The 53032-nt window shown below is 65.1% G+C and carries 53 protein-coding genes (1 of these 53 cut by a window edge); 22 read left to right on the forward strand and 31 right to left on the reverse strand.

Annotation, left to right across the window (positions count from 1 at the left end; translation table 11 throughout):
- The 5 genes in view from lysA to DOM45_RS01625 are tightly spaced (at most 59 nt apart) and all read left to right on the forward strand, a layout consistent with a single transcriptional unit that may run on beyond the window.
- Positions 1-943, forward strand: partial view of a diaminopimelate decarboxylase gene (lysA, locus tag DOM45_RS01605; protein ID WP_110597759.1) — the 3' portion only. Its footprint begins 320 nt before the window's first position; the window shows 943 of its 1263 coding nt (coding positions 321-1263); its start codon lies off the left edge, out of view; it ends in the stop codon at positions 941-943.
- Entirely contained in the window at positions 943-1776 is an 834-nt protein-coding gene (dapF, locus tag DOM45_RS01610) for a diaminopimelate epimerase (RefSeq protein ID WP_110597760.1), read from the forward strand. Before lysA ends, dapF begins: the two co-directional genes overlap by 1 nt.
- 59 nt (positions 1777-1835) lie before the next feature.
- The gene (locus DOM45_RS01615) at positions 1836-2576 is read left to right on the forward strand and encodes a DUF484 family protein (RefSeq protein ID WP_110597761.1); all 741 of its coding nucleotides are present in this window, start codon (positions 1836-1838) and stop codon (positions 2574-2576) included.
- Positions 2560-3474, forward strand: coding sequence for a tyrosine recombinase XerC (locus tag DOM45_RS01620; RefSeq protein WP_240612254.1), 915 nt, complete (start codon positions 2560-2562; stop codon positions 3472-3474). The genes DOM45_RS01615 and DOM45_RS01620 overlap by 17 nt, the downstream gene beginning before the upstream one ends.
- An 11-nt stretch (positions 3475-3485) precedes the next feature.
- Positions 3486-4220, forward strand: a complete 735-nt coding sequence (locus DOM45_RS01625) for an HAD family hydrolase (RefSeq protein ID WP_110597763.1) — start codon at positions 3486-3488, stop codon at positions 4218-4220.
- A 367-nt stretch (positions 4221-4587) separates the two neighbouring features.
- Here the strand turns inward: DOM45_RS01625 and yihA are convergent, their stop codons facing one another.
- Complete coding sequence (gene yihA / locus DOM45_RS01630) at positions 4588-5208, reverse strand: ribosome biogenesis GTP-binding protein YihA/YsxC (protein WP_240612255.1); 621 nt, start codon at positions 5206-5208, stop codon at positions 4588-4590.
- A gap of 318 nt (positions 5209-5526) precedes the next feature.
- Here yihA and DOM45_RS01635 point away from each other — a divergent pair, with 318 nt between their 5' ends.
- Positions 5527-6165 carry a thiol:disulfide interchange protein DsbA/DsbL gene (locus DOM45_RS01635; RefSeq protein WP_110597765.1) on the forward strand — a complete coding sequence of 213 codons (639 nt, stop codon included), beginning with the start codon at positions 5527-5529 and terminating at the stop codon, positions 6163-6165.
- A gap of 4 nt (positions 6166-6169) precedes the next feature.
- On the forward strand, positions 6170-6979 hold the full coding sequence (locus tag DOM45_RS01640; RefSeq protein ID WP_110597766.1) for an endonuclease/exonuclease/phosphatase family protein: 810 nt from the start codon (positions 6170-6172) through the stop codon (positions 6977-6979).
- A gap of 75 nt (positions 6980-7054) precedes the next feature.
- On the opposite strand, the gene nuoN is transcribed toward DOM45_RS01640, so the two are convergent.
- From nuoN to ndhC, 13 genes are all read right to left on the reverse strand, one after another.
- Positions 7055-8524 carry an NADH-quinone oxidoreductase subunit NuoN gene (nuoN, locus tag DOM45_RS01645; RefSeq protein ID WP_110597767.1) on the reverse strand — a complete coding sequence of 490 codons (1470 nt, stop codon included), beginning with the start codon at positions 8522-8524 and terminating at the stop codon, positions 7055-7057.
- Positions 8521-10047: an NADH-quinone oxidoreductase subunit M gene (nuoM, locus tag DOM45_RS01650; protein WP_110597768.1), complete on the reverse strand. Its 1527-nt coding sequence runs from the start codon at positions 10045-10047 to the stop codon at positions 8521-8523. Before nuoM ends, nuoN begins: the two co-directional genes overlap by 4 nt.
- A 93-nt stretch (positions 10048-10140) precedes the next feature.
- A complete protein-coding gene (gene nuoL / locus DOM45_RS01655; RefSeq protein WP_110597769.1) occupies positions 10141-12006 on the reverse strand; it encodes an NADH-quinone oxidoreductase subunit L in 1866 nt (621 codons plus the stop codon).
- Positions 12003-12311, reverse strand: a complete 309-nt coding sequence (gene nuoK, locus DOM45_RS01660; protein WP_110597770.1) for an NADH-quinone oxidoreductase subunit NuoK — start codon at positions 12309-12311, stop codon at positions 12003-12005. Before nuoK ends, nuoL begins: the two co-directional genes overlap by 4 nt.
- Complete coding sequence (gene nuoJ, locus DOM45_RS01665) at positions 12308-12928, reverse strand: NADH-quinone oxidoreductase subunit J (protein WP_110597771.1); 621 nt, start codon at positions 12926-12928, stop codon at positions 12308-12310. Before nuoJ ends, nuoK begins: the two co-directional genes overlap by 4 nt.
- Positions 12929-13181: 253 nt before the next feature.
- Complete coding sequence (nuoI, locus tag DOM45_RS01670; protein WP_110597772.1) at positions 13182-13730, reverse strand: NADH-quinone oxidoreductase subunit NuoI; 549 nt, start codon at positions 13728-13730, stop codon at positions 13182-13184.
- A gap of 12 nt (positions 13731-13742) precedes the next feature.
- Positions 13743-14726, reverse strand: coding sequence for an NADH-quinone oxidoreductase subunit NuoH (gene nuoH, locus DOM45_RS01675; protein ID WP_110597773.1), 984 nt, complete (start codon positions 14724-14726; stop codon positions 13743-13745).
- Positions 14723-17497, reverse strand: a complete 2775-nt coding sequence (nuoG, locus tag DOM45_RS01680; protein WP_110597774.1) for an NADH-quinone oxidoreductase subunit NuoG — start codon at positions 17495-17497, stop codon at positions 14723-14725. The genes nuoH and nuoG overlap by 4 nt, the downstream gene beginning before the upstream one ends.
- 15 nt (positions 17498-17512) lie before the next feature.
- The gene (gene nuoF / locus DOM45_RS01685; protein WP_110597775.1) at positions 17513-18853 is read right to left on the reverse strand and encodes an NADH-quinone oxidoreductase subunit NuoF; all 1341 of its coding nucleotides are present in this window, start codon (positions 18851-18853) and stop codon (positions 17513-17515) included.
- Between the two features lie 31 nt (positions 18854-18884).
- Positions 18885-19397, reverse strand: coding sequence for an NADH-quinone oxidoreductase subunit NuoE (gene nuoE, locus DOM45_RS01690; RefSeq protein ID WP_110597776.1), 513 nt, complete (start codon positions 19395-19397; stop codon positions 18885-18887).
- Positions 19398-19407: 10 nt separating this feature from the next.
- Positions 19408-21210, reverse strand: a complete 1803-nt coding sequence (gene nuoC, locus DOM45_RS01695; protein WP_110597777.1) for an NADH-quinone oxidoreductase subunit C/D — start codon at positions 21208-21210, stop codon at positions 19408-19410.
- An 85-nt stretch (positions 21211-21295) separates the two neighbouring features.
- A complete protein-coding gene (locus DOM45_RS01700; protein WP_110597778.1) occupies positions 21296-21973 on the reverse strand; it encodes a NuoB/complex I 20 kDa subunit family protein in 678 nt (225 codons plus the stop codon).
- A 140-nt stretch (positions 21974-22113) separates the two neighbouring features.
- Entirely contained in the window at positions 22114-22569 is a 456-nt protein-coding gene (ndhC, locus tag DOM45_RS01705; protein WP_110597779.1) for an NADH-quinone oxidoreductase subunit A, read from the reverse strand.
- Positions 22570-22831: 262 nt separating this feature from the next.
- Between ndhC and thiD the strand changes: the two genes are divergently transcribed.
- Positions 22832-23704: a bifunctional hydroxymethylpyrimidine kinase/phosphomethylpyrimidine kinase gene (gene thiD / locus DOM45_RS01710; protein ID WP_110597780.1), complete on the forward strand. Its 873-nt coding sequence runs from the start codon at positions 22832-22834 to the stop codon at positions 23702-23704.
- On the opposite strand, the gene ehuA is transcribed toward thiD, so the two are convergent.
- The 4 genes from ehuA to ehuB form a co-directional block, all read right to left on the reverse strand.
- On the reverse strand, positions 23640-24437 hold the full coding sequence (ehuA, locus tag DOM45_RS01715) for an ectoine/hydroxyectoine ABC transporter ATP-binding protein EhuA (RefSeq protein ID WP_110597781.1): 798 nt from the start codon (positions 24435-24437) through the stop codon (positions 23640-23642). The two genes, thiD and ehuA, sit on opposite strands and share 65 nt — an antisense overlap.
- A complete protein-coding gene (gene ehuD, locus DOM45_RS01720) occupies positions 24434-25126 on the reverse strand; it encodes an ectoine/hydroxyectoine ABC transporter permease subunit EhuD (protein WP_110597782.1) in 693 nt (230 codons plus the stop codon). The genes ehuA and ehuD overlap by 4 nt, the downstream gene beginning before the upstream one ends.
- A 3-nt stretch (positions 25127-25129) precedes the next feature.
- On the reverse strand, positions 25130-25801 hold the full coding sequence (gene ehuC, locus DOM45_RS01725; protein ID WP_110597783.1) for an ectoine/hydroxyectoine ABC transporter permease subunit EhuC: 672 nt from the start codon (positions 25799-25801) through the stop codon (positions 25130-25132).
- Between the two features lie 130 nt (positions 25802-25931).
- Entirely contained in the window at positions 25932-26801 is an 870-nt protein-coding gene (gene ehuB, locus DOM45_RS01730; RefSeq protein WP_110597784.1) for an ectoine/hydroxyectoine ABC transporter substrate-binding protein EhuB, read from the reverse strand.
- A 489-nt stretch (positions 26802-27290) separates the two neighbouring features.
- Here ehuB and dtd point away from each other — a divergent pair, with 489 nt between their 5' ends.
- Positions 27291-27728: a D-aminoacyl-tRNA deacylase gene (gene dtd / locus DOM45_RS01735; protein ID WP_110597785.1), complete on the forward strand. Its 438-nt coding sequence runs from the start codon at positions 27291-27293 to the stop codon at positions 27726-27728.
- A gap of 107 nt (positions 27729-27835) precedes the next feature.
- Positions 27836-28612, forward strand: a complete 777-nt coding sequence (locus tag DOM45_RS01740) for an SDR family NAD(P)-dependent oxidoreductase (protein WP_110597786.1) — start codon at positions 27836-27838, stop codon at positions 28610-28612.
- Between the two features lie 138 nt (positions 28613-28750).
- Here the strand turns inward: DOM45_RS01740 and DOM45_RS01745 are convergent, their stop codons facing one another.
- Entirely contained in the window at positions 28751-28981 is a 231-nt protein-coding gene (locus DOM45_RS01745) for a ChaB family protein (protein ID WP_110597787.1), read from the reverse strand.
- 66 nt (positions 28982-29047) lie between these two features.
- The gene (locus tag DOM45_RS01750; protein ID WP_110597788.1) at positions 29048-30976 is read right to left on the reverse strand and encodes an ABC-F family ATP-binding cassette domain-containing protein; all 1929 of its coding nucleotides are present in this window, start codon (positions 30974-30976) and stop codon (positions 29048-29050) included.
- A 67-nt stretch (positions 30977-31043) separates the two neighbouring features.
- Between DOM45_RS01750 and DOM45_RS01755 the strand changes: the two genes are divergently transcribed.
- Positions 31044-31556 carry a TIGR02444 family protein gene (locus tag DOM45_RS01755; RefSeq protein ID WP_157958322.1) on the forward strand — a complete coding sequence of 171 codons (513 nt, stop codon included), beginning with the start codon at positions 31044-31046 and terminating at the stop codon, positions 31554-31556.
- Between the two features lie 86 nt (positions 31557-31642).
- Complete coding sequence (gene bamJ, locus DOM45_RS01760; RefSeq protein WP_110597789.1) at positions 31643-32392, forward strand: BamJ family beta-barrel-assembly machinery protein; 750 nt, start codon at positions 31643-31645, stop codon at positions 32390-32392.
- Positions 32393-32449: 57 nt separating this feature from the next.
- On the opposite strand, the gene DOM45_RS01765 is transcribed toward bamJ, so the two are convergent.
- Positions 32450-32986: a hypothetical protein gene (locus tag DOM45_RS01765; protein ID WP_157958323.1), complete on the reverse strand. Its 537-nt coding sequence runs from the start codon at positions 32984-32986 to the stop codon at positions 32450-32452.
- Between the two features lie 92 nt (positions 32987-33078).
- Between DOM45_RS01765 and DOM45_RS01770 the strand changes: the two genes are divergently transcribed.
- Positions 33079-33999: an AEC family transporter gene (locus DOM45_RS01770; RefSeq protein ID WP_110597791.1), complete on the forward strand. Its 921-nt coding sequence runs from the start codon at positions 33079-33081 to the stop codon at positions 33997-33999.
- Positions 34000-34185: 186 nt separating this feature from the next.
- On the opposite strand, the gene DOM45_RS01775 is transcribed toward DOM45_RS01770, so the two are convergent.
- Entirely contained in the window at positions 34186-35115 is a 930-nt protein-coding gene (locus DOM45_RS01775) for a LysR family transcriptional regulator (RefSeq protein ID WP_110597792.1), read from the reverse strand.
- Positions 35116-35207: 92 nt separating this feature from the next.
- Between DOM45_RS01775 and DOM45_RS01780 the strand changes: the two genes are divergently transcribed.
- Positions 35208-36116 (forward strand): DMT family transporter, encoded by a 909-nt coding sequence (locus DOM45_RS01780; protein ID WP_110597793.1) that lies wholly within the window; start codon positions 35208-35210, stop codon positions 36114-36116.
- A gap of 27 nt (positions 36117-36143) precedes the next feature.
- Here the strand turns inward: DOM45_RS01780 and trmB are convergent, their stop codons facing one another.
- The 4 genes from trmB to DOM45_RS01800 all read right to left on the reverse strand — a co-directional run bounded on the left by trmB (position 36144) and on the right by DOM45_RS01800 (position 39542).
- Entirely contained in the window at positions 36144-36869 is a 726-nt protein-coding gene (gene trmB / locus DOM45_RS01785) for a tRNA (guanosine(46)-N7)-methyltransferase TrmB (protein WP_110597794.1), read from the reverse strand.
- A 77-nt stretch (positions 36870-36946) separates the two neighbouring features.
- Entirely contained in the window at positions 36947-37744 is a 798-nt protein-coding gene (locus tag DOM45_RS01790) for a thiazole synthase (protein WP_110597795.1), read from the reverse strand.
- Positions 37745-37776: 32 nt separating this feature from the next.
- Positions 37777-37977 (reverse strand): sulfur carrier protein ThiS, encoded by a 201-nt coding sequence (gene thiS / locus DOM45_RS01795; RefSeq protein WP_110597835.1) that lies wholly within the window; start codon positions 37975-37977, stop codon positions 37777-37779.
- Between the two features lie 86 nt (positions 37978-38063).
- Positions 38064-39542 carry an alanine/glycine:cation symporter family protein gene (locus DOM45_RS01800; RefSeq protein WP_110597796.1) on the reverse strand — a complete coding sequence of 493 codons (1479 nt, stop codon included), beginning with the start codon at positions 39540-39542 and terminating at the stop codon, positions 38064-38066.
- 142 nt (positions 39543-39684) lie between these two features.
- On the opposite strand from DOM45_RS01800, the gene DOM45_RS01805 reads away from it, so the two are divergent.
- The gene (locus tag DOM45_RS01805) at positions 39685-40071 is read left to right on the forward strand and encodes a DUF423 domain-containing protein (RefSeq protein WP_110597797.1); all 387 of its coding nucleotides are present in this window, start codon (positions 39685-39687) and stop codon (positions 40069-40071) included.
- A 407-nt stretch (positions 40072-40478) separates the two neighbouring features.
- On the opposite strand, the gene DOM45_RS01810 is transcribed toward DOM45_RS01805, so the two are convergent.
- Positions 40479-41402 carry a LysR substrate-binding domain-containing protein gene (locus tag DOM45_RS01810; protein ID WP_110597798.1) on the reverse strand — a complete coding sequence of 308 codons (924 nt, stop codon included), beginning with the start codon at positions 41400-41402 and terminating at the stop codon, positions 40479-40481.
- Positions 41403-41506: 104 nt separating this feature from the next.
- On the opposite strand from DOM45_RS01810, the gene DOM45_RS01815 reads away from it, so the two are divergent.
- Complete coding sequence (locus tag DOM45_RS01815) at positions 41507-42724, forward strand: MFS transporter (protein ID WP_157958324.1); 1218 nt, start codon at positions 41507-41509, stop codon at positions 42722-42724.
- A 56-nt stretch (positions 42725-42780) separates the two neighbouring features.
- Here the strand turns inward: DOM45_RS01815 and DOM45_RS01820 are convergent, their stop codons facing one another.
- Both DOM45_RS01820 and DOM45_RS01825 read right to left on the reverse strand, forming a co-directional pair.
- Positions 42781-43197: a PaaI family thioesterase gene (locus DOM45_RS01820; RefSeq protein WP_110597800.1), complete on the reverse strand. Its 417-nt coding sequence runs from the start codon at positions 43195-43197 to the stop codon at positions 42781-42783.
- A 381-nt stretch (positions 43198-43578) separates the two neighbouring features.
- On the reverse strand, positions 43579-45759 hold the full coding sequence (locus DOM45_RS01825) for a malate synthase G (RefSeq protein ID WP_110597801.1): 2181 nt from the start codon (positions 45757-45759) through the stop codon (positions 43579-43581).
- A gap of 249 nt (positions 45760-46008) precedes the next feature.
- Between DOM45_RS01825 and DOM45_RS01830 the strand changes: the two genes are divergently transcribed.
- The 3 genes from DOM45_RS01830 to DOM45_RS01840 are packed head-to-tail and all read left to right on the forward strand — an operon-like array spanning position 46009 to position 48635.
- Entirely contained in the window at positions 46009-47004 is a 996-nt protein-coding gene (locus DOM45_RS01830; protein WP_110597802.1) for an alpha/beta hydrolase, read from the forward strand.
- The gene (locus DOM45_RS01835) at positions 47001-47498 is read left to right on the forward strand and encodes a hypothetical protein (RefSeq protein WP_110597803.1); all 498 of its coding nucleotides are present in this window, start codon (positions 47001-47003) and stop codon (positions 47496-47498) included. Before DOM45_RS01830 ends, DOM45_RS01835 begins: the two co-directional genes overlap by 4 nt.
- 24 nt (positions 47499-47522) lie before the next feature.
- The gene (locus DOM45_RS01840) at positions 47523-48635 is read left to right on the forward strand and encodes an aminotransferase class I/II-fold pyridoxal phosphate-dependent enzyme (RefSeq protein ID WP_110597804.1); all 1113 of its coding nucleotides are present in this window, start codon (positions 47523-47525) and stop codon (positions 48633-48635) included.
- Between the two features lie 13 nt (positions 48636-48648).
- Here the strand turns inward: DOM45_RS01840 and DOM45_RS01845 are convergent, their stop codons facing one another.
- Both DOM45_RS01845 and DOM45_RS01850 read right to left on the reverse strand, forming a co-directional pair.
- Entirely contained in the window at positions 48649-50169 is a 1521-nt protein-coding gene (locus DOM45_RS01845) for a YifB family Mg chelatase-like AAA ATPase (RefSeq protein ID WP_110597805.1), read from the reverse strand.
- Positions 50170-50345: 176 nt separating this feature from the next.
- Positions 50346-50672 carry an accessory factor UbiK family protein gene (locus DOM45_RS01850; RefSeq protein WP_110597806.1) on the reverse strand — a complete coding sequence of 109 codons (327 nt, stop codon included), beginning with the start codon at positions 50670-50672 and terminating at the stop codon, positions 50346-50348.
- A gap of 267 nt (positions 50673-50939) precedes the next feature.
- On the opposite strand from DOM45_RS01850, the gene DOM45_RS01855 reads away from it, so the two are divergent.
- The 3 genes from DOM45_RS01855 to DOM45_RS01865 all read left to right on the forward strand — a co-directional run.
- Positions 50940-51278, forward strand: coding sequence for a P-II family nitrogen regulator (locus tag DOM45_RS01855; protein ID WP_071231037.1), 339 nt, complete (start codon positions 50940-50942; stop codon positions 51276-51278).
- A 25-nt stretch (positions 51279-51303) separates the two neighbouring features.
- A complete protein-coding gene (locus tag DOM45_RS01860; protein WP_110597807.1) occupies positions 51304-52554 on the forward strand; it encodes an ammonium transporter in 1251 nt (416 codons plus the stop codon).
- A 172-nt stretch (positions 52555-52726) separates the two neighbouring features.
- Positions 52727-53032, forward strand: a 306-nt coding sequence (locus DOM45_RS01865; RefSeq protein WP_110597808.1) for a P-II family nitrogen regulator, incomplete at its 3' end; no start/stop codon positions are given.

Here is a 53032-nt window from a genome sequence, read left to right on the forward strand (position 1 = left end):
CAAGCAGGCCGACGAGATGGCACGTGCCCTGGAAGTCGGCATCAAGTGCTTCAACGTCGAATCGCGGCCGGAACTCGAGCGCCTCGATCGCGTCGCCGCCGAGCGCGGCCAGGTCGCCAACATCTCGATCCGGGTCAATCCGGACGTCGATGCCAAGACCCATCCCTACATTTCCACCGGGCTCAAGGCCAACAAGTTCGGCGTGGCCGCGGAAGAGGTGTTCGACCTTTACGCCTGGGCCGCCGAACGGCCGAACCTCAAGGTCGTGGGGCTAGATTGCCATATCGGCTCGCAGTTGACCGAACTCTCGCCCTATCTCGATGCGCTGGACCGTCTGCTCGCGTTGATCGACCGGCTCGCCGATCACGGTATCGTGATCGAGCACCTGGATATCGGTGGCGGCCTGGGCGTCACCTATCAGGATGAACGTCCGCCGGCAGCTGGCGACTTCGTCCACGCGGTGCGGGAACGCCTGCGAGGCCGTGAACTGAGCTTGCTGCTAGAGCCGGGCCGCTCCATCGCCGCCAACGCCGGCGTGATGTTGACCCGAGTCGAGTATCTCAAGCCCGGCGAGACCAAGAACTTCGCCATCGTGGATGCCGGGATGAACGATCTGATCCGGCCGTCGCTGTACCAGGCGTGGCAGCGCATCGAACGCGTCGATACCCGTCCTGCGCGGCCGAGCGCCGTCTACGACGTGGTCGGTCCGATCTGCGAAAGCGGCGACTTCCTCGGCCAGGAGCGCGAACTGGCGATCGCCGAAGGGGATCTGCTGGCGGTGCGCTCGGCCGGCGCCTACGGCTTCGCCATGGCATCCAACTACAACAGCCGCGGCCGCCCTGCCGAAGTCCTCGTCGACGGCGACCGAAGCCATCTGGTACGCCGTCGCGAGAGCCTCGACTCGCTGTGGGCGCTGGAGTCGCGGCTGCCGGGGGAGAGCTGATGCTGCTGAACTTCACCAAGATGCACGGCCTGGGCAACGACTTCATGGTGGTGGACCTGATCACCCAGCGGGCTTACCTGCGGGACGACCAGATTCGTCAACTGGCCGACCGTCACTTCGGCATCGGTTTCGACCAGTTGCTGCTGGTGGAGCCGCCGCGCAAGCCGGACATGGATTTCCGCTACCGGATCTTCAACGCCGACGGCGGCGAGGTGGAGAACTGCGGTAACGGTGCCCGCTGCTTCGCCCGCTTCGTCATCGACCAGCGCCTGACCCACAAGCGCGAGTTCCAGGTCGAGACCCTGGGCGGCCCGTTGTCGCTGAAGGTCGACGACGACGGCCGGGTGCGGGTCGACATGGGCACGCCCCGCTTCGCGCCGGCGGATATACCGTTCGTCGCCGATCGCGACGAAACATCGCACCATCTCGATATCGACGACCGGAGCGTCACGTTCAGCGTCGCCTCGATGGGCAACCCGCATGCCGTGTTGCAGGTCGACGACGTCGACGCCGCCCCGGTCGGTGAGCTGGGGCCGAAGCTGCAGCACCACCCCAGCTTTCCGCGCCAGGCCAATATCGGATTCATGCAGATCGTTTCCCCTCACGCCATCCGCCTGCGCGTCTACGAGCGCGGCGTCGGCGAGACGCTGGCCTGCGGTACCGGTGCCTGCGCGGCGGTGGCCTGCGGTATTCGCCGAGGCGTGCTGCAGAGCCCCGTCGACGTGGAACTTCGCGGCGGCCGCTTGACGCTCGAGTGGAAAGGCGGCGAAACGCCCATCGTCATGACCGGCCCCGCCGAACGCGTCTTCGAAGGGCGCGTCGCCTTGAACTAATAAAAAGACACGGCGGGACAGGCTGCTGTCTCGTCAGGGATTCACAGGAGAACCACCGCATGTCACGCGCCCAGGTCCCCGAGCCTCGCCAGACACTGGATCCCGATCGGGTTGCCGAATGGCTGGCGCAAAATACCGATTTTTTCGTCGGCCGAGAGGGACTGCTACAGCAACTCAAGGTGCCGCACCCCCATATTCCAGGCGCCGTATCACTACTGGAGCGGCTGGTGCACGATTTGCGCCACCGAGCCGAGGACGCGGAGTGGCGGCTCGAGAACCTGCTCGAGTCGGCGCGCTACAACGAGGCGCAGTATCGCCGTACCCGCGAGCTGGTGCTGGGCCTGATCGAGGCCGAGAGCGCCGACGCCCTGGCCGAGGCGCTGTCGACGCAACTGGCCGAGCGCTTCCGTACCCAGGGCATCGGGCTGTGGCTGGAGGCGCCGCCAGCCTGCCACGCCACGCCCCGGGATACCAACGCCTGGCAGCCACCCCGGTTCGCCTTGACCGACGCCGCGCGTCAGCGCCTGGAGCTGCTGCTCAATGAACAGACCAGCCGCTGCACCACGCTCGACCGGGAGGACTGGGAGGCCCTGCTGCCGCACTGCACCGCGCCGCCGGAATCCGGCTCCTGCGCCATCACCCGGCTGACCCAGGGGGAGTCGCTGGGCTTCCTGCTGCTGGCCAGCCACGATGGCGAGCACTTCCGGGCCACCCTGGACACGCTGTTCACGGAGTATCTGGGAGAAGTGGTCAGCCGACTGCTGCGGCGTGCCGAGGTCCCCCGTGCAGGCCGCACTTGACGCCTTCCTGAAGCGGCTGGCGCAGCGCGCCAGTCCGGCGACGGTGGATGCCTATCGCCGCGATATCGGCGGCCTGATCGGTTATCTCGAAACCCAGGACGTCCACGCCTGGCACGAGCTCGACGTGACGTTACTGCGCCGCTATCTGGCCCACGAACGCACCCGAGGCATGGCGCCGAGAACCCTGGCGAGGCGGCGCGCCGCACTGTCCCGCTTCGCCGATGAGCTGGTCAGGCGAGGCGAGCTGGATCACAACCCGGTACAGCTGACCCAGGCGCCCCGGCAGCCGCGCCACCTGCCGAGCCCGGTGGACATCGACCTGCTCGGCCGGTTTCTGGATACGCCTCACGACGGCGACCCGCTCGAGGTACGCGACCAGGCCATGCTGGAGCTGTTCTACTCCTGCGGGCTGCGCCTGGCCGAGCTGGCGGCGCTGGATCTCTCCAGCCTCGACGAGCGTCACGTGCGGGTCGTCGGCAAGGGCGGCAAACCGCGCCAGGTACCGCTGGGCAGGCGCGCGAGCGATGCCATCCGGGCCTGGCTCGGGTTTCGCAGCGCACTGGCGGGAGAGGGCGAGACCGCGCTGTTCGTCGCCCAGCATGGGGGTCGCCTGGGTCATCGTTCGATCCAGGCCCGCCTGGCCGACACCGCCCGCAAGCGTGGCCTGCCGGAGCATCTTCATCCGCACCGGCTGCGCCACTCCTTCGCCAGCCATCTGCTGGAGTCGAGTCAGGATCTGCGCGCGGTACAGGAGCTGCTCGGCCACGCCAATCTCTCCACCACGCAGATCTACACCAGGCTGGACTGGCAGCAGCTCGCCGAGGTCTACGACAAGGCCCACCCCCGCGCCCGACGCAGGCCGGCTGCCTCCTCGGACGAGAGTTCAGACAACCGCTAGGGACCACTCGCATGCCGCTGGACGCCATCACCTTCGACCTCGACGACACGCTGTGGCACAACGGGCCGGTCATGGCCCACGCCGAGCCGACGCATTACCAATGGCTCGCCGAGCAGGTCGATGCCTTGCCCGACGCCATCGTCCGCCCGCTCACCGAGTCGTTTCCGCTCGCGGAATATCAGCGCATCCGGGCATCGCTGATGGCGCGCTTCCCGCTTAGCCGCGGCGATCATAGCTGGATTCGCGAACGTGCCATGGTCGAGCTGCTGCTCGAGCATGGCCTGTCGGATGCAACCGCCAGAGAGTGGGCGAGAGCGGGTTTCGAGCAGTTCATGGCGCTGCGTCACGACGTCTCGCTCTACCCGGAGGTCGTACCGATGTTCGACGCCTGGGCGCGTCGCTACCGGCTCGGCATCATCACCAATGGCAATGTCGACGTGCGCCGACTGGCGCTGGATCACCATTTTGACGTGATCATTCTGGCTGGCGAGATGCACGCTCCCAAGCCCGACTCACGCCCCTTCCTGACCGCCGTGGCCTCGCTCGGCACCCAGCCCTATCGCGCCCTGCACGTCGGCGACAACTGGGAGGAGGACGTGCTGGCGGCCCAGCGCCTCGGCATGCACGCGGTCTGGATCGATGCCAAGAACGAGGGCGAGCGCGAACTGCCGCCGAGAGTGTACCGGGTAACGCACGTGCGGGAGTTGCCGGGGATCGTGGCGAAACTGGATCAGGCGTCATTATAGCGACACGACATGTCACTTGGAGAGAGCGGTGACTGGGAGGGTGATCGCTTGGAGATCGATCCGAGTCCCAGCAGGTCACGACTGAACGAGCATTCCCCTCCGTTCCGCTCGTTATCGTGAGGGGCAAGCCCCTCACACTCCCCTTTTTGACGCCCAGAACGGCGAAATCCTGCCTCTGGGCTCGCTGAGCTCGGGTCGGCGCGAAAGGACATCCTGTCCAACCCGCCTTTTGCGACATCCCTGTCGCCAACCCCGGCTCAGCGAGCCCATCGTCAGCGCCGTCCTGAATAGGCGTCATCGGGGTGGCACATTCAGTGGGAAGTGGATTCAGTAGAGGATGCCAATCAGTGACCGAACCCGATGTCTCTCACTCGGCCATCATCCACCGATCCATCACGGAATAAGCCTGGTCCAGCCCCTGGCGCTTGAGCGCGGAGAACAGCTGCACGCTGACCAGGTCCTCCCACTCGGCCAGGCGCTGCCTGACCTGCTGCAGCGAGGCCTTGGCCGGGCCCTGTTTCAGCTTGTCGGCCTTGGTCAGCAGAATGTGCACCGGCAGCGCGCGGTCGTCCGCCATCTCCAGCAGCTGGATATCGAAATCGCTGAGCGGATGGCGCACGTCCATCAGCAGGATCAGACCGGCCAGCGAGCGGCGGCGCTGCAGATAATCGGCGAGATGGGCCTGCCACTCCTTCTTCATCGCTTCCGGCACCTTGGCGTAACCGTAGCCCGGCAGGTCGACCAGCCTGAGCTGTTCGTCGTTCTGCAGGGTGAAGAAGTTGATCAACTGTGTGCGCCCCGGCGTCTTCGAGGTCCGTGCCAGCGCCCGCTGCTGGGTCAGTGCATTGATCGCACTGGACTTGCCCGCGTTGGAGCGGCCGGCGAAAGCGATCTCGACCCCGCGATCCGACGGGCATTTGGCCAGCGTCGGCGCGCTGATCAGGAAAGTCGCGGTCTGGTAATTGCGGCGCTCGGGCGTGGCGGTCATGGTGGGCTCGATCATCTTGAGGCGTTGGCGCCGCGCAGTGTATCACGCGTACTCGCCATCGGCTGAACGCCAACGTCAGCCCCGGGGCCCGCTGTCGTCATCCCCCGGCGTCGAGCATCGGATGCCCTACGCTTTTCCGGCCATTTCTGTCAGGCTATGGGAAAGTGATCGGTAGCAGGCTAGCTAGGGAACCTCGCAGCCCTCTGAGGCTCCAACAGCCGTGGCGCGTCATCAACCGAGCCGAGGCCCCGTCGCCTGGCGGTGATTTCCTTGAAACCTGTTTCACAACAACTTATCGACCTTCAGGAGCAGTAACGCATGATCAAGTCTTTCGTGGCGCTATTGGCCGGGCTGACGTTCTCGGGCGCGGTGATGGCGGCGGACATCGTCGAGGGGCAGGACTATCAAGTCGTCGACGAACCGATGAAAACCGAGGTGCCGGCGGACCAGATCGAAGTCACCGAAGTGTTCTGGTACGGCTGCCCGCACTGCTACGCGCTGGAGAAGCCGCTCAACGAGTGGGTTGCCCAACTGCCGGACGACGTCACCTTCGATCGCATGGCAGCGCCGCTGGGTCGGGTCTGGGAGCAGCACGCCATCGCGTTCTACGCAGCCCGTCAGCTCGGCATCGAGGACGAGATGCGCCAGGACTTCATGGATGCCATCCACAAGCAGGGCAAGCGGCTGACCGACAAGGACGACATCGCCGAATTCTTCACCCACTATGGCGTCAGCAAGGAGGAAGCCCTCAAGGCGCTCGACTCCTTCGGCGTCAAGAGCGAGATCCAGCAGGCTTCGGCCAAGATGCGTGGCTACCAGTTGATGGGCGTGCCGGACCTGATCGTCGATGGCCGCTATGTGGTCACGCCCGACTCCGCCGGCTCGCTGGAAAACATGCCGAAGATTGCCAGCGCCCTGATCGAGAAAGTCCGCGAGGAACGCACCGAGAGCGAGTGACGCCATGTCTCTAGCCGTCTCGACACCCGCCAGCGAGATCGCGTCGACGTTGAAACTGCTGACCTGCAACCTGCAGGTCGGCATTCACACTTCGGCCTATCATCACTATTTCACGCGGAGCTGGCAGCACCTGCTGCCCCATCCCAAACGCAGCTCGCGACTGGATATCGTCGCCAGCACCCTGTCAGCCTACGATATCGTCGGCCTGCAGGAGGTCGACGGCGGCAGCTTCCGCTCCAGTCACGTCAACCAGGTCGAGTATCTCGCCCATCGCTCGGCGTTCGATTTTCACTTCCAGCAGCTCAACCGCAACCTCGGCCGCGTCGCCCAGCACAGCAACGGGCTGCTCTCGCGCCTGACGCCCAGCCAGGTGGACGAGCACCGCCTGCCCGGCATGCGCGGGCGCGGTGCGATCCACGCCCGCTACGGCGAAGGGCCGGATGCGCTGCACGTCTTCGTCGCTCACCTCGCGCTCAGCCAGCGTGGTCGCTTGCGCCAGTTGGACTATCTCGGCGAGATCGTCGAGCCGCTGCAACATGTGGTGGTCATGGGCGATCTCAACTGCACGCCGGAGCAGTTGCTGGCACACCCCCGGTTCTGCAAGGCCCTGGATCTCAATCCGCTCAAGTCGCAGCTCAGCTATCCTGCCTGGCAACCCCGCCGCGCGCTGGACCACATCCTGCTCTCCGCCTCGCTGAAGGCCGAGCAACCGCGCGTGCTGGAAGCGATGTTCTCGGATCACCTCCCCATCGCCGTGGACATCCATCTGCCGGCCGGCTGCCGCCGCAGCATCGGCCTCGCCACCGGCGCCTGACACGAAAAAGCGCCCTGTGGCGGGCGCTTTCTCGGGCGTCGATGCGAGGCGCTCGACGGCTGGCGATCGTCACCGTCACCCCGCGACCCAGTTGACCCAATTGATCATCGGTGTCGGGTAGAGCCCCAGCAGGATCACCAGCGTGGCGACGCCCAGCACCACCATCCCGCCGGCGCGCTCGGCCCAGTCGTGGGTCGCATCGCGGCGCTGCATGCCGGGCTCGTGCAGGAACAGGGTCACCATCACCCGCAGGTAGTAGTAGAGCCCGATGGCGCTGCCGACCACCACGCTGCCGACCAGCCACCAGCGGTGCGCCTCGACCCCGACCGCGATGATGTAGAACTTGCCGATGAAGCCGGCAGTGAACGGAATCCCCGCCAGCGACAGCATCGACACCGTCATCACCGCCGTGAGGTAGGGCCGCCGCCAGAACAGGCCACGGTAGTGGTGCAGCGGGCTGGCATCCGCCGTGCCGCCGGTGGCGATGTAGGGGCTCGACACCAGGGTGACGACGCCGAACGCGCCGAGCGTGGTGAGAACGTAGGTGACCAGGTAGATGCCGACGGTCTCGACCGCCAGGCCCTGGTTGACCACCAGCGCCACCAGCAGATAGCCGAAATGGGCGATCGACGAGTAGCCCAGCAGGCGCTTGAGGTCGTTCTGGGTCAGCGCCAGCAGGTTGCCCACCAGCATGGTGATCACGGCGATGAAGCCGAGCAGGTCGTGCCACCAGTTCTCGTGGAAGGCCAGCGTCGACTGGAACAGCCGCAGCAGCACCAGGAACACCGCCACCTTGCTGGCAGTCGCGAGAAACGTCGTCGCCGGCCCGGGGCCGCCCTGGTAGACATCCGGTGTCCACAGGTGAAAGGGCACGATGGAGAGCTTGAACGCCAGTCCCACCAGCAGCAGGCCGGCACCGGCCAGCAGCCAGGGGTCGCTGCCGCGAGCCGATAGCGCCGCCCCCAGTTCGGCGAAGTCCAGCGTGCCCGTCACCGCGTAGAGCAGCGCCATGCCGAACAGCAGGAACGCGGTCGCCGCCGCCGACAGCACCATGTACTTGATGCCGCTCTCCAGCGCGCCACGGTCCCGGAAGGTGTAGGCGAGCATCCCGAACAGCGGCATCGACAGCAGCTCGATGCCGAAGAACAGCGTCGTCATGTGACGCGCCGAGACCAGCACCAGGCCGCCGGCGGCGGCGCTCGTCAGCAGCAGATAGAACTCGTCCCGCGGCCCTTCGTAGCCTTCGAGGTAGTGGTGGGCCAGCGTGACGCAGGCCAGCGTCGACATCAGCACCAGCACGCCGCCGAAGCGGGAAAGATCGTCGACCACCAGGACCGAAGTGACGTCGACCGAACCCAGCGTCCAGCCGAACAGCAGCGCCAGCAGTGCCGCATTGAGGCCGACGGCGGTGAGAATCGCGCTCAAGGCGTGATTGCGTTTCCAGGCGATCGAGAGCATCACCACGATCACGGTCAGGCAGACCAGAATCAGCGGGGAAATGGCGAGCAGGGTCGTCAGGACACCATGATTGGCGACATCGCTCATTGGGCACCTCCCGTCATCACCGCGGCTTGCTGAACGCTCTGCTGTACCACCTGCATGGCCCCGGCCGAGGTATCCAGCAGCGGCTGGGGATAGATGCCGAAGAACACCACCAGCGCGACGATGCCGAACAGCAGTATCGTCTCGCGCCGGTCGAGGCCGGCCAGCGGCGTCTCCTCCACCGGCGGCCCGTAGTAGACCCGCTGCATGATGAACAGCGAGTAGACGGCGGCCAGGATCAGGCCGGCGCTGGCGATCACCACCACCCAGGGTGCCACGCCGAAGGCACCGAACATCACCATGAACTCACCGACGAAGTTGGCGGTACCGGGCAGGCCCAGCGACGCCGCCACGAACACCAGCGCGAACCCCGGCAGGCCGCGGATACGTCCCCACAGCCCCCCCATCTGGCGCATGTCGCGAGTGTGCAGTCGCTCGTAGAGCTGCCCGGAGAGAATGAACAGCCCGGCGGCGGAGAAGGCATGCGCCACCATCAGCGCCACCACGCCCTGCAGCGCCAGTTCGGTACCGGCATAGATACCGATCAGGACGAAGCCCATGTGGGAGATGCTGGTGTAGGCGATCAGGCGTTTCAGATCCTGCTGGCCGCAGGCCAGGATCGCACCGTAGAAGATACCGATCAGGCCCAGCGTCATCGCCACCGGCGCGAACGCCTGGGAGGCCTCCGGAAACAGCGGCAGCGCGAAACGCAGCATCCCGTAGGCCGCCGTCTTGAGCAGAATGCCGGCGAGGTCGACACTACCGGCCGTCGGTGCCTGGGCGTGGGCATCCGGCAACCAGCCGTGCAGCGGCACCACCGGCAACTTGACCGCGAAGGCGACGAAGAAGCCAAGCATCAGCCACCAGGCCGTGGTCTCCGATAGCGGCGTGTTCAACAGATCCGCATAGGCGAAGGTGTACTCGCCAGTCGCCCCGTGATGCGCGAATACCAGGCCCAGGATGGCGATCAGCATCAGCAGGCCACTGGCCTGGGTGTAGATGAAGAACTTGGTCGCGGCGCCGATGCGCGAACTGCCCTGGGAGCCGCTGTGCCCCCACAGCGCGATCAGGAAGTACATCGGCACCAGCATCATTTCCCAGAACAGGAAGAACAGGAACAGGTCGATGGCGAGAAAGACCCCGACCACCCCGCCCAGGATCCACAGCAGGTTGAGGTGGAAGAACCCGACCCGACGGACGATCTCCTTCCAGGAGCAGACCACCGCCATGGCACCGAGCAGGCCGGTCAACGCGATCATCAGCAGCGACAGGCCGTCGATCGCCAGATGCAGCTGAATGCCGAAGCGCGGAATCCAGTCCGCCTGCCACTCCAGCGTCCAGACGCTGGCGGCGCCCTCCGCCGGCAGCTGAAAGTCGCTGCTGACCCAGAGCCCCAGCACCATTACCAATTCCAGCAGCATGGTGCCCAGCGCGATCCAGCGAGGCGCCTGGTCGCCAAAGCGTTCCGCCTGCCAACAGAGCAGGCCGCCAATGAAGGGGATCAGTATCAGCCAGACCAGAGTCATGAATCAGCCATCCGCGATAGAGTGAATTCCGTTGGCGCCCGAGCTGGGGTCATCGGGGCCTCGACGCCGTGTAACCTGTCTGCGCGCATCTCGTCAGCCCACCAGCAGGAAGACGAGCAGCAGCGTCGCTCCCAGCACCATCGATACGGCGTAGTGACGCATCAGGCCCGTCTGCGTCGTGCGCAGCCCCTGATGGGAAGCCCGGGCCAGCCACGGCAGAATGTTGCACAGCGAGTTGATCCAGTCGCCCCGGTTGACCCGGACCACGCCCTGGTAGGGACGCACGAACAGCCAGTCGTAGAGCGCATCGAAGCCCCAGGCGTTGTGCCAGAACGTCCACAGCCGGGCGCCGCGCGGGTCCGCCATGCCACGGCGGATCAGGTCGCGCCGGCGCTTGAACAGCCAGCCCGCGAACAGCACGCCGCCGACGGCCACGACCATGGCGGTGAATTCGAGGATATGGACTCCCAGGCCCTCGGCGACCGGGCCGGGCGGCAGCACTTCGTCCAGCGGCGGGGTCAGCTGCGCGCCGATGGCCGTCGACATCACGATCAGCACCACCAGCGGTATGCCATGCACCAGCCCCTTGCCAGCATGGGCACTGCGGGCGTTGTCGCTCTTGGGCTTGCCGTGGAAGGTGCCGAGGATCAGGCGCACGGTATAGATCGATGTCAGCAGCGCGCCGAGCAGCCCGGCGAGCATCAGCACGCCATGGCCGGAAGCGAGTGCCGAGACGAGGATGGCATCCTTGCTGTAGAAGCCCGCCGTCACCAGCGGCAGGGCCGCCAGCGCCGCCCCGCCGACGATGAACCCGGCGTAGGTCAGTGGCAGCTTGCGCCACAGCCCACCGAGACGGCGCATGTCCTGCTCGTGATGGGTGCAGATGATCACCGAGCCGGCGGAGAGGAACAGCAGCGCCTTGAAGAAGGCGTGGATCATCAGATGGAAGATCGCCGCATCGAACGCGCCGACACCCAGCGCCAGGAACATGTAGCCGATCTGGCTCATGGTCGAGTAGGCGAGCACCCGCTTGATGTCGGTCTGCGCCAGCGCCGCGAAGCCTGCCACCAGCAGGGTCAGCGCACCGACCACCCCGACCAGCAGCAGTACGTCCGGCGCCATCAGGAAGATGCCGTTCATCCGCGCGATCAGGTAGACGCCCGCCGTGACCATGGTCGCCGCGTGGATCAATGCCGACACCGGCGTCGGGCCCGCCATGGCGTCCGCCAGCCAGGTGTGCAGCGGTAGCTGTGCCGACTTGCCCACCGCGCCACCGAGCAGCATCAGCGCCGCGAGCTGTGGCATCAGACCGCCCTCGGTCCAGATCTCTGGTGCCCGCGCCAGCAGCGTCTGCAGGTTGAGCGAGCCGAGCTCGAGGTAGAGCAGGAACATGCCGATGGCGAGGAAGACATCGCCGGTACGGGTGATGACGAAAGCCTTGAACGCCGCCCAGCCGTTGGCCGGCGTGCGGTAGTAGTAGCCGATCAACAGGTAGCTGCAGAGCCCCACCCCTTCCCAGCCGAAGTAGAGCAGCAGCAGGTTGTCCCCCAGTACCAGCAGGATCATGCTGAACACGAACAGGTTCATGTGACAGAAGAAGCGGGTCACGCCATCCTCGCCACGCATGTACCAGGCCGCGAACAGGTGGATGAAGAAGCCGACGCCGGTAATCACGCCGAGCAGGGTCAACGACAGGCCATCCAGCATCAACCCCACGGTCGGCTGGAAATCGCCCACGCTGATCCAGTGCCACAGGGTCAACGTCTGCGCCGACTTGCCCTGATCGTAGAAATCGATGCCGATCCAGAGCGTGCACAGTGCCGCCAGGCCGATGGAGGCGACACCGATGGTCGCGCTGGCTCGCTCGGAGAGGCGCCCGTAGGACAGCGCCAGGATCAGCGATCCCAGTAAAGGAAAGACGAACGTGAGTGTCAGCAAGACATCGTGAAAAGTGGTCATCCGCGCAACCTGCTAGCCGCATCGATATCGAGAGTCTTGAAGCGCCGGTAGAGCTGCATCAGCAGCGCCAGACCCACGCTCGCCTCTGCCGCCGCCAAGGTGATGATCATCAGGAACATGACCTGACCATCGGCCTGCTGCCAGTGGGTCCCGCCGACAATGAACGCCAGGCCGGCGGCGTTCATCATGATCTCCAGGCTCATCAGCACGAACAGCATGTTGCGCCGCGTCATCAGTCCTGCCAGCCCCAGCACGAACAGAATCGCCGCCAGCCACAGGCCGTGCTCTACCGGAATGCCCGTCATGCCTTGCCCTCCTGCGCATCGCGACGCGCCTCGCGAGTGGGGTTCGATGTCTCGCTGGTCGACGCGGCGGAGGCCTGGTCGTTCAGCTCACGCTGGCGCTCACGGGCGAGGTCGGCTTCATCGTGCGCTTCACTGCGCCCCAGGTGAGACGCCGCCACCAGCGCCGCCAGCAACAGCATTGCCGCCAGTTCGACGATCACCAGATAGGGGCCGAACAGCGATATGCCGACCATCTTGGCCGTCAGCGTCTCGCCGCTGATGGTGCCGTCATAGTCGCCGCTGGCCAGCGTCACCACCATCACGACAAGCAGGACCGCCGTCAGGATCGCCGGGCCCATCCACGCCCTGGGCTGGAGCCAGGCCCGCTCCTGTTCCACCGCCGACTCGCCCAAGTTGAGCATCATTACCACGAACACGAACAGCACCATGATCGCGCCGGCATAGACGATGATCTCCAGCGCCCCGGCGAAGGGGGCGCCCAGGGCGAAGAACACCATCGCCACCGCGATCAGCGACACGATCAGATAGAGCAGCGCATGGACCGGATGGGTGCCGGTCACCACACGGAGGGTAGCGAGAATCGCGACCAGGCCACTCAAGTAAAACGCGATTTGCATATCTCTCTCCCTGCTCTGGTCAGCACACCACCCCCGACACGACCGGGAATCCCTTGACGATCTCGCGAGCTGGAGCCAAGGCCAGGCTCGCTCCCTGCCGGCCAGCGCACTTCCCTCCCCCATGCGGGCCGCGAGGCGAAAACACTCGAGGAGAGGACCGGGCTCGCGTACCAATTCACTTGGGGGGCAATGCGCACTCCGAAAGTGTTTCCAGCCAAGTTCGGCCGACGCGCGGCGGATCGTAGACGGATTCTCATGGCATCAGCGACTTGACGTCTATGGGTTCGGCCTCGTTCTGCGCCTCGCCCTTGTCCTTGCCGGCAATCGACAGGCCGGCCACGCGATAGAAGTTGGTGTTGTGGTCCTTGCCCGGCCCGTCGATCAGCAGATCCTGCTTCTCGTAGACCAGCTCCTGACGTCTGAACTCGCTCATCTCGAAGTCCGGCGTCAGTTGGATCGCCGAGGTCGGACACGCCTCCTCGCACATGCCGCAGAAGATGCAGCGCGAGAAGTTGATGCGGAAGAACTCCGGGTACCAGCGGCCGTCGTCGCGCTCACCCTTCTGCAGCGAGATGCACGCCACCGGGCAGGCCACCGCACACAGGTTGCAGGCAACGCAGCGCTCCTCACCGTCGGGGTCGCGGGTGAGCACGATACGCCCGCGGTAGCGCGGCGGCAGATAGACCTGCTCCTCGGGATACGAGAGCGTCTCGCGCTTGCGCCAGGCGTGGCTGAACACCATCCACAGGGTGCGCAGCTGCGTCCCGGTACCGGTGACGATCTTCTTGATCTGACTCAGCATGAGCTCCCTCCCTTATGTGCTCGGGTCGATGAGCAGAATCATCGCCCCGGTAACCAGCAGATTGATCAGCGTCAGCGGCAGGCAGACCTTCCAGCCGAAGCTCATCACCTTGTCGTAGCGCGGCCGCGGCAGCGCCGCGCGCAGCAGCACGAACAGCACGACGAAGAACGCCGTCTTGAGCAGGAACCAGACGATCGGCGGCAGCAGCGGCCCGTGCCAGCCGCCGAAGAACAGCGTCACCAGCAGCGCCGAGATCAGCACGATGCCGATGTACTCGCCGACGAAGAACATGCCCCATTTCATTCCGGAATATTCGATGTGATAGCCGTCGGCCAGCTCCTGCTCCGCCTCCGGCTGATCGAACGGATGGCGGTGAGTCACCGCGATACCGGCGATGACGAAGGTGCAGAAGCCGAAGAACTGCGGCACGATGAACCAGACGTTCTCCTGAGCGTTGACGATGTCACGCATGTTGAACGAGCCGGTCATGGCGACGATACCCATGACCGCCAGACCCATGAAGACCTCGTAGGAGAGCGTCTGGGCGGAGGCACGCAGCGCGCCGAGCAGTGCATACTTGTTGCTGCTGGCCCAGCCGGCGAACAGCACCGCATAGACGTTGATGCCGGCCATGGCAAAGAAGAACAGGATGCCGATGTTGAGATCCGCCACCCCCCAGCCGGGCGTGATCGGGATCACCATGAACGACAGCAGCAGCGAGGCCATGGCGATCGCCGGTGCCAGCACGAAGAAAGTACGGTCGGCGAACGGCGGGATCCAGTCCTCCTTGAAGAAGATCTTGAGCATGTCGGCGGCGATCTGCAAAAGCCCGAAAGGCCCGACCCGGTTGGGACCGTAGCGATCCTGCCACAGCGCCAGCAGGCGCCGCTCGATCATGCTCAGCAGCGCCCCGGAAACGACCACGACCAGCAGGATGACCACGGCCTGGACCATGGCGATCAACGTCGCCTCGACTTGCGGCGTCCACCAGCTCATGGGCGCGCCTCCCCGGCCGACGCCTGGCTATCGTGCTCCGCTTTCGCGACCTGCCCCCAGCGCATGACGCCTGGCGTCAGTCCTCCGGTGACTTCCTGGATCGCGCCGCTGGGCAGGCCGACGACACCTGGCGGCAGACCGGCGCTGAGTCTCGCCGGCAGCTTGAAGCGCGTGCCATCGACAGCGATCGAGACCGCATCGCCGGCACCGATACCCAACCCCGCGGCATCGGCCTGGTTGAGTGCGACCTGGGGCGGCGCCATGCGCTCGCGGATCGGTTCGGCGCGGCGCGACATGTCGTCGCCGCCGAACAGCTGGGGCAGATCGATCACCTGCCATTCGCCCTCGCGCGGTTCGAACGCGGCAGGGATCTCGCTGCAGTAGTCGCCACCGACGGCGGCGGCCGTGAACAGCCGCACGCCCGGGTCGCCGGCGCGCAGATGGCCGCCGACCTCGTCCTGGAACTTGTTCCACGCCTGCGGCGAGTTCCAGCCCGGCGCCCAGGCGAAGGCGACCTCGCGGCGCGGCTCGCGATAGCCGGCATAACCCTCCATCGAGAACGCGAAGGGGGTATCGAGGTCCACCGGCGCCCGCGGCTCGTTGACGTTGAGATTGGCACGCATGGCAGTACGGCCACTGTAGCGGTGGGGCTCGCGGGCCAGCTTCAGGCCATGGATGCGAAACATCGCCTCCGGCGTATTCTGGTGCAGCGGCGCCAGGGCGGGAGCATCCTCGGCAACGGCCTGGGTCAGGTCGTCGAGCAGAATGGTCTCCATCGGCTGGCGCTCCAGCGTGGCGTGAAGCGCGTGCAGCCAGCGCCAGCTCTCGCGAATCCGGGTGTCCGGGCGCATGTAGCTGGGGTCGAAGACCTGGTAGAACCGCTGGGCACGACCTTCGAGACTGACCAGGGTGCCGTCGCTCTCGGCGAAGGTGCCCGCCGGCAAGCCGACGTCGGCGCGCTCCCAGGTCGGCGTCCGCTGGTGGTCGACCACGACGACCGCCGCGGCCCGCCCGAGCGCGCTGTCCACGCGTGACGTAGGCAACCGGACATAGAGATCGTTCTCCAGGATCACCACGCCGTCGGCGTCGCCCTGCTCGAGCTGGGCCATCGCCCAGTCGAGGGATTCGCCACCCAGCAACCCGAGCCCGACGCTATTGGCCTCGCGGCGAACGAGGGTCAGGCCGGCGTCCGAACGCTGGCGCCGGCCGAGCGCTCGAGCGATGTTGCCGGCCGCTTCAAGAATCGCCATCGAACCCAGCGACTCGCCGGCAATGACCAGCGGCTTCTTCGCCGCCAGCAGGGTATCGGCGATGCGCCCGGCCAGCTGCGACGTCTCTTCGTCGAGACCGTCGACGACCGGCGCGGTGGAGTCGAGGGCGTGCGCCACGGCGAACCCGAGCCGGGCGATATCATCGGGCGCGAGTCGCCCGGCATGGGTGGCGATGCCGTCGAGCTTGGTCGCGTCCGGCGTGGCCAGGAACAGCGGATGGCCGGCATCCTGGGCGATGGTCTTGACCGCTTCGGCGTTCCACTCGGGGATGCCGCGCTCGGCGCCCAGCTCGGCACCCTTGCCGCGCACCGCCTGGCGCACCGACAACGCGACGCGGGCAGCGCTCTGGATGAGGTCTTCACCCAGCACCAGGATCGCATCGCACTGCTCGATCTCGCGCAGGCTCGGCGTGGCCAGCCCCGCCTCGCGGTTGAGCGCTTCCATCCGCCGGATCCGCGCCAGCTCTCCGGCCTCGATACCGGTGGAGAAGTTGGCCGCGCCGACCAGCTGACGCAGCCGATGGTTGCTCTCCAGGCTGGCCCGGGGCGAGCCGATGCCGATGATCCGCTTGGCGCCACGCAGGCGATCCGCAGCCAGATCGAGCGCTTCGTCGACTTCCATCGTCCGGGCTTCACCCCCGCTCTCCCGGCACTCGGGGCGAGTCGGCCGATCCTTGCGGTTGACGTAACCGTAGCCGAACCGGCCACGGTCGCAGAGAAAGTAGCCGTTGACGTCGCCGTTGTAGCGATTCTCGATCCGGCGAATGTCGCCGTAGCGCTCGCCGGGGCTGATATTGCAGCCGCTGGCGCACTGTTGGCAGATGCTCGGTGCGAACTGCAGATCCCACTTGCGGGTGTAGTGATCGGAGTGGGTCTGGTCGGTGAACACCCCGGTCGGGCAGACCTCGGTCAGGTTGCCGGAGAACTCGCTCTCCAGCGTGCCGTCGGTGACGCGGCCGAAGTAGACGTTGTCGTGGGCGCCGAAGGCCCCCAGGTCCTCGCCACCGGCGTAGTCCTGGTAGAAGCGCGTACAGCGGTAGCAGGTGATGCAGCGGTTCATCTCGTGGGCGATGAACGGCCCCAGGTTCTGGTTGCGATGGGTGCGCTTGCGGAAGCGGTAACGACGCCGGTCGTGGCCGGTCATCACCGTCATGTCCTGCAGGTGGCAGTGGCCCCCTTCCTCGCACACCGGGCAGTCGTGGGGGTGGTTGACCATCAGGAACTCGATCACCGTCTCGCGGAAGGCCTTGGCCTCCTCGTCGGCGATGGAGATATAGGCGTCGTCCTTCACCGGCGCCATGCACGACATCACCAGCATGCCGCGGTCGTCGTCGGCATCCTTGTACTGCTTCACCGCGCACTGGCGGCATGCGCCGACGCTGCCCATCGCCGGATGCCAGCAGAAATAGGGGATATCCAGTCCCAGCGAAAGGCAGGCGTGGAGCAGGTTGTCGCTGTCTTCGACTTCGTAGTCGTTGCCGTCGACGTGAATAGTGGCCATGGCGTCGAACTCCTCCTACACGCTGCCGACCGGGATCGGGTCCGCGTGCGCCTCACCCTCGGGTCGGGTGATGCCGCGCTCGAACTCGTCACGGAAATAGTGGATCGCGGATGCCAGCGGCATCGCCGCCCCCGGCGCATGCGCGCAGAAGGTCTTGCCCGGCCCCAGGTCGCGGGCCATCTGCTCGAGCAGCTCGATATCGCCAGCCTGGCCCTCGCCAGCCTCCAGCGCCCGCAGCAGCTTGACGCTCCACGGCAGGCCGTCGCGGCACGGCGTGCACCAGCCGCAGGATTCGCGGGCGAAGAACTCCTCCAGGTTGCGGGTCAGCGAGACCATGCTCTGGTTGTCGGCGACCACGGTCAGTAGCCCTGTTCCCATGCGGCTGCCGGTCTTCCCGATGGTGTCGAAATCGAGCGCCAGCTCCAGGTGTTCGGGCAGCAGGAAGCCGGTACTGCCACCGCCGGGCAGCCAGCTCTTGAGGGCCAGGCCGTCGCGCATGCCGCCGGCGAGCTCGAGGATCCGGTTGCCGGTGGTACCCATCGGCAACTCCCACAGCCCGGGATTGTTGACCTTGCCGGAGACCCCGTAGAGCTTGGTGCCGCCGTCGCTGCTGAGATCGCCGGAGAGCGCCTGGAACCAGTCGGCGCCATGATTGACGATGCCCGGCACGTTGCACAGCGTCTCGACGTTGTTGACCACCGTCGGCAGCCCCCAGGCGCCGGACTGGCCGGGGAACGGCGGTTTGGCTCGCGGATTGGCACGCTTGCCCTCGAGCGAGTTGATCAACGCGGTCTCTTCCCCGCAGATATAGCGTCCGGCACCGGTGTGCAGGGCGATATCGAAATCCCAGCCGCTGCCGCGCACGTCCGGACCCAGCCAGCCATCGGCGCGGGCGTCGGCCAGGGCACGCTGGATCGAGGCAGCCGCCAGGTGGTACTCGCCGCGCAGGAAGATATAGCCCTGTTTCGAGCGGTTGGCGTAACCGGCCAGGATCATGCCCTCGATCAGCAGGTGCGGCTGCTGCTCCATCAGCAGGCGATCCTTGAAGGTGCCCGGCTCCATCTCGTCGGCGTTGCAGACGATATAGCCGCGCGGCGCATCGCCGCCCTTGGCGGTCAGGCTCCACTTCATGCCGGCGGAGAAACCCGCGCCGCCACGGCCGCGAAGATTGGCGCCCTTCACCTCCTCGGTCAGCGACTCGTAGGTGTACTGTTCCAGCGCCTTGGTGACCGCGGCGTAGCCGCCGGTGTCGAGATACTCCTCGAGCAGCACCGGCGACTGGTCGTCGTGCAGGCGCCAGGTCAGCGGATGGGTCTCGGAGCGGCGTTCGCCGGCGGATTGCAGAATGCGACTCACGACTCGCCCTCCCGCATCAGGTTCTTGATCGTCATGCGTACGCCTCCAGCAGTCGGGGGATCTCGTCCGGGGTCACCGGACCGTGCAGATCCTCGCCGATCAGAATCGTGGGCCCGCGATCGCAGGCACCGAGACAGCACACCGGCAGCAGGGTGAAGCGGCCATCTGCGGTGGTCTGGCCCATCTGGATACCGAGATGATCGATGAAGGCGTCGCGCAGCTGCTCATAGTCGGTAAGAAAGCACGAGCTGCTGTCGCAGATCAGGATCACGTGACGGCCGACCGGCTGCCGGAAGATCAGGCTGTAGAAGGTGGCCACGCCCTCGACGTCGGCGACACGAATGCCCAGCGTCTCGGCGATCGCCGGGATCGCGCCATCCGGCACGTGGCCGTGGCGCTTCTGCACGATCTTCAGTGCCTCGATGCTCGCCGCCTGCGGATAGGGGTAGTGCGCCCGCTCCTCGAGAATCGCCGCGCGGTCGGCGGGGTCGAGGACGAAACCGTCGCTGGCGATAGTCGTCCCAATGGTCGCGGTAGTAGTCATGATGGCTGCCTCATCGGTCCACGTCGGCCATGACGAAGTCGATACTGCCCAGGTGCGCGATCAGATCCGGCACGAACCCGCCGCGCATGACGGCGGGGATCTGCTGCAGATGCGGAAAGCTGGGCGTGCGAATGCGTGTCCGGTAGCTCATGGTGCTGCCGTCGCTGGTCAGGTAGTAGCTGTTGATGCCCTTGGTCGCCTCGATCATCTGCATCGACTCGGCGGCCGGCAGCACCGGCCCCCACGAGACCTGCAGGAAGTGGGTGATCAGGGTCTCGATGTGCTGCAGCATCTTCTCCCGCGGCGGCGGCGTGGTCAGCGGATGATCAGCCTTGTAGTCGCCAGCCGGCATGTGATCGATGCACTGCTGGAGAATGCGCACGCTCTGGCGCATCTCCTCGATCCGCATCATGCCGCGATCGAAGGCGTCGCCGTTGACGGCGGTGGGCACCTCGAAATCGAAATTCTCGTAGCCGGAGTAGGGGCGCTTCTTGCGCAGGTCGAAGTCGAGCCCGGTGGCGCGCAGGTTGGGACCGGTGACGCCCCACTCCAGCGCCTGCCGGGTATCGAAAGCGGCGACGAAGCGGGTGCGATCACGCACGATGGCGTTGTCCATCATCGCCTTCTCGTACTCGGCCAGACGCTTGGGCATCCAGTCGACGAAGCCCTGCACCAGCTTGTCCCAGCCCTTGGGCAGATCATGGGCGGTGCCGCCGATGCGATACCACGCCGGGTGCATGCGGAAACCGGTGATCGCCTCGATCACCTCGTAGGCCTTTTGGCGGTCGGTGAAGGTGAAGAAGACCGGCGTCATGGCGCCCAGATCCTGTAGATAGGTCCCCAGGAACAGCAGGTGGCTGTTGATGCGGAACATCTCCGCCATCATCACCCGGATCGTCTTGGCACGGTCGGTGACGGTGATGCCGGCCAGTTTCTCCACCGCCAGCACATAGGGCAGGTTGTTCATCACCCCGCCGGTGTAGTCGATACGATCGGTATAGGGGATGAAGCTGTGCCACGACTGGCGCTCCGCCATCTTCTCGGCGCCGCGGTGGTGATAGCCGATGTCCGGCACGCAGTCGACCACCTCCTCGCCGTCGAGCTGCAGCACGATGCGGAAGGCGCCATGGGCCGAGGGGTGGTTGGGCCCGAGGTTCAGGAACATGAACTCGGTCTCTTCGCCCTCGCGCTTCATGCCCCAGGCCGCGGGATCGAAACGCAGCGCCTCCTGCTCCACCTCCTGGCCCTTCACCGTCAGCGTGTAGGGGTCGAATTCGGTGGCGCGGGCGGAGTAGTCCTTGCGCAGCGGATGACCGGTCCAGGTCGGCGGCATCATGATCCGGGTCAGATGCGGATGACCGCTGAAGTGGATGCCGAAGAGATCGAAGACCTCGCGCTCGTACCAGTTGGCATTGACGAAGATATCGCTGATCGAGGGCAGCGCCAGGTCTCGCTCGTGCAGCGCCACCTTGAGCATGATGTCGGCGTTACGCTCCACCGACAGCAACTGGTAGAAGACAGTGAAGTCCGCCGGCGGCAGCCCCCGGCGATGGGTCCGCAGGCGCTCGTCCACGGCGCTCAGATCGAAGAGCATCGAGAACGGACCGGTCACGCGCCGCAGAAAGCCGAGCACATCTCGGAGTTGTTTGCGAGCGACCCAGATGACCGGCATGCCGGTCAGCGTCGCCTGCGGCGTAAAGGCGGCCTCGCCGAACTGGCGCGCCAGTTCGGCCATGACGTCGGGTTGACCGGCGGCATGGGAGGCGCTGGAAGTCGTCACGCTCTCGTTTCGAGAATCATCGGCTGCGGTCATGGTCTGGCGGCCCCCGGGTGCAGAATCAATGGTCGAAAACGACCACAAGGATCAATGGCAGTAACGATCGACGTGGACGACCGGGCTAGATGCCATCGGGGGTGCGCAGCTCCTTGACCGCAATGCGTCTGTCGCGATGCTTTTCCCGCTGCGACGGCATCTCGGCACGATAGACGCCCTGGTCCCCGACCACCCAGGAGAGCGGACGACGCTCTTCCTGAATCGAGTCCTGCAGGAGCTGAAGACCTTGGAGAAACGCTTCGGGACGCGGCGGGCAGCCGGGCACGTAGACATCCACGGGCAGGAACTTGTCGACCCCCTGGACCACCGAATAGATGTCGTACATGCCGCCGGAGTTGGCGCAGGAACCCATCGAGATGACCCACTTGGGCTCGAGCATCTGATCGTAGAGCTGCTGGATGACGGGCGCCATCTTGATGAAGCAGGTGCCGGCAATGACCATGAAATCGGCTTGGCGTGGCGAGGCGCGGATGACCTCGGCCCCGAAACGGGCAACGTCGTGGGGCGCGGTGAACGCCGTGGTCATTTCCACGTAGCAGCACGAGAGCCCGAAGTTGTAGGGCCACAACGAGTTCTTGCGCCCCCAGTTGACGGCCGAGTGAAGCACGTCCTCGAGCTTGCCCATGAAGACGTTGCGATGAACCTGCTGTTTCATCGGATCATCGACGATCTCGCGCTCGCCGAGTGGGTAACGATCAGCCGAGGAATCGCCTCCCTCCGCACGGGTCAGGGTGTACTGCATAGTGGGCCTCAACAAACCTGATAGAAAAACGGTCGAGGAAGCGCAGATCAGTCACGGATGCCTGGCTCCCATCGTTATAATCTTGTCGATCGATACCGCGATCCTGCTTCACGCGTTGCGTCTCGAGGCAACGGGCGGCTTCAGCGTGCACGACGCTCGACCCCTGGCACGGCAGCCAGCTCGCGGGCACGCGACGCGTCTTCGCGCCCGCGCTTGCGCGGCGCCCAGTCGAGCGCGCCGACGCGAGCATCGTAGACCAGGCCTGCCAGTAGAATAAGGATGAATGCCGCCGCCCCGGCGAATCCCGTCCAGCCCACCTCGCGCACGGAGACGGCCCAGCCGAACAGGTAGACGGCTTCGATATCGAAGATGACGAACAGCATGGCAACGAGATAGAACTTGACCGAGAACCGCTGGCGCGCGGACCCGGCACCCACGATGCCGGACTCGAACGGCAGGGACTTGCTGCGTCCGTGGCTCTTGCCACCGAGCAGGCTGGCAGCGCCGATCATCAATCCACAGAGCGCCACCACGGCCACCACGAAAAAGCCGGTAGCCCAGTAGCTGGCAATCCATGCGGAGACCGGATCGGACATGCCTTCCCTCGCAGACGTGATGGAACCCGAACATGATGGATATCGAACCAAACTGACAGGTTCGTAAGTTTACGAGTTTACACGATGACGACTGGGTAACAAGTCTGCTAATTAGTCCTATTGCAGCCTGTCGGTAAATCTGGCGGGCCGCTGCCGGACCATCGTCTTCGCCACTCTGACCTTCAATCCACCTATTGCCGTTGGGCAATGACGGCATCTTGTCTTAGGCTAGACGCTTTCCCGCTGCTTGCAATGTCCACCCATGGTTTCTCGCTCGATTCCCAATGCTTTGACGATCGCCGGATCCGACCCGTCCGGTGGCGCCGGACTGCAGGCCGATATCAAGACCTTCTCGGCCCTCGGCGTCTATGCCACCAACGTGATTACCGCCGTAATCGCGCAGAACACGCGCGGCGTGGTGGCGGTCGAGCCGGTATCGGTGGGGCTGATCCGCACCCAACTGGACAACCTGCTCGACGACGTCGAGATCGACACGGTCAAGATCGGCATGGTTGCCAGCCGCGAGGTGGCGCAAGCGATTGCCGCGGCGCTGGCGCGACGCCGGCCGCGCTGGATCGTGCTCGACCCGGTGATGGTCGCCAAGAGCGGCGACCGACTGGTGGACGACGAGGGGCTGCGTGCCGTGCGCGACATCCTGGTCCCGCTGGCCGACGTGATCACGCCCAATCTCCCCGAGGCCGCGGCCCTGCTCGGGACCGAGGTGCCACGAGACCTCGCTGCCATGGAGGCGATGGTAGGCGATCTCGCGGCATTGGGGGCTCCTTACGGCCTGCTGAAGGGAGGCCATCTACCGCTGGATCGCTGCCCGGACCTGCTGTGGGTGCCGAACGCCACGCGCTGGCTGGATGCGCCACGGCTGCGGACACGCAACCTCCATGGCGCGGGCTGCGCGCTCTCATCGGCGATCGCGGCCCACCTGGCGCACCTGCCCCCCACCCACCCCGACGTCGAACAGGCCATCGGCGATGCCAAGCAGTGGCTCCTCCAGGCTCTGGAGGCCAGCGATCGCCTCACCGTTGGCCAGGGCANNGAAGCCCGAAGCCCGTCGCTCAATCGTCCGGGTCGAGAACCGCTTTCAGGAAGGCCTTGGTACGCTCCTCCTTCGGGGCGGTGAAGATCTCCTCCGGCTTGCCCTGCTCCTTGATCCGCCCCTTGTCGAAGAAGCAGATACGGTCGGAGACCTGGCGCGCGAAATGCATTTCGTGGGTCACCAGCAGCATGGTCAGGTCGTGCTCGTCGGCCAGCGTCCGGATGACGTTCAACACCTCCCCCACCAGCTCCGGGTCCAGCGCAGAGGTCGGCTCGTCGAACAGCATGATCTTGGGCCGCATTGCCAGTGCCCGGGCAATGCCCACTCGCTGCTGCTGACCACCGGAGAGCTGGTGGGGGTACTTGGTGGCCTGGTCGGTCAGCCCCACCATCTCCAGCAGCTCCATGCCGCGCTGCTTCGCTTCGGCCTTGCTGACGCCGAGCACCTGGACCGGCGCTTCGGTCAAGTTGCGCAGCACCGTCATGTGCGGGAACAGGTTGAACTGCTGGAATACCATGCCCAGGTGGCTTCGCATCTGGCGCAGGTGCTGCTCGCCAGCCGGTTCGAGTGATTCGCCCTTGCGCTGATGCCAGAGCGGCTCGCCGCCGACGTAGACGACACCGCCGTTGATCTCCTCCAGTGTCATCAGGATGCGCAGCACCGTTGACTTGCCCGAGCCGGAGGGGCCGATGATCGTCACTTTCTCGCCTCGCTGGACCTCGAAATCGAGCTCGTCGAGAACCACATGATCGCCGAAGCGCTTGACGACCTTGTCGAATTTGATGATGGGGCCGCGATTGTCGGTGGCGTCGTTCATTTGAGGGAGAGGCCTCGCTTGGGCAGATGGGTATCCAGGTAGCGCACGCCGAAGGAGGCAATGATCGTCATCACCAGATAGAGGCCGCCAACCATGGAGAGCGGGATCAGGTAGCCACCGGTGCGATCGCCGATGATCTTGGCCACGCCGAGCATCTCCAGCACGGTCACGACCGACAGCACGGGCACGTCTTTCATGATCGAGACCAGATAGTTGCCCAGCGCGGGAATGATGCGCGGGATCGCCTGCGGCAGGATGATATGGGTAAAGGTCCTGGCGGACGCCAGATTGAGCGCGCGGGCCGCCTCGCGCTGCCCCTTGGCCACCGCCTCCAGGCCGGCGCGGTAGACCTCGGAGGTATAGGCGCTGTACTGCACGCCCAGCGCCAGCGCACCGGTCAGAAATGCCGGCAGCGTCAACCCGAATTCGGGCAGCACGTAGAACAGGAAGAATAGCTGGATCAACAGCGGGGTATCCCGAATGAACTCGGTCACCAGCTTGGCCGGCCAGCGGATGAAGCGGGTCGGCGCGCTTTTCAGCGCCGCCAGCACCAGGCCCAGGATCAGGGCGATGAAGAAGCCGACCACGGTGGCCTGCAGTGTCACCACCAGACCGTGCAGCAGAATCGGGAAGATCGAGACCGCAAAGGCCCACTGGCTGCTGGTATCCCATTCGATGCCGAAAAACATGCGTTATCTCCCCGCCGCGCGCCAGCGGCCAACGTAGCGTTCCAGCAGCTTCATGCAGGCCGTGAGCACCAGCGCCATGCCGAAGTACATGAACAGGACCAGGGTGTAGACGGTCACGCTGTCCTGGGTGAAATTACGGATCTGCTCGGCCCGAAAGGCCATGTCGCCCAGAGAGATAAGCGACACCAGCGCCGTGTCCTTGAGGTTCTGGACCGCGAGATTGCCGAAGGTCGGCATCATCTCCGGAATCGCCTGCGGCAGGGTGATGCGCCACAGTCGCTTGCGCCCGGTGAAATTGAGCGCGGTCGCCGCTTCGTACTGCTCCTTGGGTACCGCCTGCACGGCGCCGCGAACCACTTCGGCACCATAGGCGCCGATATTCAGCGCCAGCGCGACGACCCCCGCCACCACCGGCGGAAAGCGCAGGTCGAGCCCGATCGCCTGCCCCATGATGGGTAGCGCGAAGTAGATCCAGAACAGTTGCACCAACAGGGATGTGCCGCGGAATATCTCGATGTAGGCAACGCTGATCCCCTTGACCAGGGGGTTGTGGGACAGCTTGCCGAGACCGAACACGAAGGCACAGAGAGCTCCCAGAATCGTCGAGTAGACCGTGAGCTGCACGGTCACCCACGCACCCTGGGAGAGGGGGGCGAGATAGCTCGTCCATTCCATCGGGAAGACCCCGCAGTCGCTGACGAAGGGTCCCGGCCGAACCGGGACCATCAATCACGGCACGCATGCCCGCGCGAGGACGACCTCAGCGGACATGCGCAGTCATATCGCGTTCAGAAAGGGGCTGAATTCACGAATCCGTGGAGCAGAGCTCTTCCGTGGTGTGATGGCTCGAACCATCGACATCGGCCTGGCTGAAACCGTAGCCCATCAGGGTTTCGCGCCATGCGTCCGTCTGCTTGTACTTCTCCAGCGCCTGGTTGACCGCATCGCGCAATTCGGTGTTGTCGCTGTTGAACGCGAACGCGCCCCAGCTTCGCACCTCTTCGCCATCGATGACCGGATCCTTGAAATCACCGGCGGACTCGACGTCACCACTCTTGTCGGCCAGCTCGCTGACCGTCAGGCTGGTGGCGGCGTAGGCATCCGCGCGGCCGGTCGATACGGTCGAGATCGCATCGGCGTTGCTGGAGATGGTGACCATGTTGTCCTGTGGCACGCCGAGCGCCTGCAGCATGTCGAGCTGGTCGGCACCCGCCATGATGGCGACCTTGGCATCACCGTCGACGAAGTCGCTGAAGGCGTGCAGATCCTTTGGATTGCCCTCCTTGACCAGCAGCCCCTCCCCGTAGGATGAGTTCGGCTCGGAGTAGATCACCTGCTGGCAGCGATCCGGCAGCACCGCCATCTCGGCCGCGGCGATGTCGAAGCGATTGGCCTGGAGGCCAGGGATCAGCGAGCTGAAGTTGGTGGTGACCCACTCGATGTCGTCGACACCCATCTCGTTCATGATATGGCGGATGACATCGGGGCCCGCACCCTTGGCTTCCCCGCTCATGTCCATGTAGCCGTAGGGAATTTCGTTGGCCACGGCGATCTTGACCGAGCCGGAGTCCTTGATCTCCTGGAGTGAAGCGGCCTGCGCGACCCCGACGGCCAGGCAGGAAAGCACGGAACCGGCAATCAGTGTCGTGACGCCTTTATTGATGTTGTATCGCATCGTTCAGATTCTCCGTCTGCAAGATTCAGACCCGTGTCAACGGGTCGCCCTCGACTCGAGTTCTCGATGATGGGCGCGTTATCGCTTGTCATCACGCCCAGGCCGGCGTGGCCCCGGCATAATTGTCATGATCCTAGAACCACAAACCAGGACAATTCGCAAAAGTTTGGTCCGCTTGGATAGTAGCACCACCCCAGCGGCGGGCGTCAAAGCCTTTATTGACTCATGACAATAGCGATCCAGTAGCTTCCCGGACCGGGGATTCGACCCCGTTTTTTCGCTGCCGGCAATGGTCAGAGCGCCGGATTTCGCCCGATCCAGGCCATCATCTCTTCCTCGAGACGCCAGTAACATAAACATACGTTCTAGTAGCGTCCGTTTTCAATAACGCTTTGCTTGCTATTGATCTCGATCATTCCAATGTCGCTCCGGCGTGCTAACCTTTCGTCCAACTTTCCACCCCGATTTTCAAAGGGATGCCAAGCTGCGATGCGAGCTCTGATTCAACGGGTCAGCCAGGCGTCGGTAAGCGTCGAAGGCGAGATCGTGGGACGTATCGGTACAGGGTTGCTGGCACTCGTCGGGGTCACGGCGACCGATGACCGAGCCCGCGCCGACCGCCTGCTGCACAAGCTGCTGCACTATCGCGTGTTCGCCGACGACACTGGCCGCATGAACCGCAACCTGCAGCAGATCGACGGAGGCTTGCTGTTGGTGTCCCAGTTCACGCTGGTGGCGGCGACCGACAAGGGCCTGCGCCCGAGCTTCTCCAGTGCCGCCCCGCCGGCACACGGGCAGGCGATGTTCGACTACCTGGTGGCCCAGGCCCTCCAGGCGTGGCCGCGAGTCGAGACAGGCCGGTTCGGCGCCGAGATGCAGGTGGCGCTGACCAATGACGGCCCAGTGACATTCATGCTGGAGACATAGAGGCTTCGGCGATTCGGCTGACCATGGCGACCGCCAGACTCGGCGCCGCCTCATACGACAGGGAAACGCGGCACACGCCGTAAGCGAGAAAGGAAGGAAGCTGACCCATGACCATCCCCCTTGCCATCATCACCGGCGGCGCCCAGGGCATTGGACGCGCCACGGTGGAACTGCTGCTGACCGAAGGCTGGCGGGTCGCCGCCCTGGATCGCGACGCCGAGGCCGTGGCGGAGCTCGACGAGGCACATCCCGCGTCGACGCTTCTGTCGATGGTCGTCGACGTCGGCGACGAGCTGCAGGTCAAGGAAGCGTTTCACCACCTCACCCATTGGCAGCAGGAGAACGACCAGTCCACGGGAGTGGATCTGCTGGTCAACAATGCCGGGCTGGCCGACCCGGTCTGCGGGCCGATCGAAGCGCTGTCGCTGGCGGACTGGCGGTCATGGCAGGAGAGCCATTTGACCGGCGCCTTCCTGTGCACTCGCGCCGCCGTCCCCGGCCTGCGCCAGCGCCATGGCGCCATCGTCAATATCGCCTCGACCCGAGCGCTGCAGTCGGAGCCCCATTGCGAATCCTACGCAGCCGCCAAGGGCGGACTGCTCTCCATGACCCACGCATTGGCCGTCAGCCTGGGCCCGGATATCCGCGTCAACGCGATCTGCCCGGGCTGGATCGAGACCGGGCCGTGGCAGAAAAGCGGTCGCCAGACGCAGGCGGACCATCGCGATATCGATCGCGAACAGCATCCGGTGGGTCGCGTCGGCGAACCGGCCGATGTCGCCGCCACGGTGGCTTTCCTCGCCAGCGACAAGGCGGGCTTCATCACCGGCCAGCACATCAGCGTCGATGGCGGGATGACCAAGAAGATGATCTACGCCGACTAGCCGCGAAAGCCAACACGGGCTTATTGCGAGAAGGGCCAGCGACGTCAGTCGCTGGCCCTTCTCGTAGCTCGTAGCTCGTAGCTCGTAGCTCGTAGCTCGTAGCTCGTAGCTCGTAGCTCGTAGCTCGTAGCTCGTGGCTCAAGCCTTCGGATGCCAGTTGCCGTCGTCGCCCTTCGCGTACTTCGCTTCGACGGTTTTCCAGGCCACGGCGTGGGCGACCTCTTCCCGGGAGCTGTCGCCCCGCCGGTCCTCGGGATTCTTGTACTCTTCCCAGGCGTTGTTGAACGCCTCCTTGTAGATCGTGCGGGCGTGCGGCGGCAGCACCTTGCGCGCGCTGTCAGGGATATCATCGCGGGAATCGTAAGGCATGGACTCTCTCCTTGAGTACGACGTTCCTGCTCAGTGTAGACGCTCGGAACAGACGTCGAGGACGGCTCAGGATTCCGCCTGCATCAGTTCCGCCTCCAGCGCTTCCAACGCCTCTTCTGCTGCCATCCATTCGCTCTCGAGCGCCTCGACCTCGGCCTGACGTTCGCCCTGTTCACGCACCAGCTTTGCCAGCTCCTCCTTGCGCCCGGCGTCGTAGATGTCCGGGTCGGCCAGCCGCGCATCCAGTGCCGACAGCGCTGCCTGCGCCTTGTCGAGCCGCTTCTCCGCCGCGTCGCGCTGCTTGCGCAGCGGCTTCATCTGCTCGCGCCGTTCGGCGGCCGCCCGTCGCACCGCCTTGCGATCGCCACCCTCCGACGGCCGTTTCTCCTGACGCGCCTCCTGCTTCAGATCGCGTCGGCGTTCCGTCTCACGGGACTTGAGCCACTGATGGTAGTCGTCGAGATCGCCGTCGAAGGGGTCGACCCGCCCGTCCACGACACGCCAGAAGGTATCGACGCTGGCCCGCAGCAGATGGCGATCGTGGGAGACGATGATCACCGCGCCTTCGTACTCCGCCAGCGCCTCGGCCAACGCCTCGCGCATGTCCAGGTCGAGATGGTTGGTCGGCTCGTCCAGCAGCAGCAGGTTGGGCTTTTCCCACGCCACCAGCGACAGCGCCAGCCGCGCCTTCTCCCCACCGGAGAAGCGCGAGACGTCTCCGAACACGTCATCGCCACGGAAACCGAAACCACCCAGGAAGTTGCGTATCGAGAGATCGCTGGCCGTCGGCGAGAGCCGCTGCACGTGCATGAACGGTGTGGCGCTCACATCCAGATGCTCGAGCTGATGCTGGGCGTAGTAGCCCACCACCAGGTTGTCGCCCGGCACGCGCGAGCCGGCGAGCGGCGGCAGGTCACCGATCAGGGTCTTGATCAGCGTCGACTTGCCCGCCCCATTGGGCCCCAGCAAACCGATGCGCTCACCGGGCAGGATCGAGACCTTCACCTCATCGAGGATCGTGCGGTCGGGATAGCCCAGCGCCGCCTGGTCCAGCGACAGCAGTGGCGTGGAGGTCTTGTCCGCACAGGGCAGTCGAAAGCGAAACGGGGAATCGGCGCGGGCGGCAGCGATGTTCTCCATCCGCTCGAGCATTTTCAGACGGCTCTGGGCCTGGCGCGCCTTGGTCGCCTTGGCCCGGAAGCGCTCGACGAAGCCCTCGATCTCGGCGCGCCGGGCCTGCTGTTTCTCGAATGCCGCCTGCTGCTGGGCCAGCCGCTCGGCGCGGGCGCGTTCGAAGGCGCTGTAATGGCCGCGATAGAGCATCAGTTGCGCCTGGTCGATATGCAGGATGTGATCGCAGACCGCGTCGAGAAAATCGCGATCGTGGGAGATCAGCATCAGCGTGCCGGGGTAACGGGTCAGCCACTGCTCGAGCCACAGCAGTGCATCCAGGTCCAGGTGGTTGGTCGGCTCGTCCAGCAGCAGGATCTCGGAGGGGGTGAACAGGGTCCGGGCCAGCCCCACGCGCATCCGCCAGCCACCGGAGAACGCCGCCAGCGGACGATAGAGATCCGCCTGCGCGAATCCCAGTCCGGCCAGCAGCTGCTCGGCCCGCGACCGGGCGGTATAGCCGTCGAGCGCCTCGATCTGGCCATGCAGCGACGCCTCGCGCTGCGCGTCGCCACTGGCCTGCGCCTCGGCCAGCGCCGCTTCCGTCTCGCGCAGGGTCACGTCGCCGTCGAGCACGAACTCCACCAGCGGCCGCTCGATCGCCGAGACTTCCTGGGCCATATGAGCGATGCGTTTGCCACCGGCAATCTCGACGCTGCCGGCATCCGCGCCCAGTTCCCCCCGGATCAGCGCGAACAGGCTGGATTTGCCGGCGCCGTTGGCACCGACGATGCCGACCTTCTGGCCTTCGTGCAGCACCAGGTCGGCACCCTCGAACAGCCGTCGGGTGCCGCGTTGCAGGGCGAGTTGGCGAAATGCGATCATGCCGGGCTCCAGGGCGCGTCGAATGGGCGCTCATTCTACCAGCCATCCGCCACCGGTATGGAGTGCCATGCCCGTCGACGATCTATCCGATTCGCTCTGGGCCTACGCCCTAGACCGCTACGCCCGCCCCGGCGTCGAAGCCGAATGCCTGAGGCTTCAGGATGAGCATGGCTGGGATATCTGCGAACTGCTGTGGGTCGCCTGGCTGAGCGAGCGCCGGCTGCGCCCCGATCCCGCAGCCGGCCAGGCCCTGGCCGCGGCGAGACACTGGCAACACGCCATGACCGTGCCATTGCGCAGTCGCCGCCGGGAATTGAAGGCCGAGGTTTCGCGCCACCCCCGACTGGAGCCGCTGCGCCAGACCCTCAAGCAGGCGGAGCTGCAGGCCGAGCGAGAAATGCTGGCGCGACTGGCCGCCCTGCCTGCACTCGCCGCCACCACGGATACGGCCCTCGAACAGGCAATGGAGAGTTGCCAAACGCTGCGCGAGATTCCCCCCGAGGCTTACCCACCGTTACGCCATCTGCTGGCGCGTTGGATAATCGATGCCCCGGATGCGGAACCAAAAGCCACCTGTTAGAGTCACATCACGACTATCCACCGGTGTTTGAGGCTTCTTTCGCATACTGGCCAGCATCGGTTTCATTCCTGACCCAAGGAGTTTGCATGAAACGTTTGGTAACCGCCGTCGCCCTCGGCAGCATCATGGCCATGCCGTTGACGGCCCTCGCCCAGGACAAGGTCGACCTCGACAGCGATCAGGCGAAGCTCAGCTACAGCATCGGCGCCACACTCGGTCAGGGCCTGTCCAAGGACATCAAGGATCTCGACGTCGATGCGTTCGCGGCAGCGATCAAGGATGTCTATGGCGATGATGACCTGCAGATGAGCCAGGACGAGATCAGCACCACTCTGACCCAGTATCAGCAGAAGAAAGTGGCCGAACAGAAGGCCGAGCAGAAGAAAGTCGCCGACGAGAATCGCAAGAAGAGCGAAGCCTTCCTCGCGGAGAACGCCAAGAAGGATGGCGTGAAGACCACCGATTCCGGCTTGCAGTACCAGATTCTCGAATCCGGTGACGGCGAATCCCCGAGCGCCGACGACACCGTGCGCGTCAACTACGAGGGCACCCTGCCCGACGGCACCGTCTTCGACAGCTCCTACAAGCGCGGCGAGCCGATCTCGTTCAAGGTCGACCAGGTCATTCCGGGCTGGCAGGAAGCGCTGAAGATGATGCACGTCGGCGACACCTGGGAAATCACCGTCCCCTCCGACCTGGCCTACGGCCCGGCCGGCACCGGCGGCCCCATCGGCCCCAACCAGGCGCTGCAGTTCAAGGTCGAACTGCTCGCGGTCAATCCCGACGATGCCGCCGACGCTGGCAGCAGCGACGACGGGGACAACGACGACAGCTAAGCGCTGTCCCGTATGTCTTCTTCATCGACGCCGGCCCCTGCGGGCCGGCGTCGGTGTTTACAGGCAGCGCTGATCTTCCCGCCCCATCGTTCCGCCCCCCGGCTGCTGGCTGTCGAAATCGAACCAGCTCCCTTTGAGGCCGTGATCGCTGAGCACGACCACCTGGGCCCGCCAGGCGTCCACATGCGCGCTGCAGAGCCCCAGATTACCCTCTCCGACGAACAGTCCATCCCCCTTCGACTGCAACGTGAGACGGCGCGACTGCACGTTCATGTCGCGGCCGATGAACTGGACCGTCACCGACTGCGGCGACCGGCCCTGGACACGCGCCTCGAACGTCAGCGTGCCGCTCTCGTCATGCGCCTCCTGCAGCGCGAACGCCACCGACGAGTCGACCCCCAGGCTGGCGTGACACCCGCCCTTCAGCAGTACGCAGCCCTGTGCCGGCGGATACCAGGTCACGTCCCGGGTCGACTCCCGCAGATAGTAGTAATCGAGCAGATACCAGAGCGCGATGACGATCGTCATCAGGGTGACCCCGATCAGCAGATTGAGCATGCGAGGTCGGGCAGTTTCCTCTTCGTAGGCAGCCATGGACTTTCAGAGACTCCAAGCGTTGGGCATTAGTCGATAGACTGGCCGTCACCGGCGCTACACATCACCGAAGCGCTCGACAAGGATGACACATGAGCGACATCGCGAACGCCCTGGGCCCGCTATTTCTGTTGATTTTACTCGGTGCGGGGCTGGGATGGGCACGTTTTCCGGGCGGCGATTTCTGGCCACGGCTCGAACGCTTCATCTACTACCTGCTGTTTCCGGCCATGCTGGTGGCGACACTGGCCACCGCCGACGTCAGTCAGGTACCGGTCATTCGACTCGGAGTGACGCTACTCGGCACGATGACGCTGATGGGCGCGGGGCTGTGGCTGATGCGGCATCGCCTCCAGCTGGCGCCTGCCGCCTTCACCTCCGCCTTCCAGGGCGTTGTGCGCTTCAACACCTACGTCGGCGTCGCCGGTGCCACGGCCCTGCATGGCGCCGCCGGCACCACGGTAGCGGCCGTCGCGGTCGCACTGATGGTTCCCGCGGCCAACATCCTCTGCGTGCTGGCGTTCATCGCTTCCGGCACGCTGGGTAGCGCCAGCCTGGGCCGCAGCGCCATGGCGTTGCTGCGCAATCCGTTGATTCTCGCCTGCCTGCTGGGCATCGCCCTGAACCTCGGCGGCATCGGTCTGCCCGGCTGGAGCTTCGAGGCCATCGGCCTGCTCGGCGATGCCGCACTGCCGCTGGGGCTGGTCGCGGTGGGCGTTGCCCTGCGGCCTCAGGCGCTCTGGCGCAGCGGCAAGGCATTCTGGCTGTCGAGCGGGCTCAAGCTGATCGCGACGCCATTGATCGTGGCGGCACTGGCCTGGGCCGTCGGTCTCCACGGCGCGGATCGCGACGTGGCACTACTGTTCGCCGCACTGCCGACCGCCACCTCTGCCTACATTCTGGCTCGTCAGTTGGGCGGCGACGCCGAGCTGATGGCCGCCGTGATCACCGGGCAGACGCTACTGGCAATGGCGACCCTGCCCTTGCTGCTGCACACCTTCGGCGTGAGTTGACGGCTGCAAATAAAAAAGATTCTCGTTACGCTTGCAATCACAAATGAGAATGATTAACCTTTCTCTCGTGGCGTCGCCAAACGCCACTGACCACAGCAGCGAATGTCAGGTTCCTGCCATGGTTATCTCCTCATCAAGCTAGTCACGGTCCTTAGTGCCGCCCCGCCAGGGGCGGCTTTTTTATGCTCAGGGCCGCTGTCCGCCATCGCGTCCACTCAAGGCGTCCCGCTGCCAGGGCCCGCGACCGCGCAGTCGCTCCCGGAGCAGCTGGGCCAGCGCCTCGACAGCGGGCTGCGATGCATCATCGATTCCCCGGGCGAAGTGCAGCCGGGCGACACACCGCCGGATCGGCGGCAGGCCGTCGCTCTCGTCCAGCGCCCGCATCGCCGTGGTAACCCGTTCGCGATCGAGCACCCCGATCGCCATGCCGGTCTCGATGGCCTTCTCCACCGCGTGGATACTGGTGCTGGTGAAGACGGTCCGCCACGGTCGCTGGATCGAATCCAGTCCCTCGATCGCCAGATGACGATAGGGGCACTGCTCGGGATGCACCGCCAGGGGCACGACCGCCTCCCGATGGATGGCGCCCTGAATCGGTGCCGCCCATACCGGCGTGGGATGCCATAGCGTTTCGCCGCCCTCCAGCCCCGAGGCATGATCGAGCACGATGCCCAGGTCGAGCTGACGCTTCCGGAGCGCCCGCGCCAGACGGCCGCTGGTATCGGTGTTGACGTCCAGCAGAATGCCCGGGTAGCGCGCCATGAACTGGGGCAAGGTATCGTCGAGCAGCTCGCGGGCATAGTCCTCGGGGATTCCCAGTCGAACGCGGCCACTCAGGCGCTCGCCGCTGAACCGGCTGACCAGGGTGTCGTGAACGCGCAGCAGTTCGCGGGCTTCCTGCAGCAGCACCTCGCCACTCGAGGTCAGCGATACGCCTCTCGGACCACGCTCGAGCAGCCGCACGTCCAGCTCGGCCTCCAGTCGCTTCATCTGCATGCTGATGGCACTGAGCGTGCGGTGGCGAATCTCCGCCGTCGCCGCCAGCGAGCCCGTCCGGGCGACGACCTGGAAGGTTCGAAGCAGTTCGAGATCGAGCGTGGAGCTGACTTCAATCATATTGAACCCTAATAGATTTTTATTCGATTCATTGAATCCTCAAGCGCGCGCAGACTCAAGCCACTTCGAACAGACCGGCAAGGGGGCCTGACATGCGCGAGCTATCGCTGAACGTGATGTTGATGACAGGATTCGTCATCTGCTGGAGTTCCGGTTTCATCGGCAGCGAGCTGGCCAGCCGCGCCCCCCTGAACGCGCTGGACCTGTTCGCCTGGCGCTTCGTCATCGCCGCCGTGCTGGCTGCGCTCTGGTGGCGCCTTCACGACCGGCGCCCGCTGGCACTGTCAGGCTGGCTGCGCGAGATGGCTGTCGGCGCCCTCACCATGGGGGGCTATCTGCTGTGCGTGATGCTCGCCATCGGCGAGGGAGTCAGCGCCAGCGTCACCGCGCTGATCACAGCCCAGCAGCCGCTACTGGCGGCGGCGATCACCACGCTGTGGCTGCGCGAGCAGCTACCGGCGGTCGCCTGGCTCGGCCTCGGCCTGGCCGGCAGCGGCGTGGTGCTCTGCATTGCGGGTGACTGGCAGGGGGCGGGCAGCGCCGGCGGCTGGGCCTATACGCTACCGATTCTCGCGGTGATCAGCGTGACCGCGGGCAGTCTGTTCGCCGCCCGACGTCCTTCGGGATTGGGGCTGGCGGCCTCGCTGACCGCGCAATTGAGCGCGGCGGCCCTGATTTTCGGCCTGGCCGCGGCGAGCACGGGCGGCCTGGCGCTGCCGGGCAACGCGCTGCTGACCTGGCAGACGCTGGGTTGGCTGGTGCTGCTGTCGAGCTTCGGCGGCTACGGCTTCTTCACCGTCTGTCTGCGACGTCTCGGCGTCAATGCGGTCTCCAGCGCCATCTACCTGACGCCGCCGGTGACCCTGGCGTGGAGTGCGGGGATGTTCGGCGAGCGCGTGGAGACGCTCCAGCTCGGCGGGATGGCCCTGGCGCTGCTGGGCGTGGCGGTCGCGCTGATCGCCCAGCACCGCTTGCGGCCCCTCGATGGCTGTACGCATTGAAGCGTTGCCAGGCGGACGCCGGGATGATCAATCCCGGCGATAGATGAGATCCCAGACGCCGTGCCCCAGCCGCTCGCCGCGCTGTTCGAACTTGGTCAGCGGCCGAAAAGCGGGACGCTCGACGAAGGGCGCGGTCTCGGCCGGCGCGGTGTTGACGAACCCCGGCGCCTCGGCCATGACCTCTGCCATGAACTCGGCGTAGGCCTGCCAGTCGGTCGCCATGTGCAGCTTGCCGCCCGGCTCGAGGCGGGAGCGCACCAGCTCGACGAACGGCAGTTGCACGATACGCCGCTTGTGATGTTTCTTCTTGGGCCACGGATCGGGGAAAAAGAGCTGCAGCGTATCGATGCTCGCCTCCGGCAGACAGTCCGCCAGTACGGCCAGCGCATCCTCACGATAGACCCGCAGGTTGGTGAGCCCGCGCTTGTCGGCCTCGTCGAGCAGCTTGCCCACCCCGGGCGCGTGGACCTCGATGCCGATGAAGTCGGTCTCGGGATGGCTCTCCGCCTGCTCGACCAGCGACTTGCCCATGCCGAAACCGATCTCCACCACGCAGGGTGCCTTGCGGCCGAACAGTTGCTCGAGGTCCTGGCGGCCATCGGCCAGCGTCAGCCCCCACCTGGGCCATACCTCCTTCAGGCCGCGCTCCTGCGCCGCCGTCATGCGGCCGGCCCGCAGCACGTAGCTCTTGATGCCCCGGCGCGCGGGCGCGTCGGTGACGGATTCGTTGTCGGGCGTCGTCTTGTCAGTCATGCAGGGGAATCAACAGGCAGGGGAAAGGAAAATGGCCGCCGATCGAGTGGCGGCCCCATGGGCGTCGACGGGAAGGCTCAGCCGTTGATGCGTCCGGCGAACGGCGAAGAGGGGCTGGCGCTCTGGCGACGTGGCATGCGCTCGGCGAGAAACGCCTCGCGTCCGGCTTCGACCGCCTTGCGCATGGCATGGGCCATCATCACCGGATGCCTGGCGTGGGCGATGGCGGAGTTCATCAGTACGCCATCGCAGCCCATCTCCATCGCCAGCGCCGCATCGGACGCCGTACCGATACCCGCATCGACCAGCACCGGCACCTCGGCGTGCTCGAGGATGAGCGCCAGCGTTGCCGGATTGAGCAGGCCGTTGCCGGAGCCGATCAGCGAACCCAGCGGCATCACCGCGCAGCAGCCACGACGCTCGAGCTCCTTGGCCACGATCGGGTCGTCGCTGGTATAGACCATGACATCGAAGCCGTCGTTGACCAGCGTTTCCGCGGCCGCCAGCGTCTCGACCACATTGGGATAGAGCGTCTTGTCGTCACCCAGGACCTCGAGCTTGACCAGATTGTGGCCATCGAGCAGCTCGCGGGCGAGCTTGCAGGTACGCACGGCGTCCTTGGCGGTGTAGCAGCCGGCGGTGTTGGGCAGCAGCGTATAGCGTGACGGCGAAATGGCGTCGAGCAGATTGGGCTCGTCTGGATTCTGGCCCAGGTTGGTCCGGCGAACCGCGAACGTCACCACATCGGCAGCGCTGGCTTCGATCGCCGCGGCGGTCTCCTCGAAGTCGCGATACTTGCCGGTGCCAACCAGCAGGCGAGACGCGAAACGGCGTCCGGCAACGATCAACGGGGCGTCCTGAATCGACTGGGTCATGGATGGCTCCTGGTCGTGAATCTGGCGGCGACTCAGCCGCCACCGATGGCGTGCACGATCTCCACGCTGTCGCCGTCCTGCAGACGCGTCTTCGCGTGCAGGCTGCGTGGCACGATCTCCTCGTTGACCTCGATGGCGATACGCCGGCCCGACAGGCCGAGCGAGTCGACCAGTTGGGCCAGCGTCGGCTCGCCGTCGAAATGGCTGGGCTCACCGTTGAGCTGAATCTGCATGGCGGCCTCCCTGAAGCAGATCTCGAGGAGGCGCATTGTAGCGCCTCACGCCGCTTCAGGCATCCCGATCGGGCGCCATGCTGGATTCAGACGGTGCTTTCGCGCGCCGGCCAGACATCGGCGTCGACTTGCTCGGGACGCTTGAGCACGCCCTTGGGATCGAAGGTCGGCTCGCGCACGCCATCCTTGCGCTGGCGCTCGTAGTCCTTGAGCACGCGCAGGGCGACCGGGCACAGCAGCAGGATCGCGATGAGGTTGGTCGTGGCCATCAGCCCCATGGCGAGATCGGCGAAGTCCCACACGAACTGCAGTTGCGCGACGGAGCCGATCATCACCATCGCCAGCACGGCGACGCGCAACACCGATACCGCCAGCTTGGCATGGCGCTTGAACAGGTACTCGATATTGATCTGCGAGTAGGAGAAGTTGGCAATGATCGAAGTGAACGCGAACAGGAAGATGGCTATCGCGATGAAGATCTCACCGAAGCTGCCCAAATGATCGACCATCGCGTCCTGGGTCAGCTGAATGCCGACGATGTCCTGACCCGGCGACGTGCTCATCAGGCGCTCGTAGACGCCGGAAAGCAGAATCACGACAGCGGTGCAGCTGCAGATCACGAGGGTATCGATGAACACGCCGAAAGATTGGACCAGTCCCTGTGCCGCCGGGTGCTTGACGTCGGCCTGGGCAGCGGCGTTGGGCGCCGAGCCCATGCCCGCCTCGTTGGAGAACAGCCCGCGCTTGATGCCGTTTTCCATCGCAATCTTGATGGTGTAGCCCACCGCACCGCCGACGGCGGGGCCGTAGCCGAAAGCACTCTTGACGATCAGTTCCAGCATCGCGGGCACTTCACTGATGTTCACCACCAGCACGTACAGCGCCACCAGGAAGTAACCGATGGCCATGATCGGCACGATCTTCTCGGCGGTACGCGCCACGGACTTGAGCCCGCCGTAGATGACCAGCGCGGTGATGATCACCAGCGCGACGCCGGTCATCCAGTTGGGAATCGAGAACGCCTGGGAGAGGCCCTGGGCGATGGTATTGGACTGCGCGCCATTGAACGCCAGCCCGTAGGCGATCAGCAGGAAGATCGCGAACAGTACGCTCATCCAGCGCTGTCCCAGCGCCCGTTCGATGTAGTAGGCAGGGCCGCCGCGGAAGACGCCATCCTCGTTGCGCTTCTTGTAGGTCTGGGCCAGGGTCGACTCGATGAACGACGTGGCAAAGCCGACCAGCGCCGTCATCCACATCCAGAATATCGCCCCGGGACCACCGACCCACAGCGCTATCGCCACGCCAGCCAGGTTGCCGGTACCGACCCTGGCCGCCAGTGATGTGGCGAAGGCCTGAAAACCGCTGACACCCGAACCCGAGCCGCGACTATTGAAAGTGACCCGCGCCATGTGACCGAAAAGCCGGAACTGCATGAAGCGCGTGAGCACGGTGAACAGAAGCCCGGCGCCCAGCAACAGGTACAGCAGGATGTAGGTCCAGACAAAATCGCTGAGCGGGGTCATGACCGCATAGACCGCGTCGTGAAGCGTGTTGATGAATTCCATTTCGGAAGTCCTTATGGGTAACGATGACGTCGCAAACGCTGGCAGGCGGCTGCCGAGCCGGTTTTTTACGCGCTAGACTAGCGAGCGTCAATTCCGCGGCTGACGCCCTCTAGAAGCATAGCCGCCATCGAGGAGTCGCAACATGCACCAAAAGTGGCCCTGGTTTCTTGCCGCCCTGAGTGGGTTCCTGATCGTGGCGGCCGGTGCCTTCGGCGCTCACGCGCTGGCGAACACGCTGTCGCCGCGCGATCTCGAGGTCTTTCATACTGCCGTGCGCTACCAGGCGTGGCACACGCTGGCGGTCATGGCCGTGCTCGGCTGGCAGGGGAAGCAGGCCCTGCGCGGCCAGAGGCTGGCGATCTGGCTGTGGTTCGCGGGGATGGTGCTGTTCAGCGGTTCGCTCTACTTGCTGGTGCTCGGCGGAATGCGAGCGCTGGGAATCGTCACGCCCTTCGGCGGCCTGTTGCTGATGGCGGGGTGGCTGGTGCTGGCGTGGAGCGCATGGCGACAGCGTCCGGCCACGAGCTAGGTATTGCCTGAAAAGTCGACGACCAAGGGAGAGGCAAGGCAAAAGTCGGTGACCCATCGTCAAGATCGACGATTGGGGCTACGCCGCCGCACGAAGCACGAGCGACAAGGATGTGGCGAGCCGAGAGCAGATCGGGTTGGTGCCCTGGTGGACGGGGGCAAATGAGCCGGTGATTCGCCCCGCTCGCCCTTCGGGTCGTCCTTCGGACGTTCTGAACCTTGTTCCGTGAGCCACGTTTCAACGCCACATGCGCGAGCGCTGCCCTTCCCGGACAGGGCCCAGGTCGTGACCGTGGTCGAGTCAACGGAGATCCATCGTCGCGATCCGGCAGCCCATAGGTCGCCGTGATCAGCGCCACGGGGTCATCGTCGAGACGGGGAAATCAGGAACCAACAGGGTATCGCCGTTCAAGACGACGGTATGGATGTCGACGTTTCCCCTGTCCGGGAGGAAAGAGCGAATTGCTGGCCGATCCAGTCGGTGACTCGTCGACAGGCCTCCGAACGCGCGGACCGCTCGTTGAACACCACCTCATAGATGGCACCAGTGGGATAGTGGGTTCCCAGCGGTGCGGACAGGCGACCCGACGTCAGCAGGCCATTGACCAACGGCGTACGTCCCATGGCCAAGGCATATCCCTGCGCCGCCGCTTCCAACGTCAGGGTGGAGTCGGCCAACCGCTCGGTCCATGCGGAAAGTACGACCGGCTCATCCAGAGTGCGTTGCCAGAGGGACCATTCTTCGTAATGGGCGTCGTTGATCAGACGCCGCATCTCCCCCAGCGCCGACGGCTGCAGTCGCAGCCGCTCGGCCAGCGACGGGGCGCAGACCGGAAAGGCGTACTCCGGTAGCGTCAGCATGGCCTGCCCGCCAGAGCGGCCATCGGCGCGGTAGCGGATCGCCAGATCGATACCGTCGCGATAGAGATCCAGCGTCCGATTGGTCGTGACCAGACGCAGCTCGACCTCCGGCAGCGACTGCTCGAAATCGGTAATGGCTGGCACCAGCCACAGCGTGGCAAGCGCCGGTGGCAGCGTCAGCACGACATGCTGGGGTAGCGGCTCGGCGACGAATTCTGTCGTTGCCTGGTCGATGTGGTGAAAGGGCTCGCGCAGCCGGCTCACATAGCGCAAAGCCAGCGGCGTCAGTTCGATGCCGCGCCCTTTACGTTCCAGCAATGTCCTCCCCAGACGTCGCTCCAGATCCTTGAGCAGGTGACTGACGGCAGACTCCGAACGGCCAATGTGTCTTGCGGCAGCGCGAATGCTGCCACGATCGGCCACGGCCACCAAGACGTGAAGGGCATGGTAGGGAAGCGTGCTTCGTGTCATTTCGATACCTGAAAAAGTTGCAGGTTTTGCCAGCGTATTACGCGATCGTCGTCGTCGCAGCCAGATACTACGATTTCAGCAAATTCCAATGGCCGCGAGACACCGTGAAAACCTGCGATAATCACATCTCCGGCAGAGCGCGTCTCTTGCTGGTGTTTACTCCCTTCATGCTGGCCTACCTGATCTCGGAGCTCTATCGCAACGTCAATGGCGTGATCGCGCCGGCGCTGCGCCAGAATCTCGATATCGGCCCCGAGCAGTTGGGACTTCTCTCCAGCGTCTTCCTGTTGGCACTGGCGCTGGTGCAGATTCCGTCAGGCCTGTTGCTGGATCGTTTTGGCTCACGCCGAACCGTCGCTTCCTTCATGGTCGTGGCGGCACTGGGCGCCTGGCTGTTCACCGTTCCAGACTACCGGGCCGCCCTGGCTGGACGACTGCTGATGGGAGTGGGTTTGGGCGCCTGCTGGGCAGGTGCCTACCGGGCCAATGTACTGTGGTGGCCTGCCGAGCGGCTGGCGCTGGCGAACGGCACGCTGCTGGGCTTGGCGGGATTGGGTGCGCTACTGGCTACCCTGCCCACCGAGGCGCTGCTCAGGGTTCTCGATTGGCAAACGCTCTTTCACGCGCTGGCGGTGGTTACGCTGCTACTTGCCCTCTTGATCTGGGCGGTGGTGCCCACCCACCCCGCCGAGCGCGAGACCAGTGGCGCCTCGTTGGTCGGGCTCATGGCGGTGATGCGCCACCCACTGTTCATGCGACTCTGGCCGATGACGCTGCTTTGTGAAGGTAGTTGGCTGGCTTGGCAAGGGCTCTGGGCGGGCGGGTGGATGCGCGAAGTGGCCGGATTGAGCGAGAGAGTCACCGCTCTCTACCTGCTGGGCTTGGCGACAGCCATCGTGGTAGGCCAGCTATTGCTCAGCGCGATCACCGACCGCTTGCTCCGGCGTGGCGTACCGTTGATTCGACCGATGAGACTCATGTCGATCGGTTTCGTCGCGGTGCAGGGCATGATCGTCTGGTTGCCGTTGCCTGGCATCAATCTGCTGTGGATCGCATTCGGGCTGCTCACCGTCGGCCCTATTCTCACCTACGCCTGGCTCGCGGCCGAATTACCGTCACACCTATCCGGACGGCTGATCAGCCTGCTCAATATGGCCGCAACCTTGGGAGGATTCATGCTCCAGTACGCCGTAGGTTGGATGATAGAACTCTGGTCGCAAACCAACGGGCACTACCCGGAAGCCGCCTGGCGCTGGACCTTTTCGCTGATGATCGCACTCCAGATACTCGCCGTGGGGCGCCTATGGCGTCTACCACGTTGAGTGCCCCAGTGATCGAGAATGGACAGGTGTGCTCGCCGTAACCCTGGGGCCCTCGATCAATCGTCGCGATCCGGCAGCACATAGGTCGCCGTGACCAGTGCCACGGGATCGTCGTCGCCGGTGGAAAAGAGCTGCACCTCCCCCACCGCCAACCGTCGGCCCAGCTTGAGGATGCGCGCATTGGCGATCAGGTCCCGGTCGCCGCGGGCACGGCGCAGGAAGTGGCAGTTGAGGCTGCTGGTCACGGCCATCGCCTCGGGCCCGATCTCGGCCAGGATCGCCACGTAGAGACAGACGTCGGCCAGCCCCATCATCGATGGCCCCGATACGCTGGCGCCGGGGCGGAGGTGTTCGTCCTCGATCGCCAGGCTCATGGTGGCGCGCAGGTGGTCGACCGCTTCGATGGTCCCCTGGCGATGTGGAAAGACGTCGTCGAGGTAATCCTCGATCTCGGCGGCGGTCATCACGGTCATCGAACTCTCCCCCGGCAGCGGTTCTCGGCACGCCGGACCTCATGCCCAGGCACAGGACGCTCGAGAACGATGCGCCCAAGATAGCGCAAGCCGCGCATCAGGCACAGCCGGACGCACCGGCCTATCCCATCGATCATCGCGACCGCAGCGCCGCCCCACACACGCCGACGCCAGCGACCGGGGTCGCTGGCGTCGAAGTCGGACGGCTGTCGGGCTTTGCCTACTGTTTCTTTCACACCGGTGGCCGGAATGGGCTTGCTCGATGGCAAGGCGTTGCGAGGGCGCTGTAGACCCATCCCCGGGCGCTACCTTTGCCATCCCTGGCAGAGGCCCTCGCTTCGCCTTGCACCCGACGCCCATGCAGGCGTTTGTAAAGGGTTCTCAGCCCTTGGCCTTGTCCACCGCCCGCCAGTGATGCAGCAACGGCTCGGTGTAGCCGGAAGGCTGCTCGCGGCCCTTGAAGATCAGGTCCGACGCCGCCTGGAAGGCGGTGGAGTCCGCCAGATGCGATGTCATCGCCGTATAGCCCGGATCGTCGGCATTCTGGCCGTCGACCACCTTGGCCATGCGCTCCAGTGTCTCGCGCACCTGGGCCTCGTCGACGATGCCGTGATGCAGCCAGTTGGCGATGTGCTGGCTGGAGATGCGCAGCGTGGCACGATCCTCCATCAGGCCGACATCGTGGATGTCCGGCACCTTGGAGCAGCCCACCCCATGCTCGACCCAGCGCACCACGTAGCCAAGGATGCCCTGGCAGTTGTTGTCGAGCTCCTGCTGGATCTCCTCGGCGCTCCAGGCCGCCTCGGGGTCGACCGGCACGGTCAGCAGATCGTCGAGAAGATCCACTTCGCCCTGCTCCTCCATATCGCGCTGAATCGCCCCCACGTCGATCTGGTGGTAGTGCAGCGCATGCAGTACCGCCGCGGTGGGTGACGGCACCCAGGCGGTATTGGCACCCGCCTTGGGATGGCCCACTTTCTGATCGAGCATGGCCGCCATCAGATCCGGCATCGCCCACATGCCCTTGCCGATCTGGGCTCGGCCCCGCAGTCCGCAGGCCAGGCCGATCTGGACGTTGCTGCGCTCGTAGGCGCCGATCCAGCGGCTGCCCTTCATGTCGCCCTTGCGCAGCATCGGTCCCGCGTTCATCGCGGTGTGCATCTCGTCGCCGGTGCGGTCCAGGAAACCGGTGTTGATGAAGGCGACACGCGAGGCTGCTGCGTCGATACAGGCTTTCAGGTTGACCGAGGTCCGGCGCTCCTCGTCCATGATGCCCATCTTCAGCGTGGCCGTCGGCAGCCCGAGCAGCTGTTCGACGCGTCCGAACAGCTCGTCGGCGAAGGCGACTTCCTTCGGCCCGTGCATCTTGGGCTTGACGATGTAGAGCGAACCGGCGCGCGAGTTGCCGCGCTCCCGCTTCAGGTCGTGCAGACCGATCAGCGAGGTCATCACCGCATCCAGTATGCCCTCGGGGATCTCGTTACCCTCGTCGTCGAGAATGGCTGGCGTGGTCATCAGATGGCCGACGTTACGCACGAACATCAGCGAACGGCCCGGCAGGGTCAGGGAGCCGCCGTCCGGCAAGGTGTAGTCGCGATCCGGGTTGAGTCGTCGGGTGACGGTCTTGCCGCCCTTGTCGAAGCGCTCCTCGAGATCGCCTTTCATCAGCCCGAGCCAGTTGCGATAGACCAGCGTCTTGTCCTCGGCATCGACTGCCGCCACCGAATCCTCGCAATCCATGATCGTGGTCACCGCCGCCTCGACCAGCAGATCCTTGACGTGCGCGGGATCGGTCTTGCCGATCGGGTGCTCGGCGTCGATCTGGATCTCGAGATGCAGGCCGTGGTTGGAGAGCAGGATCGCGTCGGGCGATGGCGCCTCGCCCTGGAAGCCGACGAACTGGCCCGGATTCTTCAGGCCGGTGTCTCGTCCGCCCTCCAGCTTGACCGACAGCCGACCGTCACGAACGACATAACCGACCGCTTCCCGATGCGAACCGGTCGCCAGCGGGGCGGCCATATCGAGCACGTTGCGGGCGTAGGCGATCACCTTGTCGCCGCGCTTGGGGTTGTAGGCGCTCCCCTTCTCGGCGCCATCGGCCTCGTTGATCACGTCGGTGCCGTATAGCGCGTCGTAGAGGCTTCCCCAGCGGGCGTTGGCAGCGTTGAGCGCATAGCGGGCGTTATTGACCGGCACCACCAGTTGAGGCCCGGCCTGCCGCGCGATCTCGTCATCCACGTTGGTCGTGGTGGCCTGGACCTTCGCGGGGGCGTCCACCAGATAGCCGATCTTCTTGAGGAAGGCGCGATAGGCCGCCATATCCTTGATCTCGCCGGGATTGTCGCGATGCCAGTCGTCGAGTTGTTGCTGAAGACGATCGCGCTCGGCCAACAGCTCGCGATTACGTGGAGCGAGATCGTGGATCAGCGCGTCGAAGCCGGCCCAGAAGGCATCGACGTCGATATCGGTACCCGGCAGGACTTCGTCGACAATGAAGCGCTCGAGCGCTGTCGCTACCCGCAGCCGGTGATGAGTGGTACGTTTCGTCGTGTCGGATGTCATGTTCGCCTCCAGATCGGTAGTCGCTCAGGTCACGTCCGCCGCCTCGATCGCGACGCCATCGTGCCCACTGAACCGTTTGTGGAAAATATTTCCATAGAATATACGGCATCATAGTCAGCCGCTCGGGCGTTGTCTCCCCCGACCTTCGTCCTCCCTTCGCATCCCGAGCTATCGATCATCGTCTCCCGCACCCTGTCATGGTCTCGGTAGCGCACGACGAGTAGCATAGGTGGATCAGGAGACACGTACATGCTCGACTTTTCGCCATTGAAGGCGGTTGGCCCGCTTCATCACATCAAGACGCCCTCCGATTCGCCCTTGGCCGACTACCTCGACCACTACCGGCTATCGGCGCTGCTGGGCAGCATCGAGAACCTGGAACTCCATGCCGGCTTTCTCCAGGCCGAGGGAGAGCAGGAGAGGAGGTTCGACCTCTGGGTCCAGGTCTGGGCGCCCCCGTCGCCTCGGGGAACGATCTTCGTGGTCCACGGCTACTTCGATCACCTCGGTCTCTACGGTCACCTGCTCGAACGCCTGCTGACGCTCGGCTGGCAGGTGGTGATGTGGGATCTGCCCGGCCATGGGCTCTCCAGCGGGGCCCGTGCCACCATCGACGACTTCACCGATTACGTGAAGTGCTTCAACGATATCGAACGCCAGATCGCGGAACGACATCTGGCGCCGGGGCCGTGGCTGGCGATCGGCCAGAGCACCGGTGCGTCGATCGTGGCCACCGACGCGCTGGCGCGCGGCGACCAGGCACCGTGGCAAGGGCTGGTGCTGCTGGCGCCCCTGGTCCGCCCCTGGGGCTGGAATCAATCCCGCTGGCTACACCGTATCGCCAGTCCTTTCGTGGATACCATCCCGCGAAAGTATCGCGCCAATACCACCAATCTCGATTTCGCCGACTTCCTGCGTCTGCACGACCCCCTGCAGGATGACCATCTGGCCCTGACCTGGGTCACGGCCATGCGCCGCTGGATGCCGACCCTGCTCAAGCGGCCACCCAGCGAGTTGCCGGTGCTGATCCTGCAGGGAGAACAGGACCTGACCGTCGACTGGAGTTGGAATCTCAAGGCGCTCCGCAGGAAGTTCCCCCGCGCCGAGATCGTGCGTCATCCCGATGCCCGCCACCATCTGGTCAACGAGGCGGAGCCGATTCGCCGCCTGCTGTTCGAGGCGCTCGACGATTTTCTGACGCGCTTCGCCGCGACCCATCCCCCCGACCCGCTGCCCGCGCCATGAAATCGCTGATCACCGGGCTCGTGTTGCTCATGCTGGGCGGATGCGCCGGTCTCAGCCAGTCGCCACCGGATGCCCGCGAGGCACTGAAGGGCCTCGCCGCCAACGCCGCCCGTGGATTGCTGGCCTCTCCCCCCTGGTCCGCGCAGGACACCCCGGCAATCACGATCCTGCTGCGCCCCGCGGAAGTCGCCGAGACGCTGCCGATCACCCCGGCTGCGCTGAACGAGGCACTGGGGCGGGCGTTGCTGAGCAACGAGAATGCTCCCCATGTCCTGGATTGGGCGCCAGCCTCAATGTCGGCGCGAGTCGACGGACAATGGCTGCTCCAAGCCGAACTGACGGCCGACTCGCCCCCGCTGCGATTGAGCGACCGGACCTTGCAGCCCTATCGTCTGCAGTTCGATCTCTCCCAACCCGGCGGTGAGCACTGGCAGTGGCAAGCCAGTGGCGCCCTCGACCCCGATGCCCTGCCCAGAACCACCGAATCCCCCTGATTTTCACGTCCGAGAGAGATATTCATGTCACGCTTTGCTCGCCACCTCGGCAATCAAGATGGCCCCCACAACCCCTTCCCCGGGTTGCAGGCGCTGGAGCGCAGGCTAGGGCATGCCCTGCCGCACCGTATCGGCTCCAACGAAGGACTCGACATGCCGCATCGGGCTCTGAAGGCCCGGTTCGGAAAGGGTGTCGCCGACCTCGCCCGCACCTACGGCGATGCCGAGGCGTGGCAGGTTCGCCAGCGACTGGCCGAGACCCTGGGGTTGCCGATGGAGGCGCTGCTGGTGGATGCGGGCGCGGACAGCCTGATGGCGCTGACACTGCGCGCCCTGTGCGAACCGGGCGATACCGTGGTCACCAGCGCCGGTACCTACCCCACCTGGAGCTACTTCGTGCAGGGACACGGCTGCCGCCAACGGGAAGTCGCTTACACCAGTCGCGCAGACCTGCTGGCGCCGGATCTCGCCGCCCTGGCGGCCGAGGCCAATCGCGAGCGTGCCCGCGTGGTCTATCTCGCCAACCCCGACAATCCCAGCGGCCATCTCCACGACGACGCCGACGTGCTGGCGCTTCGCGACGCCCTCCCCGACGACTGCACCCTGGTCCTCGACGAGGCCTATCATGATTTCCGCGACGATGCGGCGTCGCCGGCCGCCAATGCCATCTGGCCCGGCGTGATTCGCCTGCGCACCTTCTCGAAGGCCCATGGCCTCGCCGGCCTGCGCGTGGGCTACGCCATCGCCACGCCGGAAACCCACGCCATGCTGCTGAAAGTGAGGATTCACTACGCCGTCTCGTCGCTGGCCCTGGCGGCCGCGGAGACCGTTCTCGCGCACCCCGACGAGACCCGCGAGCACGTGACCGCGGTGGTAAACCGGCGCGAGGCCCTGAGTGCCTGGCTGCGGGAATGCGGCGGCGATGTGCTCCCCAGCACGACCAATTTCGTGGCGCTGCGTCTGAGCGACGCCGAGCGCGCCAGCGCGATCCATCGGCAACTGCTGGGGGAAGGCACGGTGATCCACCGCCCGGCGCATCCGGCCCTGGGCCATCTACTGCGGATCAGCGCGCTGGATGACGCCCTGGTGCCGGGCAGGCTCGAGACATTGGCGTCGACACTGCGGAACGAGGGATGAGTCGTATCCCGAATTACGCCCGCATGGGATCGTTGGCCTTCAGCATGCGGTCCAGCTGGCGATAGCCGATCGCCTCCATCAGTTGCGCCTTGCCGACCCGCGCTTCCCCGCCGAGGTCGGCCAGGGTCAGCGCCACCCGTAATACGCGGTGATAGGCCCGCGCGGAAAGATTGAGTCGATCCAGCACGCTGGCGAACCACTGCCGCTCATACGCGGACAAGGCGCAGGCGGCTTCCAGCTCGGGGCCGGGCAGATGGGCGTTGAGATGGCCCCGCGCTTGCTGGCGCCGGCGGGCGGCGAGAACCCGCTTCCTCACGCTGGCGGAAGACTCACCAGGCGTCTGATCGGTCAGTTGGGTGGCCGGCAGCGCCGGCACCTCGACCTGCAGATCGATCCGGTCCAGCAGCGGTCCAGACAGCCGCGACTGGTAGCGCTGGATCTGGGCGGAGCTGCAGTGGCAGCGCTGACGCGGATCGCCGAGATGGCCACACGGGCAGGGGTTCATCGCCGCGACGAGCTGAAAACGGGCCGGAAAGCGGCGCTGATGATTGGCCCGGGAAATCAGGATCTGCGCCGACTCCATCGGCTCCCGCAGCACTTCCAGCACGTGGCGGTCGAACTCCGGCAGTTCATCCAGAAACAGCACGCCCTGGTGCGCGAGCGAGATCTCGCCGGGCCGCGGCCGCGCACCGCCGCCCACCAGCGCCACGCTGCTCGAGGTGTGGTGCGGATTGCGAAACGGCCGCTGCCCCCAGCGCTCCATGATCGGCAGCCCGCACACCGACCGCACCGCCGCCACCTCGAGCGACTCATCCTGTGTCAGCGGCGGCAGGATGCCGGCCAGCCGGCTCGCCAACATGGTCTTGCCCGTGCCTGGCGGCCCCGCCAGCAACAGGTTGTGACCACCCGCCGCCGCGACCTCCAGCGCCCGGCGCGCCTGATGCTGCCCCTTGACATCTGCCATGTCCGGTTGGGGCAGTTCCGCGTTGACGGGCGCGCCAAATTGGTGCGCAACGAGCTTCTCGCGACCGAGTAAATGGCCCACGACCTCGAGCAGATGCCCCGCCGCGAACACCTCGACGCCGTCGGCCAATGCCGCCTCATCGGCATTGGCGAGCGGAACGATAAGCCCCCGGCCCGAGCGCCGCGCCGCCAGTGCCGTCGGGAGTGCGCCCGTGACCGGCCGCAGCGCGCCGTCCAGCGCCAGCTCGCCGACGACTTCGAGCCGTTCGGCCGCCTCGACGGGAACCTGGCCAGACGCCATCAGAATGCCCAGTGCAATGGGCAGATCGAAGCGACCGCCATCCTTGGGCAGGTCGGCAGGCGCCAGGTTGAGCGTGATGCGACGTGAAGGAAACTCGAAACCGGCGTTGATGAGCGCGCTGCGAACCCGTTCGCGACTCTCCTTGACCGCGGCCTCGGGCAGGCCCACCAGCGTCAACCCCGGCAAACCGTTACTCAGATGAACCTCGATCAGCACTTCGGGGGCCTCGAGTCCGAGGCTGGCGCGGGCGCGCACGATGGCAAGCGTCATGGGAGCTCCCAGGTCGGCACCTGGGCAGTCGCCGCAGGCCAGGAGATGCCGGGGCGACATCCTTCATGGCCCTACAACTACATAATGTTACGTGATATCGCAACTCGATCGCCGCCACCCGCCGGGCGAGGATGCCCGGCGGCGACACGAATCAACTGGAGTCAGCTCCGGCGTGGTCAGGGTTTGGTTCCGTGGGCGCTGCCATCGGTGTCGTCGCCTGGCGGAGTGCTGGGCTCCACGCGGGGCTGGGCCGCCTGCTCGCTCTGCAGTGTGTTCTCCAGCGCCGCCACCTGCTCCTCCAGCGCCTCGACACGCTCACGCGTGCGCTGGAGCACTTCCATCATGATGTCGAAATCTTCCCGGGAAACGATCTCCATACGCTCCATGGCGCCCCGCAATACCCCCTGCACGTTGCGCTGGATGTCACCCGGCGCCTGGGAGGCACCATGGAGCTTGTCACTCAGCTGCCTGGTCAGACGCTCGAACCGATCCTGTGCCGACATGAAATTGTCTCCTTGATTTCCCGATGTCTTCGATGACCTGTCACTCAAGTCTACGCAAACTCCCGGCTTTACGCCTGCGCATAAAAGGTGCAGCCACAAAACCGGCCTGCATGATTCTGGTGCAATCACTGGCCTCGGCGGCGACGCATCGCTAGCGGCCGCACTCGAGACCACCAACAACTTATTGATTTTTTTACCCTCATCGGCAAATGGCATGTGTCCTGCCTATCACCTGAAGGCGCAAGCCGATTACGGGAGAGACAAGGGATGAAACTCATCACCGCCATCATTAAACCCTTCAAGCTCGACGATGTGCGCGAAGCGCTGGCCGATAACGGCGTGCAAGGCATCACCGTCACCGAAGTGAAAGGGTTCGGTCGTCAAAAAGGCCATACAGAGCTTTACCGCGGCGCGGAGTATGTCGTCGATTTCCTGCCGAAGGTGAAAGTGGAGGTCGCTGTCGAAGACGATCGTGTCGATGGTGTGCTGGACTCGATCCGCAATGCCGCCAACAGCGGCAAGATCGGCGACGGCAAACTATTCGTCACGCCACTCGAAGATGTGATCCGGATTCGTACCGGGGAACGCGGGGCCGACGCCGTTTGACGGCGCGGAACGAGGAGACAAAAGAATGAATGATCAAGTAGTTCAACTTTCCTACGCACTCGACACCTTCTACTTTCTGGTGACGGGCGCCCTGGTGATGTGGATGGCGGCAGGGTTCGCCATGCTCGAGGCGGGACTGGTCCGCGCCAAGAACACCACCGAGATCCTGACCAAGAACGTCGTTCTCTACGCCATCGCCTGCACCATGTACCTGCTGGTGGGCTATCACATCATGTACTCCAGCGAGAGCGGTGGCTTCCTGCCCAACCTCGGCTTCCTGATCGGCGCAGAGAACAGCGTCGACGACGTGATGTCCAGCGGCGGCGACGTCTACTACTCCGCACGCTCCGACTTCTTCTTCCAGGTCGTCTTCGTTGCCACCGCAATGTCGATCGTCTCCGGCGCCGTCGCCGAGCGTATGAAACTGTGGGCATTCATGCTCTTCGCAGTCGTCATGACCGGCTTCATCTACCCGATTCAGGGCTACTGGAAATGGGGTGGCGGCTTCCTCGACGCGGCCGGTTTCCAGGATTTCGCCGGCTCTGGCGTCGTCCACCTCTGTGGTGCCACGGCCGCGTTCGCCGGTGTGCTGCTGCTGGGCGCTCGCAAGGGCAAGTACGGCAAGAACGGCGCCATCTACGCGATCCCTGGCTCCAACCTGCCGCTGGCAACGCTCGGAACCTTCATCCTGTGGCTGGGCTGGTTCGGCTTCAACGGCGGCTCCGAACTGATGGTGTCCAATGTCGATGAAGCCAACGCCGTTGCTCAGGTCTTCGTCAACACCAACGCGGCGGCTGCCGGCGGCGTCATCGCCGCGATCATTCTGGCCAAGCTGTGGTTCCGCAAGGCGGACCTGACCATGGCGCTGAATGGCGCGCTGGCCGGCCTGGTCGCCATCACCGCCGAGCCGCTGGCTCCCACTGCCCTTGGCGCAACGCTGATCGGCGCTGTCGGTGGTCTGCTGGTGGTCATCGCCATCGTGACGCTCGACAAGGTGAAGATCGACGACCCGGTCGGCGCGATCTCGGTCCATGGCGTCGTCGGCATCTGGGGCCTGCTCGCCGTACCGCTCTCCAACGGCGACGCCACGTTCGGCGCTCAGCTCCTGGGAATCGCGACCATCTTCGCCTGGACCTTCATCGCCAGCCTGGTGGTGTGGGGCATCATCAAGGCCGTCATGGGTATCCGAGTCTCCGAAGAAGAAGAATATGAAGGCGTCGATATCGCGGAATGCGGTATGGAAGCCTATCCTGAATTCAACGTCGGCAAGAAGTGAGCCGACACACCGAGTGAGCTGGCGTGCTCCCCTGGCCCCCTTCGGGGGGCCTTTTTTAATTCCCGCGATCGGCGGTGTATGCTTAAACTACTAGTTAGTTGTCGGGCATTCGAACGGCCACTCAAAGAGTTGAGCGCACATCATCCGCCTATCGCACGTGAGGAGAACTTCCATGAAACTGGTTACCGCCATTATCAAACCGTTCAAGCTGGACGACGTGCGTGAGTCTCTGTCCGAGATCGGCGTGCAGGGCGTCACCGTGACCGAGGTCAAGGGCTTCGGTCGCCAGAAGGGCCACACCGAGCTCTACCGTGGCGCCGAATACGTGGTCGACTTCCTTCCCAAGATCAAGCTGGAAGTCGCCGTCGACGACGGCATGAGCGACCAGGTAATCGATGCCATCACCAAGGTGGCCAATACCGGCAAGATCGGCGACGGCAAGATCTTCGTCTCGCCGCTGGAGCAGGTCATTCGGATT

The organism is Salinicola lusitanus (assembly GCF_003206045.1).
GTDB classification, from domain to species: domain Bacteria; phylum Pseudomonadota; class Gammaproteobacteria; order Pseudomonadales; family Halomonadaceae; genus Salinicola; species Salinicola lusitanus.

Bases quoted from the DNA above. Each gene is read 5' to 3' on its own strand.
- dapF (WP_110597760.1), top strand. From the start codon at position 943: ATGCTGCTGAACTTCACCAAGATGCACGGCCTGGGCAACGACTTCATG.
- DOM45_RS01615 (WP_110597761.1), top strand. From the start codon at position 1,836: ATGTCACGCGCCCAGGTCCCCGAGCCTCGCCAGACACTGGATCCCGAT.
- DOM45_RS01625 (WP_110597763.1), top strand. From the start codon at position 3,486: ATGCCGCTGGACGCCATCACCTTCGACCTCGACGACACGCTGTGGCAC.
- yihA (WP_240612255.1), bottom strand. From the start codon at position 5,208: ATGACCGCCACGCCCGAGCGCCGCAATTACCAGACCGCGACTTTCCTG.
- DOM45_RS01635 (WP_110597765.1), top strand. From the start codon at position 5,527: ATGATCAAGTCTTTCGTGGCGCTATTGGCCGGGCTGACGTTCTCGGGC.
- DOM45_RS01640 (WP_110597766.1), top strand. From the start codon at position 6,170: ATGTCTCTAGCCGTCTCGACACCCGCCAGCGAGATCGCGTCGACGTTG.
- nuoN (WP_110597767.1), bottom strand. From the start codon at position 8,524: ATGAGCGATGTCGCCAATCATGGTGTCCTGACGACCCTGCTCGCCATT.
- nuoM (WP_110597768.1), bottom strand. From the start codon at position 10,047: ATGACTCTGGTCTGGCTGATACTGATCCCCTTCATTGGCGGCCTGCTC.
- nuoL (WP_110597769.1), bottom strand. From the start codon at position 12,006: ATGACCACTTTTCACGATGTCTTGCTGACACTCACGTTCGTCTTTCCT.
- nuoK (WP_110597770.1), bottom strand. From the start codon at position 12,311: ATGACGGGCATTCCGGTAGAGCACGGCCTGTGGCTGGCGGCGATTCTG.
- nuoJ (WP_110597771.1), bottom strand. From the start codon at position 12,928: ATGCAAATCGCGTTTTACTTGAGTGGCCTGGTCGCGATTCTCGCTACC.
- nuoI (WP_110597772.1), bottom strand. From the start codon at position 13,730: ATGCTGAGTCAGATCAAGAAGATCGTCACCGGTACCGGGACGCAGCTG.
- nuoH (WP_110597773.1), bottom strand. From the start codon at position 14,726: ATGAGCTGGTGGACGCCGCAAGTCGAGGCGACGTTGATCGCCATGGTC.
- nuoG (WP_110597774.1), bottom strand. From the start codon at position 17,497: ATGGCCACTATTCACGTCGACGGCAACGACTACGAAGTCGAAGACAGC.
- nuoE (WP_110597776.1), bottom strand. From the start codon at position 19,397: ATGACTACTACCGCGACCATTGGGACGACTATCGCCAGCGACGGTTTC.
- nuoC (WP_110597777.1), bottom strand. From the start codon at position 21,210: ATGACCGCAGCCGATGATTCTCGAAACGAGAGCGTGACGACTTCCAGC.
- DOM45_RS01700 (WP_110597778.1), bottom strand. From the start codon at position 21,973: ATGCAGTACACCCTGACCCGTGCGGAGGGAGGCGATTCCTCGGCTGAT.
- ndhC (WP_110597779.1), bottom strand. From the start codon at position 22,569: ATGTCCGATCCGGTCTCCGCATGGATTGCCAGCTACTGGGCTACCGGC.
- ehuA (WP_110597781.1), bottom strand. From the start codon at position 24,437: ATGAACGACGCCACCGACAATCGCGGCCCCATCATCAAATTCGACAAG.
- ehuD (WP_110597782.1), bottom strand. From the start codon at position 25,126: ATGTTTTTCGGCATCGAATGGGATACCAGCAGCCAGTGGGCCTTTGCG.
- ehuC (WP_110597783.1), bottom strand. From the start codon at position 25,801: ATGGAATGGACGAGCTATCTCGCCCCCCTCTCCCAGGGTGCGTGGGTG.
- ehuB (WP_110597784.1), bottom strand. From the start codon at position 26,801: ATGCGATACAACATCAATAAAGGCGTCACGACACTGATTGCCGGTTCC.
- dtd (WP_110597785.1), top strand. From the start codon at position 27,291: ATGCGAGCTCTGATTCAACGGGTCAGCCAGGCGTCGGTAAGCGTCGAA.
- DOM45_RS01740 (WP_110597786.1), top strand. From the start codon at position 27,836: ATGACCATCCCCCTTGCCATCATCACCGGCGGCGCCCAGGGCATTGGA.
- DOM45_RS01745 (WP_110597787.1), bottom strand. From the start codon at position 28,981: ATGCCTTACGATTCCCGCGATGATATCCCTGACAGCGCGCGCAAGGTG.
- DOM45_RS01750 (WP_110597788.1), bottom strand. From the start codon at position 30,976: ATGATCGCATTTCGCCAACTCGCCCTGCAACGCGGCACCCGACGGCTG.
- DOM45_RS01755 (WP_157958322.1), top strand. From the start codon at position 31,044: ATGCCCGTCGACGATCTATCCGATTCGCTCTGGGCCTACGCCCTAGAC.
- bamJ (WP_110597789.1), top strand. From the start codon at position 31,643: ATGAAACGTTTGGTAACCGCCGTCGCCCTCGGCAGCATCATGGCCATG.
- DOM45_RS01765 (WP_157958323.1), bottom strand. From the start codon at position 32,986: ATGGCTGCCTACGAAGAGGAAACTGCCCGACCTCGCATGCTCAATCTG.
- DOM45_RS01770 (WP_110597791.1), top strand. From the start codon at position 33,079: ATGAGCGACATCGCGAACGCCCTGGGCCCGCTATTTCTGTTGATTTTA.
- DOM45_RS01775 (WP_110597792.1), bottom strand. From the start codon at position 35,115: ATGATTGAAGTCAGCTCCACGCTCGATCTCGAACTGCTTCGAACCTTC.
- DOM45_RS01780 (WP_110597793.1), top strand. From the start codon at position 35,208: ATGCGCGAGCTATCGCTGAACGTGATGTTGATGACAGGATTCGTCATC.
- trmB (WP_110597794.1), bottom strand. From the start codon at position 36,869: ATGACTGACAAGACGACGCCCGACAACGAATCCGTCACCGACGCGCCC.
- DOM45_RS01790 (WP_110597795.1), bottom strand. From the start codon at position 37,744: ATGACCCAGTCGATTCAGGACGCCCCGTTGATCGTTGCCGGACGCCGT.
- thiS (WP_110597835.1), bottom strand. From the start codon at position 37,977: ATGCAGATTCAGCTCAACGGTGAGCCCAGCCATTTCGACGGCGAGCCG.
- DOM45_RS01800 (WP_110597796.1), bottom strand. From the start codon at position 39,542: ATGGAATTCATCAACACGCTTCACGACGCGGTCTATGCGGTCATGACC.
- DOM45_RS01805 (WP_110597797.1), top strand. From the start codon at position 39,685: ATGCACCAAAAGTGGCCCTGGTTTCTTGCCGCCCTGAGTGGGTTCCTG.
- DOM45_RS01810 (WP_110597798.1), bottom strand. From the start codon at position 41,402: ATGACACGAAGCACGCTTCCCTACCATGCCCTTCACGTCTTGGTGGCC.
- DOM45_RS01820 (WP_110597800.1), bottom strand. From the start codon at position 43,197: ATGACCGTGATGACCGCCGCCGAGATCGAGGATTACCTCGACGACGTC.
- DOM45_RS01825 (WP_110597801.1), bottom strand. From the start codon at position 45,759: ATGACATCCGACACGACGAAACGTACCACTCATCACCGGCTGCGGGTA.
- DOM45_RS01830 (WP_110597802.1), top strand. From the start codon at position 46,009: ATGCTCGACTTTTCGCCATTGAAGGCGGTTGGCCCGCTTCATCACATC.
- DOM45_RS01835 (WP_110597803.1), top strand. From the start codon at position 47,001: ATGAAATCGCTGATCACCGGGCTCGTGTTGCTCATGCTGGGCGGATGC.
- DOM45_RS01840 (WP_110597804.1), top strand. From the start codon at position 47,523: ATGTCACGCTTTGCTCGCCACCTCGGCAATCAAGATGGCCCCCACAAC.
- DOM45_RS01845 (WP_110597805.1), bottom strand. From the start codon at position 50,169: ATGACGCTTGCCATCGTGCGCGCCCGCGCCAGCCTCGGACTCGAGGCC.
- DOM45_RS01850 (WP_110597806.1), bottom strand. From the start codon at position 50,672: ATGTCGGCACAGGATCGGTTCGAGCGTCTGACCAGGCAGCTGAGTGAC.
- DOM45_RS01855 (WP_071231037.1), top strand. From the start codon at position 50,940: ATGAAACTCATCACCGCCATCATTAAACCCTTCAAGCTCGACGATGTG.
- DOM45_RS01860 (WP_110597807.1), top strand. From the start codon at position 51,304: ATGAATGATCAAGTAGTTCAACTTTCCTACGCACTCGACACCTTCTAC.